Origin of the sequence: Companilactobacillus suantsaicola, from assembly GCF_004745525.1 — a bacterium.
In the GTDB taxonomy this organism is placed as follows: Bacteria; Bacillota; Bacilli; order Lactobacillales; family Lactobacillaceae; genus Companilactobacillus; species Companilactobacillus suantsaicola.
On the sequence record NZ_RKLY01000024.1, the window covers coordinates 1 to 41,409 of the forward strand.

Consider the following 41,409-nt stretch of genomic DNA (forward strand, 5'->3'; position numbering starts at 1 on the left):
TTAAGTTTCATTGTTTTATCAGATATTGGCGTTTGGAAGCAAGTCGCTGAAGGTAAAATTCCTGGGGCAAAATTTTTATACCAAGAACAACGAGAAGCTTTTGCGGAAATCACCAAATATTCCGACTTTCCATATTTCACGACGAATATTTCTAAAATTGATGATACTGGTTTCACCGATCATGACCAAGTTAACGTTCCAATCAAAGACGATGCCGCCAAGATGGACTTTTATGCGGCTTATTTAAAATCGAGTAAAAAACTCATCGCACCAACTCTCAAAAAGATGTCACAAGCTTGGCAAGAATTTTTAAACTAAAAAACACTAGATAATCTGAAAAATGATCATCTAGTGTTTTTTTAATTATTTGCTAGTTTTGTTTCTGGAACAATTCTCATCTGTATTTCCAAACCGAGTCCATGAGCATAGCGATTTAAAGTTGTTAATGAAGGTGTTGACTCCATTCTTTCAATTTTTGCCAGTTGGGGTTGTTTCATACCAATTTTATCTGCCAAATCTTTTTGACTAATTCCTCTTTTTAGACGTTCAGCTTGCAAATAGCTTAGGGTATCAATAACCGTTAATTCATCCTCTGGGATAGAAGTAATTGTACTTTTAAAATCTTTCCATGTTGTCATATTATCTTCCCTTTCTATTGTGTTCTTTAGCTGAACGCTCTTGTTTCACTCTCTAACTGAAACGAGTTGCACAAGAGCAACTCCCTACAAGATAGCAAAACTTCCCAAACCGCCCGCAAAGTGCGCGAGCAATTCGTGAAGTTTCGCTATCCTCCGGGAGCTGAGCGCTCTTGTTCCACTCTCTAATCATTAGCATGAACATCAAAAGCATTCAACAACATATCTTCAACACCATCAGCATCTGGATTGTACATACCTTTACCATTACGGTCCAAGGCTCTGATTGCATCCATTTCATCAGATGTTAATTCAAAATCAAAGATATCTTTGTTTGATTTGATGCGTGATTCGTGAACTGACTTAGGAAAGACGATGACTCCCTCTTGATGTTCGAAACGAAGAATAATTTGTCCAACGTCTTTGCCATATTTCTTAGCTAAATCATTCAACAATGGTTCGGAAAACAACTCTTTACTACCTTGACCTAGTGGGCCCCAGGCTTCTAGTGTGACGTGTGCTTGAGCCATAATTTGACGCAATTCTTTTTGTTGAAAATATGGGTCAAACTCGACTTGGTTGACACTTGGCATTGTCGCAAACTTAGGAACAAACTTGTTCCAAATCTTAGGCGTCATGTTGGAAACCCCGATTGAACAAATCTTGCCGGCCTTTTTAGCTTCTTCCATTGCCTTCCAAGCTTCGTCAACTTTGCCGTATGGTTGGTGAATTAAGTAAAGATCCATGTAGTCTAAACCTAATTTTTTCAGTGAAAGGTCGATAGCTTTTTTGGCATCTTCATAAGCATAATCTTGGAGCCACATTTTAGAAGTTACCCAGATTTGATCACGGGGGATACCACTGTCCTTGATAGCCTTACCGACTTCTTGTTCGTTGAAGTATGCGACCGCCGTATCGATGTGACGGTAGCCTAATTTTAAAGCATCGCTGACTACCTGATAAGTTGTGCCGTCAGCGGGAATTTGGAAAACGCCGAAACCAAATGATGGGATATTCGTGCCGTCGTTTAATTTGAATGTTGGAATTGTCATGTAATTACCTCTATCTCTTAATTGATGACTTTAGTATAAAGCCATCTATCGGATAAAAAAATTACTAAAATGGTATGGCAGTATACCCATCACGCATACTATTTTTCTTCAAACACGGTTAATAACTCATCAGCCTGTTTTTGAGTAATGACTTTTTCACTAACTTTAAATTGTATCAGTGCTTTGACGATTGTCTTTTCTCTGACCATACTTGCATCAAAGGAATCCGCAATCATTTGCCAAGTCTCTACCGACCAATTCTTTGGTATTTCCAAGGTTCGTGAATAAATCCTAGTTTCAAGTGAAACAACTAGTGCAATAGCATCGATAGCTTTCAAGTGTTTAGGCACTAGTTTATATTTATCCCGATCGAGCCACAATCTGATACCGTCTTTTATTCCATTACGTTCAATTCTGTCGAATTGCTTTCTACTCCAACGATGATTGTTACGTGAACTGATGTGTTCATCCGCAATCTCTTCCATAGAATTTGAAAATAGATTACTGAGCATGTCCAAATGTTCAGGATTCTTTAAAACAAAGCGCATTTCTTCTTCGGTAAAATTATGCTTGTCGACCGCTTCTTTAGGCAAAAGACTGTCAACACCACCATTGGCACTTACCTCTTGAAGAAACTTTTCAACTGCTTTTTGGTCATTAGGATCTATTCCACGACGTTTCATTTCTTGGTAAATCACCTTGGCAGCATCAAAATTGCCTGGGTCTTTAGCGGCCTCTAACATGGCTTTTTCACCAGCAGCAAAATAGCGCTTATAATTTTCAACTTTTTTAGAATTGACGAAACCTCGCATGCCAAGGAAGTTCAACATCGCTGTCATTGCCGGAACAACCAATTTATATTCGTCGGCACTAAAATCCAGTTTTGCGACCAACTGATTTTCCATTACGCCACAAATAGCGGTTTTAGTCCAATTCTTAGGTGTTTTGCGATAAACGTTATAAGCAAATTCGGTCATCGCTTTCATCAATGTTTCAATATAAGCCTCGTCTACACCTTGAGGGCGATTCTTCCAAGCCGCACTCTCTTCATAAAAGTGCAACCATTCCAAAACGTACTTTGACACACTTTCTGCGACCCAAGGCTGCCATTGCGGTAAATACGGATTCTGGTCGTCAGGTTCATGTATAAAATTTATCGCTTCCGTGAATGAATATGTTGCTGCCAACATATCAAATATTTTATCCAGTCTCGCTACCGAAATCTTGATTTGCTTAGTCCTTGACAAAAAGTATAAGACTTCTTGCAAAGTTTCAAAGGTTAAATCGAGTAAATTTAAAGAATAATCATCACCATTACCCAACTCTTTAATCATTGCGATTACGAAAGGGACGATAAAATCTTCATCCCATTTCGTATAATCACCATTACCTGAATACCCAGCTGTGTCACCAATACTCTTTATCATATTGCGAGCATTTACTTTGGCCTGATTACTTAAATTCAAGTATTCATCACTCTTCAAAAAATCTGTTGTTATATCTGACAAATGTCTTTTTTTCATATTTTTTACTCCTTACCGATATGATACCGAAAAATATCAAAAAAAGATGGAATTTCTAATTCAAATTCCATCTTAATTAACCTAATTTTTAATCTGTTTAAGATCATTACGGTATTGGGTTTCCATATTTAACCAAAACGCAGCTGGGATACCAAATACTTTAGTTAATTTATTTGCTATTTCAGGTGTAATTACTATTTGTTCGTGAATTGTAGTACCTGGAGCCACAGCAATCGTATCTTTCCCCATATGCAAACATATCAGTTCCTCCTACTAATCTCTATAATGCCAGATTCCATTTCCATGTAGAGGATGACAACTTTTTAAAGAGAATTCAACTGATTTGGTAAGTCGCTCTTGTTATCTTTCAAAAATATACGTTTAGTATATATTCTTCTGATAACATTTAATTAGTAATAAGGGAAAATCACATATGAAAAAAGGGAGATAGTATTTTGAAAAAAAAGATAATTCTAAGCTCCATTCTATTCATTTTACTCATGGCTGGAGTAACAACATTTTATGTTCACAATAAAACTGTTAGTGACACTAATAGTACCCTTGTCAAAAATAGAACAGCCGACAAATCTAAAAACAAGCATGCCAACCATTCAAAAAGTAGTTCAAAAAATGCAATCAGTACAAAAACCGCAAATGAAATCAATTCAAAATTTTATAATCATAAAAAAATTTCACATAGTGCTGAAAGTGCCTTAGTTGGCTATCCTTCAACGTTCTTAAATTTAGTTGATATCAGTCAACTCACCATCGACGGTCAAGTAATCAATCTTCATAGTTTTGTTGATCGAGACTTAGCTTATACTATCGCTGATATTAGAATACAAGACGTTTTAAAAGGCGATAAAAGTTTAACAAACAAAACTATCAGAGTAATGTTTCCTGGAGGAAATATCACCAAAAAAGCCATGTTAACTGACGTTGCGAACAAATCATTTATGAAAATTTCTAAAGAAGAAGCTAATTCTGAAGAAATCGTAACAATGGAACAAGCTGACATGCCTCTACCAAAAGCCGGTCAAAAATACGCATTACTACTACACAAAGAAGCCTCTGGAACCAACAATATTCCTGGAGAATTCTGGTCAATCGATTTTGGTGCCAAAGGAATGTTTCCATTAAATTCACAAGGATTGTACAAAAGAGTCCCTCCTATAAAGGCTACTGGTGGTGGCGGCGGTGGTGAAACATCAACTTACGATATTGAAGTAAAAGAAAATGAAAAAATGGAAAAAGGCATGAACGAACTCATTCAAAAAAAGCGTAACCTAAAATAAAAGACCATAGTAATCAAAATACGATTACTACGGTCTTTTTTTATCAACATATTACCCTAATTCCACATCTTGGGATTCAATTAACTTCTGGAATTTCAATTGTGAGGCATTACCAACAATTTTCTTTTTATACGGAAATTGTGCATCAAACTGATCAACTTCTGACTGGTCAACCGAATAAACTTCATCTTCCACGTATCGACCTGCACAATTATCTAAAGCGCCCTCAAACAAAGGCGTTATTTGCAAAACTGTCGCAAATTTATCGTTAGCCATCCGAATCTGATAATTCTTAGCCGGTTCAAAACCTTGCCGACTATAATAATTCGGATCTCCATACAGAATAATCGCCGCATAGCCTAAATCCCTGGCTAGTTCTTTTGAATATTCAAGCAATCGGCCACCTAGTCCTTGTTGCTGAAATTCTGGAGCGACTGCCAAAGGTCCTAAACACAACACTTGATGAATTTTTCCATCATCACCTTGAATAAAATCTTCCAAAAAGGCAGCACATCCGATAATTTCATCATCTAATACCGCAACTGTATCTAGTTTGGTGACGAAATGGGGATGGTTACGGATTTTATGCATTAGAAAATGCTCCACACATCCTGGCTGAAATTCATTCCAAAAAGCATTGCGTAACATTAATTCAGTTTTTTGATAATCTACTTTATTTTCTTGTCTTAATTTAATTTTTTTAGTCATTTTATATTCCTTTTTACGTAATTTACCTACAGAATACAAAAAAAGCGCAGTCGACAAACTGCACTTACATCGAAACACCGACGGTATCCGTAAGGCAATTTGGGTACAACAAAGAAAGCTTCTTTGTTCAAATTTTTATCCTTACTTAGACACAATCATCCGGCATTTCTCCTAAAATTTATTACCTTTAAGATAACACGTCGTTCTAGATTTTACCACCAAAGACTGGGAAAGCACTGGCATCGCCGTATTCCATTTGCTCAATTTTGGCTAGGGTTGCCATATCTTCATCGGAAATCACGAAGTCAATATCGGCGTTAGATTTCATGTGGTCAGGATTTGCGGTCTTAGGCAAAACAACCACGTTCAATTGCCAATCGTAACGAATGCACAATTGGGGAACCGAAACGTTGTACTTGGCAGCCATCTTCTTGATCAAATCATTGTTCATCGCAGCACCGTGCGCAATTGGTGAGAAGGCTTCAACGACGATTCCGTTATCTTGGGAATACTTGATGAGTTCACTTGGAGTGTCACCAATATGGATTTGAATTTGGTTGACAGCTGGCTTAGTGTCAGAATTCTTGATCAAATTGTCTAAGTCTTCTTTTTGGAAACTCGAAACACCGATAGTCTTCAATTTACCAGCTTTAACAGCATCTTCCATCGCCCGCCAAGTCTCTAAATTACCCTCAAAGTGACGGTCATTGCCTTGATTAACTTCCTTCCAAGGTTGTGGATTGTGGATAATCATCATATCCAAATAATCCAAGCCCATCTTATTTAAAGTTTCATCGATTGATTTTTTAGCTTCATCGTAATCCTTGATTTCAGCCGCAACCTTTGAGTTAACAAAAAGTTGGTCACGTGAAATACCAGAATTTCTAACACCCTCACCGACACCACGTTCATTGCCGTAAGCTTGAGCAGTATCAATGTGACGGAAACCAATCTTAACCGCATTTTCTACAGCATCAGCTGTTTTTTCATCAGGAATTTCCCAAACACCTAAAGCCAACTTAGGAATTTTTAAACCATTATTCATAGTGAATGTTTCATCAAAAATAGACATAAAAGTCCTCCTCTTGTATCGTTTACATTATATATTTAATTTATACTTCTTGTCCTGTAGGACGGATTACCATTTCATTAACAGCCATGTTCTTTGGCGTATCGATCACAAAAGCCACCGCTTGAGCGATTTCCTCTGGATCAAGACCCATCATTTCCGAACCAGGTTGTTTCATGGCATCTTTCAAACCGTTTCTAACTTCGGCGTTGTTGATAGAATCGAATAATTCCGTTTTAACTGAACCCGGAGCAATGATAGTCGTCTTGATATTGTTTTGATGTTCCTCTTGACGAAGACCTTCCATAATTGCTCGAACAGCGTACTTAGTACCTGAATAAGCTGCATAGCCGGGTAAAACTTCATAACCTAAAACTGATGAAGTAGAAATCACATGGCCGCTTTGTTGTTTCTTCATAACTGGTAAAGCCGCAGCGATTCCATTCAAAACACCTTTAACATTGATGTTAAGCATATTCTCCCATTCATCATGGGCTAATTGGTCCAAATTGTTAACCGGCATGATTCCCGCATTATTAAACAGAACATCAATTCGGCCAAATTTTTCAACCGTCTTGTCGATCACATTTTGGACTTCATCCTTTTTAGTCACATCGGCTTCAACCGCAAAAATATTTTCGGGATAATCCTTTTGAATTTCTTCCAAACGGCTCATTCGACGAGCTGCAATTGTGACCTTCTTACCTTGACTAGCCAATAATTTAGCCGTCGCAGCTCCAATACCACTAGAAGCTCCCATAATAACTACTACTTTTTCTGATATTTTTACTTCCCTTTGTTAGTTTTCTTTATTGTTTTCTTTAATCGTTCGAATAATTCGAGCTGGCACTCCACCGACAATCGTATTAGCAGGAACGTTTTTCGTGACCACAGCACCAGCTGCCACCACAGCATTTTCACCAATCACAACTCCCGGAGTTACTGTGACGTTGGCTCGGTTCGATTCGATGGTTAACTGAAGCAACCGTGACCTTGGGTCCAATCAAGACGTTATCACCTAAGTAAATTCCACCTAAATCAGTAAACATCACGCCGCCATTGATAAAATTATTTTTACCAAAATGCAGATTACGTCCAAAATCAGTGTAAAAAGGTAAACGGATTTCTGTCGACGGATCAATCGTCTCATTGGTAATTTGACTGACTACTTTTCGAACTTCATCTCCGTCATGGGCACCTGTATTCAATTCTTGAACTAATTTCAAATTGACGGGGATAATTTTTTCGATCTGTTCGTAAGCTTGACTGTCTAAATTTAATTTCTTTTCCAATTGAAAACCTCATTTCCTAAATCACTATGCTAATTTGTCGATTGATTTTATTATACGAACGAATTATTATAATGTTAAATACTTATTAATAATGGTTAGTTATAACTTTTAAACATAGTTGAGGTGTAAACATGGACATTCGTGTTTTAAGATATTTCATCATCATCGCTCAAGAATTGAACATTTCCAAAGCCGCCCGACTCTTGCACGTTTCGCAACCAGCACTGTCACGTCAAATCGCCGAATTAGAAACAACTTTAGGTACGAAACTATTCATTCGTGGCAAACGACAACTTCAGTTGACTCCCGACGGCTATTACTTATTAGAACGAGCCAAAGAAATTGTCGGACTGGTCAATAAAACGACCTACACTCTCCAAAAACAAGACTTAATCAGTGGTACTTTAGATATTGGAGCTGGTGAAAGTATTGCCTTGCAATGCGTGATGGAAACGATCAAAGAAATCATGCATAAATATCCCGAAATCCACATCAACTTCCGCAGTGGTGATTCCGAAAATATCTTATCAGAACTAGATAGCGGCATTTTGGAGTTTGGAATTATCATGGGTGATCGCCCACTTGACAACTACCACCGACTAATTTTGCCTGAAAGAAATCGTTGGGGTGTCATTATGAGAAAAGATGAACCGCTCGCCAAAAAAGACTTCATTCAGCCTAGCGACTTATTGGGACGTTCGTTGTTGTTATCCCGTCAAGTCCGCAGAAAGCAGCTCTTCCAAGACTGGAGTCAGGATCTTTGGGACCAACTAAACTTCGTCGGAACTTACAATCTGATTTTTAACGCCGCTCTCCTCGTCCAAACTGGTGCCTGCATGGCATTGTCGTACGAAGGATTGACCGATGTGACAAATAACGACGTCACCTTCATCCCCCTGCAACCAGAATTGACCGACCCGAACACCTTGATTTGGAGTAAGAATCGCCAAATGCCCGAAACGGCTAAACTATTTTTACAAACGCTCAAAGAGAATCTAAAGGAGACAAAATAAATGGAATTCCAAAATGTTGTCAATAACCGTCACTCAGTCAGAGATTTCAGTGACCAAGTAGTCGATCACCAAACCATCAAAGAAATAATCGCTCTAGCACAAAAATCACCGTCATGGGTCAACTCCCAGCCATGGAAAGTCTATGTTGCCACTGGCAAAACTCTTCAAAATATCAAAGATGCTTACGTTAAAAAAGATGCTGAAAAAGGTTATCCTGATTTTCCAGTCATGCACCGAGATGACTGGAGTGCAGAAACCCAAAAGAACATGCAACAGTGGCGTCACGAGATTGTCCACCACTTCGAAAACTTTGACGAAGCTCACGAAAAAATGAGCAGCGCTAGCACCCACTTGTACAATTCACCGGCCATTGTCTTCGTGACTATTCCGAAAAATTCATCCCTATGGTCAGTTTTCGACGCCGGGGCTTTCTGCCAAACATTAATGTTAGCCGCCAAAGATAAAGGCCTAGATTCCATTCCAACTTACACCAGCGTCAGATTTCCTGATGTCATCAGACAAAATATGGACATCCCTGATAATGAGACTTTAGTAATCGGCTTATCACTAGGCTATGCAAAAGATGTAACAATCAATACTTACCGTTCGAAACGTGAAGATATTGATGATATTACGAAATTTAAAGACTAAAAAAAGATTGACTCAACTGTTCAAGCAGTTGAAGCAATCTTTTTTAGTTTAGAAAGAATTCAGTTGTAATGTCCAAAGCTTCTTTTCGTGAATTACCAATTGAAAAACCATGATCAGCATCATCCAACAAGTGTAATTGGTCATTTTGATAAACCTCATCGTAACGAGTTGAAGCAATTTTATCTACGACTGTATCTTTGAGTCCGTGAATCAAACAAACTGGGCCAGTATAAATCTGAGCAACCTCATAGATTGGTAAAGTCTGAGCGGTTCGCAAATAAAAACCGCCTAAGGTTAAGCCCTTTTTGATTGGCAATTCATCAGGAATATTTTGTGGATCGTAAGTATATCCTTGGGTGTTACCTTTTAAAGCATCATCTTTTAGGGTTGCTGCTGGAGCTAACAAAGCTAGTTTATCAACCTTATCGTGATAATAACCAGCTATCATACTAGCAACGACTCCACCTTGAGAATGTCCCAAAAGATACAAATTTCTGACGCCGGAAATACTGCGGGCATAGTCTAAAATAGCTTTGCCATCACCAATTTCATTTAAAACCGTCATATCTTTGAAAGCTCCGTCACTTTGACCATGACCATTGAAGTCAAAACGTAACGTTGCCAATCCCTCAGATTCAAATCTCAAAGCTAATTGATACAACAATTGATCCGGATTCATCCCTCGGTCTGACGTAAATCCATGCATCAAAACGACTAAATCAAATTCTTTTTTATCCGGCTTAACTAAAGTCCCACGTAAAGTTAGGCCATCTCTTTTTATTTCAACATCCATCAAATCTCTCCTCATCTTTTTGATTATTCTAATCCTTTAATGTCGATTTCGACAACAGCTATATAAAAATGACATATCAAATAAATTGTCATGATATACGGAATGGTTTACATTTGATATATAGAATAATTATTGGAGGGAACTTTATGTCTAAATTTGATTATGATGTATTGTACATTGGTGCCGGACACGCAACTTTTGACGGTGGCGCACCTTTGGCTGAAACTGGTGTCAAAGTTGGCGTTATCGAAAGTGGTTTAGTTGGTGGAACTTGTCCAAATCGTGGTTGTAACGCCAAAATTGCCATCGATGAACCAGTCAAAATGACCCGTGAAGCACAACGTTTAAACGGCATCCTAAAAGGTGATTTAACAATTGACTGGACCAAAAATATCGAACACAAACAAGAAATCATTGACGTATTACCCGACAATTTGACTGCTCGATTGACTAATGCCGGAGCCGATGTGATTCACGGACACGCCCAATTCAAAGATGAACACACCGTAATAGTCGATGACAAACAAGAAATCACTGCTGAAAAAATCGTCATTGCGACTGGCTTACGTCCCCACCGCTTGGATATTCCCGGAACTGATTTAGCTCACGACAGTGAAGACTTCCTCAATCTCAAGCACTTGCCAAAGCGAATCACCATTGTTGGATCTGGCTATATCGGGATGGAATTTGCCACGATTGCCAACGCCTCAGGTGCTGAAGTTACTGTGATGTTGCATACCGACAAAGTCCTCAGAAACTTTTACCAACCTTACGTTCAAAAAGTTGTCGATGACCTCAAAAAACGTGGCGTGACATTTATTGAAAATTCTCAGGTACAAAAATTTGCCCAAAAGGATAATGAACTAGAAATCACTTATGGAGATAACCAAAGCCTGACAACCGATTGGATTCTCGATGCGACCGGCCGGATTCCTAATTTGGACAACCTCGGTTTGGACAAAGTTGGCGTTAAGTACGATCAAACCGGTGTCTTTGTGAATGAGTACTTACAAACTAACGTCGAGAATATTTACGCTGCTGGTGACGTTGTTTCTAATGATTTACCAAAAGTTACTCCCGCCGCCTACTTCGAATCAAAATATTTGATGAAACTCTTCTCCAAACAGACGAGTGAACCTATAAAATATCCCGTTATCCCTTCAGTCGTCTTCACTTCACCAAGAATTGCTCAAGCCGGAATTTCTGTTAAAGAAGGACAAGCTAAAGGTTACGAAATCAGTACCAACGACCTCGCTAACTATTGGTACTATCAAGTTGATAAGGAACCAATCGCCGAAAGTAAACAGATTCACGACAAAGACGGCCACTTAGTTGGCGTCACCGAAGTCAGCGACCAAGCTCAAGATGCCGTCAACGCACTACTCCCAGCTATCGAATTTAAATTTGACCGCGAACAAGTCAGTCGTCTAATCGGAATCTTCCCATCAATCGGATACGCAGCTTGGCATCGTGCATAAAGAATAGTATACAAAAATAGAGTTGATGGCAAAATGCCCGTCAACTCTATTTATCGTACAACCACTTTTTTTTACAAAAAAATAGACCAAGGTAATTGTTTTCTAATTGCCTTGGCCTATTTGACTCTCTAATCGAAACGAGTTACACAAGCCAGACCCAGCCATATAGCTACATTCCCCAAATCACACACAAGTTCGGTGTGCAATTCGTGGAATTAGGCTATCTGTCTGGGTCTAACCGGCTTGTTCCACTCTCTAATACCATGCGTAAGTATTGAAATGAACCCCTTTAACTAGTTTGATCCATTCATCATTACCGACATGATAATAAGTATCACCATTTGAATCTTCAACTCGATAATCAGTTCTCCAAGATGTTTCTTGAGCTAAGGAGTAATCATCGATCAATTCGTCTTCTTTAGAATACAAGCGATAAATTGTGCTTGTACGATCTAGATTGATAATTCCCTTAACGCCAACGGCATTCTTGAAGACACCTGTCTCAATTGGTTCTTCGAAGAAAACATCATTTGAATCGACCCACTCACCGGTTGCAACACGATATTGTTTAATGCCGGCTCGGTTAGTTCTAACTTGGTCAGTTCTCCAAGAAGTATCTTGGACCAATTGACGACCTTTGATCAATTCATTGTCTTGATTATCCAAATCAAAAGTCTGTTGATCAGTCTTAGTTGTGATAATGCCATCGATATTTGCGTAAGTCCAAGCATCATCAATAACCACTTCATTTTGACCAAAGATAACATCGTTTGCATCGACCCATTCGCCAGTAGCAACACGATATTGTTGAACACCAGCCCTGTTAGTCCGATATTGATCAGTCTTCCAAGAAGTATCTTTCTTCAAATTACGACTAATAGCAACGTTTGCTTGATCATTTAATTGATATTGTCTTTGATTTGTCTTAGTTGTTACGATTCCAAATACATCTTTGTAAATCCAATCGTCGTCACCTTTAGTTTGTGGATAGCCTAGATAGACATCATTTGCGTCAATCCATTCACCAGTAGCGACACGATATTGTTTGACACCGGCTTGATTAGTCCGAATTTGATCATACTTCCAAGAAGTATTTTCAGCCAAATTCCGGTTCGTGATCCGCTCATTATCTTGATTGTTCAAACCGTACATTTGACGATCTGTCTTGGTCGTAACCACACCAGAGTCATCACCGTAAGTCCAATCGTCATCTGCACCAGTTTCACTACCAGTTGTTGAACCAGTTCCAGTAGTTGATCCAGTACCGCCAGAATTTCCACCAGTACCAGTGCTACCACCAGTTGAACCTCCAGTTGAGGATGCCGCCTTGACGTTGACCGCACGAATGAAGGTTACCGTATTATTACCTTTATCTACTGAAACATTGTCGCCATCGAAGGTATAAGCATTAGTCCCATTATCAACTAACTTAACTGTCACTCTTTGATAATAAGTGCCGGCTTTCGTAAATTTACCATTACTATCGATGTTTGTAGTCTTATTTGTGGCTGCTTTATCAGTATAGAAGTCTCCAAATTGAACCCCATCATTAGCAACAACTGCATCATTACTTGAACCAGTGATAGAAACATCACCAGGATTATTCAAACTTGAATCACGGACTGAAGTACCATAATCAACTGACGTGTCAGCAATAATGTAATTTGCTGGAGTTGTTGAAGCAACAACCTTTTGAACAAAGGTGACACTATTATCAGTTTTATCGTAAGTTCCACCAATTGCGGCAAAGTTAATATTATCAGCTGCACCATCAGCTAAGTAGAACTTAATTTGTCTGAAGTAAGTTCCGGCTTGGTAAACTCGATTGCCACTAGCTAAGTCAGTTTTATCAGTCAAATCATTCTTCAAATAATAATCTGAACCTACTTCGACATTCTTGTTAGGAGCAAGCAAAGAATTACCATCAGAATCCGTCAATGTGTAATCAGTATCCGCTAACTTTGAATCGTCTTTAGTATCGACTGAAACATCCACGTCCGAAACTGAAGTTTGAGCATACTTTTCAGCAGCCAAAACATTGATTGTTTGAATATAAGTGACAGTACCATCACTATTGACCACCACATTTGGATCAGCAAAACTATTGCTGTCTAATTTAACATTTGGCGTAAAGGTTACTCGACGATAATAAGCTCCAGGCGTTGTAAAGATATCACCAACATCAACAACACCGGATTTATCACCAGCCAAAGCTACCTTAACACCTGTGTAATATGTATTATCAACACTAACTGATGCTGGAATTGAATCATTCTTATTGTTCAAAATATATCCATCTGTAGAAGTTAATTTTGTGTCACTCGTTGAAGTTCCAGTTGTGACATCAATTGAAGCAACTGAAACATGAGCTACAGCAGAATTGATTACTACTGTTTGAACATAAGATACTGTGCCATTACCAACTAATGCATCCGTTCCAAAGGTATTATTGTCAATATCTTCCTGACTGACTTTAAACGTAATTTCACGATAATAAGTTCCAGGTTTTGTGATTGAAATGGAATCTACATTTTTAAAGACATTAGTAGAATCCGTGTAGTACTTAGCACCAGGTGTAACACTAGTAGAAATTGCGTTGCCATCCTGATCGTACAAAACATTTTCAGCCATACTCGTCAAAGCATCACTATTACCAGCAGTCGTATTAACAACCGTAATAGTAGGCCTTGCTAGAGAACTATTCACAACGTGGATTTGTTGAGCATAAGTAATTGTGCCATCAGCATTAACTTTTGCATTTCCATCATGCAAATCATAATCTTTGGCAAAATTCTTATCTGTTGGCATGAAAGTAATTACTCGATAGAAATCACCCTTTAAGAATTTACCATTTGCCGCCGCATTAGCGAACTTAGAAGAATTACCCAAAGCATCAGCAACATTTGAATAGAACTTAGTATTGTCAATTTTAGTGACTTCTCCAAGTGATTTACCATTTGCATCTTCAAGCTTAAGTGCATTTTTATCCTTAACATTTTCAGCATCAGTTGAAGTTCCAACGTTAACAGTCAATGAATCTGCAGTAATCTTGGCAGCTTCATTGGCACTAACTACCACTGCCTGGACATATGAAACTGTACTATTTACTTTATCCACATGTGCATTAGTTCCGAAGTTATTTGCACTTATTTCTTCCCGTGTTAGTTGGAAAGTAATTTCACGATAATATGTATCAGCTTTTGTAAAGTTTCCGTCCGCATCTATTTCTAAAGTTGTCTTGGCTCCATCAGTAAAGACATCCCCGGCTTCATCATAATATTGATCTCCATATGACAAAACTTTTGCATTAGTGATTTGTTGACCATTTGCATCATAAATCTTATTTTCAGTAGGATTGTCAGTTACAGAAGTTATATTCTGTCCAACTTTAGCTTTTGCAATACTTACATTGTATTTAGAAACGGCATCATTATCCGTAACATTAATTTCTTGTGCATAATAAACTTTTTTACCATCTGAACTTAATTTGGCATTGTCATCATTCAAAAGATAACCGTCATTTAAGTTCACATTATCTGATACATCAAAGGTTATAAGGCGATAATATTGACCCTTATTAAAGTTGCCATTGTCATCTACCGCGGTTATACTTGCATTGCCGTTTAAAGCATCTGTAGCACTCTTATAATAAGTTCCGTCAACCTTGGCAACACTACCCAATGTTTTTCCTGCAGTATCCGTTAATGTTCCCGTAGTTTCTTCAACTGATGCTTCTGAAGTTCCTGTTGAAATATTTAATGGATCAACATGGACCTTAACACCTGTCACGCCAACATAAATTGGTTGAACAAACGAAACGGTATATTTTTGAGCATTTAGATATGCATCACTACCAAAGTTATTCTTTGCAAAGTCTTCATGGCTCAATATGAATGTTACTGAACGATAATACAATCCTGAATTATTGAAAGTACCATTTTCAGAAACAGTTGGAGCTACGTCTTCTTTAAAGACATCCTTAGCATTTACATAGTATTTTTCGCCATATGTAGGATTTTTACTAATAGTATTACCTTTACTATCAGTTAATTTAGCATCTTTTGGATTGTTATCGTCAACTATTTCTGTAGTATCACCTACATCAGCTTTACCAGATGAGATATTCGCTTGGGCCAAATCTGTAGCTGAACGAACAGTTACTGGTTGAGCATAAACTATTGTGCCATCAGCGAGCTTTGTCATATTGTCATCAGATAATACATAGTCATTATCAAAGTTATCTTCCGGTGAGAAGTAAATTAAACGATAATATGTACCCGGATTTAGATAACGCTCACTCACTGCCGAGTTACTTACATCAGCTGTATTTTGTTTCAAGGCGCCTTCACGAGAGTTGTAATATACTTTACCAATCTTACTGAATTTAGCTCCTGTCAAAGTATAGCCTGTAGAATCAGTAACTTTTTGATTATCAACTGTCGTTTTAGCATCTACTACTAAAGGATTTACCGAAACTCCTGTAGGAATAGAACCAACACTAATCTCTTGAGCAAAAGTTACAGTATTATCCTCTTCATTTATTGAATAATCCGTTCCATTTTTACCATTAAAAGTATAGGAACTAACTGGATTCTTTAATTTGAATGTAATTGTCCGATAATACGTTCCAGCTTTAACAAACGTTTTATTTTCTTTTGTATCAGAAATGCCCTTTATTGCATCTTCTGACTTTGTATAAAATTCATCTCCTGTTTTAACATCAGCCATAAGAACCTCACCATTGTTTATAGTTAATCTATTTGTGCCTGAGTCGCTTATATTAGAAATGTTATCCCCAATTTTGGCAAAAATAGTATCAATCTTTTCACTAACTGCGTTTGATGTAACATTAATTTTTTGGATATAAGTTACAGTGTTTCCACCCTCAGGAATAACTGGACTCTCTCCATTAATTATATCTGTAAAATCATGATTTGAGGTTAAATCGTTTAAAGTAATTGTAACTCGACGATAATATGATTTTCCGGCTTCAGTAAACTGATCATCAGCTTTCACAGAAACTGGTGAAGTTTCACTATAAGCATCTTCTGCACTTTCATATAAATTGGAGTCTATTGAAATTCCACTAATCAATGATTTCTCAGTAATGTTATCAATTACTTCAATTCCAGACTTATTATTACTAATTGACGAAATTCCAGTTCCAACGCCAACATTAAGATCAGAAATAGTTGCTGTAGTTGGATTGACTGAGACAGTTACCGATTGAACATATGTAATTACTTTACCTTCAGAACTTATTACATAGTCAGTTCCCTCTTCACCAGCAAAGTTATATTCACTGGCAGGATTAATTAAGTTGAAAGTAACTTTCCGGAAGTATGTTTCAGGTTTAACAAAGTAACCATTTTTAATACCACTTGAAGACTTAATAGCACTGTTTGTTACTGAATCTAAAGCATCTTTAGCAGTATCGTAATAAGTTTCATCAGGAACGGAGTTTCCATCAACAATCGATTGACCATCAGTATCTAATAACAAGCTACCGTCTGGCGTTTTCCCTACTTTGCCTGTTGAATCACCAACTTTAACATTCCCTAATTTTGAAATATTAGCGGTAACTGTACTCTTATTAACTGTCACAGCTTGAACAAAGGTTACTGTTCCGTCACTACTCTTAGGACCAACGCCATTTACTAAGTCAGTAAAGGTATAGTTCTTAGCTTCAGCATTTAATTTGAATGTAATTGTCCGATAGTAAGTTTGACCGGATTTTGTAAACTTTTCTCCAACGTTAACCGCATCAGTCTTACCATCATCAGTCAAAGCACTTTGAGGATTCGTGTAATAAGTTTTACCAAATGTGATTCCGTCATTGTTAGAATCATCAATTAACGAATTATTTCCACTATCAACTAAGCTATCACCATCAGTATCAGTAATATTTGTAGACGAACCAACATTTACCGCCAAATTATGTACGTTAACAGTTGTTGTGCTTGGTAACACATTAACTGCTTGAACAAAGCTAACGGTTTTACTCTCAGTATCAACATCGATAGCATCAGAACCTTTAAAGGCAGCGGCATCAATTGAATCATTGTTAATATGGAAAATGATTTCACGATAATAAGTTCCAGCTTTAGTGAATTTTCCATTAACAACTTCATTCGTTGCTTCATCATTAAGATCACTATCAGTGTAATATTTTGGACCAAAAGTTACTTTATCAAAAATATTTGTCTTAGTGCCATCAGCATTTGTTACATAAAGCACACTGCCAGCAGCTTTTTCTGAATCAGCTGTTGAACCATTTAGGTTACCTTGAGCAGGATAAATTTTGGCAGTAGCCGGATTATTTTCAACATCTACTTCTTGAACATATGAGACTTCCGTTCCATCATCATTTAGGTGTCCACCATTAAGAGCGTACTGATTACCATCAATACCTTCTTTTAACTTGAAGGTAATAACACGATAGTATTGACCAGCTTTAGCAAAGTTATTACCAGCTACCACACCGGAATCTGCTTTACCCTTTCCGGATAAAATATTCTCAATCGTATTATTTGTTGTATCGGCCATATCATAATAATTTGTGCCAAAAATCACACCATTATCTTGTACGACCGAATTATTATTAACCTTTAATGTAGGTACATCTTTCTCAGAATCACTTACCAAACTACCATTTGAGACACTTTGTGACTTAATCTCTGGCTCCATACTTGAAGTTCTTACCTCGACTGGTTGGGCCATTGTTACGGTGCCATCAGAATTAATTAAATAATCTGTTCCCTCAGTACCGTCAAAATCATAACTTTCATTTGGATCAAGTAGTGTGAAGGTAATTGTCCGATAGAAATCACCCGTTCCTTTAAACGTCGTTCCTAATGATTTCGAAGTATTTTCATTTAAAGCATCAGTCGCAGTAGCATAATAATCACTACCAACTGTTGTTTTGTCATCATCAATTATGGATTTACCATTTGCGGTTATCGTGCTTTTGCCTTTAGCAACTGATTTTACATCGTCACCAACACTGGCGCTTACTGTATCGATATTTTCGACAAAATCATCTGTAACATTAACTTTTTGAACATAGAAGATGATATTTGAACTGGCAATTGGTTTCTCTCCATTTACAACACTATCAAATTTATATTCCGATAACGTATCATCACTCACTTTGAAGCCAACTAGACGATAATATGTACCAGCTTTATCAAAAGCTGACCCATCGTTTTTAACTACTTCAGTTTGATTAATTGCGTCTTCTGCTGTTGCAAAATAAGAATCCTTATAGTCTGAACCCAGCATTTCTCCAAGTGTTCCGATACTATCAACATCCAAAGCTTTATTAGCAAAATTATCGATCAATTCTACCCCATCAACTTTATTCTCTATCGTTGACGTTGGTGTTCCTACTCCAATGGAAACATCTGGAACAATTGCTGTGGTAGAAACTTTATTCATAAAAATTGGTTGGAGATATACAACATTGTCTGAGTAATCTGTAGATATAACACTAGAATAACCTTCAAAATCATAATAACCTGCTGCTTTAGGTAAGGAGAATATGACGGGTCGACAATAAGTCATAAGTTTATCAAAAGTGTCTGATTTAACGTTCTTATCCTTATCCACTTTCAAAGCATCCTCAGGATTTTCAAAAACAATATCAGACGTATATCCCGTGGCAATAAGTTGTCCATCGTCAGAGACTAACTCCCCCATATCAATGGGATTTCCATCTCCACCACCTATATCACTTATCCTGCTCCCAGGGTCTACATAAATGGGGTCAATTTTTGCATTAACTTTAATTTTTTTGGCTGCAGTGACATTAATTTTTTGAACAAAGGTTACTCCCATTCCACTAACATCTGGAGCATATCCATTTACTTCCTTGTTTACATAATCATAACTAGCTGCTTCACCAATATTCTTAAACAAGAATAGAATTCTCCGGTAATACGTTTCACCAGCCTTTAATGAAGTAACTTTTTTAGTAGCATCATTATTGTGTGCATTCTCGGCAGTATAATAAACACCTCCAGGTTCAAACTCACCAATAGAGCTACCATCTTCATCATTAACTAATGTAGCATTTTGAGGCAAATCATCAATCGACACATCATCCGTTACGTTTATATCTTGAACACTGGCCGATGCACGAATACCTGTAACATTAACTTTTTGAACATATGAAACTTTCGTTCCATCATCATTTATAAGTCCATTATTATCAAAATTGTATTTTTCACCATCGACATTTAAAGCAAATGTAACTACACGATAGTAACTACCAGTCTTAGCAAAGTTAGTCCCATTTGTTGCATTACTGTCCCGATAGCCTAATCCGTATAATATGGTTTTGGCCGTATTACCTCCATTAATAGTGTTGTAATAATCAGTTCCATAAGATACACCATCTTTTTTCACAATTGATTTACCGTTAACAGTTAAATCCGGTGTATCTTTTTCCGAATCGCTTATTAAACTACCATTTTGAACAGTTTGACTATTAATGTCTGATTTTACAGTTGAAGTACTTACTTCGACTGGTTGAGCCATGGTTACGGTGCCATCAGAATTGATTAAATAATCTTTACCTTCAACACCTTCAAACCCATAGTCTTTTGCTGAACCTGCCACATCAGTTAGGGTGAACGTTATTGTGCGCCAATATGTACCAGAGTTTTCAAAAGTCGTACCTTGTGAATCTTTATCATTCAATGCATCTGAGGCACTATTATAATAATTACTACCAACTTTTGTATCCTTTATTATAGATATACCATTATTAGTTATAGTACTATTTCCTTCATCTACTGCTCCTACTTCATCTCCGACATTAGCAGTTGCTGTATCAATGTTTTCAACAATTGAATTGCCTACATTGACCTTTTGAACCATAGTTACAGTATTATCAGAATCAATCCTATAGTCAGTACCTTGAACACCATCAAACGTATAATCACTAGTTGATCCTGTTTTTAAAGTAAATGTAATTGTCCGGTAATATGTACCCGGGTCTGTGAATTCTGAGTTGGATGAACTTACATCATCACTCAAAACGTCTTCCTTATTAGAATAATATTTATCACCGACTGTTGTCAGATCATCATTAATGATAGATGAACCATTTGCTTCTATAGTATTTTCACCTTTATTAATTGAACCAACAGAATCTCCTACGTGGGCAGATACCGTATCTATATTTTCAATAAAGCCGTCAGTTACGTTAACCTTTTGAATATAAAAAACATACGTTTTATCATCCATAGGCAAAATATATGCTTTTTCACCATTTATGGTGCTATCAAACTCATAATTTGATATTTCATTATTACTTAAAGGAAATCCAATTATACGATAATATGTACCTTTCTCAGAAAATGATAAAATTGCTTGTTTTTCACTATCATTTACAAGCCCACTTGTATCACCATTGAAAAATGCCATTGCTCCAGCAGCCGTTTTAAAATAAAGAGCTGGCAACTGAGGATCTAACATAGGAAAAACAAGACCGATATCAACTTTCAAAGGTTCTTTAGTATTACTATCTACAAAACTAATCCCAGAAAAATCATTATCTATTGTCGTTGTAGGTACGTTTTCACTGATAGTAATATCTGGAACAGTTGCTGTTATTGGATTAGCCACTATAACCTTTTGGTAATATCCTACACTAGTCCCATCACTGCTTATCATTGCGGCGACACCATTTACTTCTGGGAATTTATAATCATCTGCATCTATTATTCCATTGAACTTAATACGGATTTGACGGTAATATACCCCTACAGGGGTCGATTCAGAGAGTTCAAAAGAATTATTATTATTTTTTGCATCATCTATATTTTTATAAAGCCCATCAATTGGCCAATAATTTGAATACATGTTTGGTTTTGTATCAGCTGTTAATGATGGTTTAGGGCTATTTATTATTGTTGAACCAACTGCCACTGTCACATCAGGAACATTTACTGTAACATTTCCAAAATTTTTAACAGTAAATGGTTGTACGAATGTAACACTATTATCCTTACTATCAGTTGAAAGTTTATTTGCACCAGTAAAATCTAAAGTATCTACATTTTCCGTTAAATAATAAGTTATCGTACGATAATAAGTTCCTAATGCAGATAAACCCACGACCGGTGTACTTAAGTTGATATCCGAATAATAGGTTTTCCCAAATTCAATCCTTTTTTCACCTTGATCATCAGTATCAATTATTGATGTTTCTTCATTACCACTACCAACTTTCAAAGTATCATTGGTTGTATTATTCAATGCAGCAATTATTTTATCAGAACCAGAATTTTTATATATAGTTGGGGTATCATAACTAACCGTCGCTGTTACGGTTGGAACAGGAGCAATATGAACTTTTTGAATATAAGTAACAGTGTTGTTTCCTTCGCCATCTTTTCCTACTTTATAAGAACTAGTATCTGTTCCAAACGTATTAGTATCTATTGCATTATCAATTAAATAGAAGGTAATTGTTCTTAAGTAATCACCCGATTTAAGGAAGTCGCCATTTTCATCTACAACATCGGTTTCAGGACTTACTCCTGCAGCTTCACTATTTAAGACATCATAATTTGATAAGTTTCCAGCATAATAATCATTACCAAAACTTACACCACTGTATTGTCCTTTACTTGTGTTAACCAAAGAACCATCTGTATTCATTAAAGTATTGCTATTGGCAGTATTATCAGAATTTTCTCCCGTGATTGAATTTATAGAATCTCCAACTTTAGAGCTGATTGAATTTATACTTGGTGTAGCCGAATCCTTAACATCAACTTCTTGCACAAAAGTAATCGTATTACCGCTATGAGTATAAGCATCTGACGAAATTTTGTAATCACTAGCATTTCCACTATCTAACGTGAAAACCACTCTACGATAATATGTTCCAGCTTTTTTAAAAGTACCATCTTCGATCTCATTCGTTGTTGCTTGATGCTGTGTTTCTTTATCTGTATAAAGTTTTTCATCTGTTAATGACGTACTAGGGACATCAATAGTACCATTTGTAAGCTTCCCTAACTCTGTCTTTGGAAGATCACTAGTTTTACTATTTATCGATACCTGAATTGGATTCATATCTGCATTCAAATTGCCAATTACTTTGAAAGAACGCACAACTGTTATATACCCAGAATCTTTGTTTAAAACAAAGTTGTCATTTTCTGTTGACTTCGTTCCATTTATAAACGTTTCATAGTTATCTATTGCACCTTGGGTTTTTGGATCTTTTTCACCTGATAGCATATATTGAATTGCTTGATCTTTACTACCACTTAATTTATAAGAAACTGTTTGCCAATAAGTACCTGGAGTTTCAATCTTACCATTATCCAATTTAGAACTACCGGTTGCCAATGTAGATTCTGGATCAAAATCATCTGATTCAGCATAATCTAAGGCTTCCTTTTCATTAGAAAAAATACTCTTACCAAAATGAGGAACTGACATAGATGTCATATCTCCACCACTTTGTGAATAATTATCAGTTACTGATAAAGAATTCGTACCCGCATCGTTCAAAGTTGAATCAGTTAATGTTGTACCGGAGCTCACAGTAATATCTGAGTTATTCTTTTTTATGTCAAATCTGCTCAAATAAATATTAAATGAAAATGTCGTTAAACTAGGATCAATATCCTTTAAAAGTGAATCAGACTTAGTAGTTACATGTACTGTAGCTTTCATAGGAAATTCATTATTATTTAAGTTATCCGCATAATCCTTTAATTTATCACCAGTTGAGGAATCAATATCTCCTGAAACCGCATCACTAAAGGTAATATATCCCAATAATTCATCATTAAACAAAACCTGACTATGTGTATTTTCAAATACATCATCGTTAAAATCGCCACTTTGGCCTTCAATAGGATTAATTTTTATTTTCTTCAAATCTTGATCGCTCTGAATATCATGTATAGATTGAGGATGTCCTAGATTGAAATAATAAAATTGATCGGCCGAATAACCAGATAAAGTAGTTAATATCGGTTTTATACTATTATATCCGGCAACATAAATATCTCCGAATTGGCTCTTAAATCTTGTTAAAGCAGTTTTAACATCATAATTAGGATCATTAGTTACACTATCAGCTTGAACTATCTCTATTGGTTCTAGCATAGGAATAACCACGGGAGCACCGGCGGCGAGTAAAGCCACGGCGACTGCACTACCTATATATTTAATATTTTTCTTCATAGCTAAAAACCCCTCTCCGGACTTTTAAAACACAAAGTTAATCCCTTACATCAATTACCTTGATTTTAGCACTTTCACAAAAATATATTTATATAATTTTAGGCTAATAATTAATTAAAAATAAAAATATTACTATGGCATATATCAAAAATAGAGGTACTGAATTTAATCAGTACCTCTATTTTTTATAGTATTTGTTTAACTTTTTATCTTACGTATTCTAAATACACAATTTCGTCTACTTTTTTTACAGAATCTAAAGTTAATTCTTTGGGTGACACGCGTTCGGAAAACAGCGGGATTCCTTTTCCCAAGACGATTGGCACGATTCCGATATGATAGATGTCGATTAAATCGGCGTTGACTAATGGGGCGATGACGTTGCTGCCACCGATGACCCAAATATCGCCACGTGATGACTTTGACTTCAAATCTTTCACTAATTTGGCGACGTCGCCGTTGATGAAGTGAATATTATCCTCGTCTGGTAAGGGATGAGTCGTCATCACGTAATTTTCATAGTCGGCATACGGATATGTCGTTGGGGAAAGTTCATTTACGACTTGATTGTAAGTGTGTCTTCCCATCACCACAGTATTAACTCGTTTGGAAAGTTTGGCATACTCTCGATCAACTGCGTTCCCCGATGCAAATTTATCATTCCATAAAAAATTGATTTTGCCCTTTTCATTGGCGATATAACCGTCCAAAGTTTGCGTAATAAAAAGGATAACTTTACGTGCCATACGACCAGCCCCCGATACATTTTCTATAATTATATAACCATCACAATAAAAATAGTAAACAAATGTATGGTTTCCTGTACAAAAAGTATTTATACGTTAATAGATAGAAACCGAAATTCTTATAGAGAAACTTCAACGATATTTCCGCAAATAAATAAAATGAGGTATACCACTTTCTGTATGATACAGATTCGAATGAGTCTTGACATCTTGATTTAATAGGTGTATAAGCCCGAAAATGGTTTAATTTTATTTAAAAAATCGGTTTACTTTTGAAAACGGTTGCACTATCATAATCAATGTATTCTTTTGAAGGAGGGATATATATGGCAAATGAGGAGTCCGGCACTTTTAAGGAAAAGCTGGGTAACTTTGCCGGTAAATTTGCTGGTTCTAGATTCGTTAGAGCTATCATGGATGCTGGTTATAGTGTTATTCCATTCTCTATTATCGGTGCTATTTTCTTAATTTTAACTGTTTTACCGCAAGCATTCCCAATTCCTGGGTTCGCTGCGTTGTACGCAAATTCTTTAGGGCGTTTCTCGAACTTATTCCAAGTAATTTATAACGCTTCAATGGGTATTTTAGCCCTAATCTTTGCGGGTGAGTTTACATATTCTTATACAAAGATTTATGCTCACGAAGAAAAATTGGATTTAGTTCCTATCAATGCATTGTTCATGTTCTTGATGGGATTCTTCATCACTGTTCCACAAATGATCTGGAAGAGTGGTTCTATCCAACTTCAACAATCACTAAAGCCTGATAACATTATCGGTGGTGGTATTGCTGTATCTGGTTCCGGTATTACTAGAATTGCTGCCGTTGGTATCTTTACTGGTTTAGTTGTTGGCTGGATTACAGTGCAAGTTTATCGCTTCACTATCAAGCACAACTGGCGTATTAAGATGCCTGCTTCAGTTCCTGCTGGTGTTGCTAATTCATTTAGTTCATTGATTCCTGGATTATGCGTGGCTGTCGTAATCGCAGTAATCAACTTATCACTAGTTCTTGCCGGAACTGATTTATTCAAGGTATTATACATTCCATTCTCATTTATTAGTAAGATTACTAATACTTGGTGGGGATTCTTGATTATCATCTTCTTGATCCACTTCCTATGGTGGTTCGGTATCCACGGTGCTACAATCATGAGTTCATTCTACACACCAATTATTTTGGCAAATATGGCTGCCAACGTTAAAGGTGCTAACAACTTCTTCGCTGGTGACCCATTGAACGCCTTTGTTATCATTGGTGGTTCAGGTGCTACATTAGGTGTTGCTATTTGGCTAGCAACTCGTGCAAAATCTGCACAACTAAGAGAAATTGGTAAAGTTGAAGTTGTTCCAGCTATCTTCAATATTAACGAACCTTTACTATTCGGTTTACCAATTGTTTATAACATTGATTTGTTTATTCCATTTATCGGTGCTCCACTAGTTTCAGGTCTTGTCAGCTACTTTGCTGTCACATTGAAACTAGTTCCTAAGATCATTCTTCAACAACCATGGCCTACACCAGTTGGTTTGAGTGGTTTCATTGGTACTGCTAGTTGGAAAGGTGCTGTTCTATCTGTAGTCTGTGCTATCGTCGCATTCCTTGTTTGGTATCCATTTATCAAACGTTACGACAGAAGATTGCTCAAACAAGAACAAGAAAATGCTGCAGCATAATAATTTTGAAAAAACTCTCAGGGTGCTGGGAGTTTTTTTGTATTCACGCTACTTAATGTGTATAATGAATTTGATACATCAAACAAAGGGTAACTATTCTCGGTTATTCTGTATCCAAAAAGGCACTAGGTGTGGTCACCTAGTGCTCTTTTTGTGTCTTCATTTATTCTTTCGTAAAATGAATCGATGGATTGACGTCTAACTTGTCAGCCGCATTCTCAACGTATTTCTTAACTTTATCTTGGTTCTCTTTAGTATCATCTTTTAATTGAACTAAAATAATAGCTTTTTTAGTCTTACTCTTTGAGGCCATTTGACCAACGTAAACTTTTTCAACTTCATCTGGATACTTCTTCAACAATTGTTGTTTCAATTTCAAAAGATTCTTATCCGAATTATCCGTTGCCGTCGTTTGAATGGTCTTAGTTTTCTCTTGGTCGACATATTTCTTAAAGGCATCAACACTCAAATAATTTCCTTTCGAGAGTTGTTGGATCTGTAACTTATAGCTCCCTAATTGATAGTTAGGCAATTTTTGATTCAAATTTGTGATTTCCGAATCACTAAACTGACTGCCAATGACTGCTAACTTTATTTCGTCATTATCGATTTCTTTATTAACGACGTAGACACCTGGCAATTCGTTGGTGACGAAGCTTGTCAATTGTGTCTCATTGTAAGTCTGCTTGACCAATTTTGAAGCCGACACCAAACTTGGTATCGTGATTACTATCGCGGCAGCGAAAATCAAAATCTGATTTTTCAAAGGCATCGATGCTGATTTCTTAGCTTTCAAATTAAAAATCAAGGTACAGATCATCGTGGCTAAGGCGATAAAGAAGGTGTTGATCAAGAACAAGTAGCCGGCGCTGAAAACTATCGACCAGTTCATTTGACTGACGCCGTAACCGACGGTTGAAAGTGGTGGTATCAATGCGGTCGCAATCGCTACTCCTGGTAGGATATTACCGGGGTCTTTCTTGGCTGAACCGATGATGCCGGCGACACCTCCAAAGAAGGCCACTAACACATCCCAAATGGCTGGTTGGGTCCGAGCGATTATTTGCTCACTAGCATCTTTGATTGGTGACAAAGCAAAGTAGATCGTCGCCGCAACTAACGCAACTACCAACTCGATCACGTACAAGGTGGCGGCTTTGCGAATCAATTTAGTATCACGAATCCCGAAGCCATACCCCATTCCGATGATGGGATCCATAATCGGCGAGATCAACATGGCTCCAATGATGACCGCGACTGAATTCATATTCAAACCGACACTGGCAATCAAGGTTGCACAAAACAAAACGGCAAAATTGACCCAGCTTAATCCGAGTCCTTGACGAACGTGTCGGTCAATAATGTCTGACTTTAATAATTCCTCATTATCCATTATTTCTTCCCCACAATTTTTATTTCAAAACTATTCTACCAAAGATTTCACTATTATGCTTTACATACTAGTTAGACCCTAGTAGTATGTATTACATAATAGTGAGGTCAAAAAAATGAATAATTCTCAATTACTCAAAGGAGTACTCGAAGGCTGCGTACTGATCGTCGTTTCCCAAGATGAGGTTTACGGCTACGAATTAGTCCAGAAACTAAATAAGCTCGGTTTTACCGATGTGATTGGCGGAACCGTTTATCCGCTACTTCAAAAATTGGAAAAACGCGGCGACTTGACCAGCCAACAAAAGCCTTCATCCGAAGGTCCCATGCGCAAGTATTATTCACTGACAAAACAAGGTCAAAAACAATTACACGAATTTGTCAGTCAGTGGCAAGCACTAGAATCAGTCGTCAACAAAATTATTTCTCAAAAAGGTGGACAAGATGAGTAAATCAGACGAAACACAACAACTAATTGCAAATAACAACGTCTTACGAAAAGACCTGAACCCCGAAAATGCCAAGTATTACGATGACCTACTCGTTTACGTACGGACAGCCGGTATTTTATACGACGATTACGAAGTGGAAAGCCGGCTTTTCGAAATTTTGCAAGACATCCTCGACGCACAAAAGGATGGTTCCACTGCTAAAGAGTATTTTGGGCAGCACCCTAACGAAGTTGCTGATCAATTGATCAGTAACTTTCCGAAAATCACTCCCAAAAAACAATTAAAATTTTATGGGATCATCTTCGGCATCAGTGCCATTTGGACTTTGATCCTCCAGATGAACAGTCAAAGCCGACAATTAAATTTAGCACCCTTTTTATTAAACGGAATCTTTTTACTCTTCCTAATTTGGGGCATTCTTTGGTTTATTCATCAAAGTGTCTATCCCAAACTAATTCAAAATAAGAAATTAGGTTTACTATCGACTTGGGTCGTCTCGATATTTTCAATTTTAATTTTTACCGGCATTCAATTTTTCAAACCCAAAGTTCTCAGTCTCACCCTAACCGACGGTTTAGTCGTTACCATCAATGCACTAGTTATTGTCGCCGCCATTATCACCATGTTCGTCATCAAAAAAGCTTGGCGACCAATCGTAATTGCCTGTGAACCAATCATCTGGGTCATTGCTCTTTCCAATATTTTTAAATTATACGCACCCACGAACATGAACAAACCAATCCTAATTTGGACCGCTGTATTAGCTCTGATTAGTATTACTTGGTTCTTCGTTTGGTTTTGGCGAGATGGTCACAAAGAAAGTAGTGAAAAAGCAACGGAAAAGAAATAAGAATAATTTAGGATTGATTCTCCAATCGAGTAGGAAGTGACAATTAGTCACCGACCTCTCACACCACCGTACGTACGGTTCCGTATACGGCGGTTCATTAATTTAAGCATTTTGAATAGACTCGAGTTTCTTGGACATATTTATTAGGCCAAGGGACTCGAGTTTTCTATTCGTTAAAGTGTATGACAAGGTCTTACTGTGTGCGGTTCGCCAATACCCCTTGCGGGTGTTAGCGAAGATGCGAGCCTGATTCTTTGTCATACCAAGTTTTACTAGGTTTCTAATTCTGGTTTTGACTTTCTTCCATGATTTCCAGATATATTGTCTGATTCTTGAACGAAGCCATTCATCTAAATCCTTAATGAATGTTTTCATACTTCCAATTCCATAATAGTTGAGCCAACCTATCATCTTTTGATGTATCTCTTTAAAGAGAACATCGAGGCTCCTGCCTCGATTCCTCTTTGTCATTAACTTGAGTGATTGTTTGACTCTCTTTTTAGCTTGTCCGCTGGGTCTTATATAAACACCCTTGGCAGACATACCGAGAGAAAATCCTAGAAATTTCAACCTTAATGGAGAACCAACTTTAGTTTTCTTTCGATTAATGGTTAATTTTAAGTCTTTCTCAAGAAATTTTGAAATACTTTCAAGAACTCGGTATCCAGCTCGTTTACTTTTGACATAAATATTACAGTCATCGGCATAGCGAACAAATTTATGTCCTCGGGACACGAGTAATTTATCGAGTTCGTTCAAATAGATATTAGCTAATATTGGCGATAGGTTACCACCTTGTGGTGTTCCTTTTTCGGACTTTTGGAATAATTGTCCATCCATTACACCACTAGTCAAGAATTTACGAATCATTCTCAATAACCATTCATCATTAATATACTGCCTGATGAATTTCATCAGTAGGTCATGATTGACCGTATCGAAGTATGATTTTAGGTCGAGGTCTATCACAAAGTGATAGCCTTGATCATAAAATTCTGTGACACGTTTTATGGCATCATGGGCACTTCGATTTGGTCTAAATCCAAAGCTATTATCAGAAAACACATTCTCAAACACAGGCGTCATTGCTTGTGCAATGGCCTGTTGTACTAAGCGGTCAACGACCGTTGGTACACCTAACTTACGCTTTGACCCATCGGGCTTGGGTATCTCTACTCTTCTAACAGGCTTGGGCTTATAAGTAAGATTGCTTAGCGATTCTATCAATTGAGTTTTATTCTCTTTGATATAGTCAAACAGCTCATAGACAGTCATTCCATCTATTCCTTGTGCACCTTTATTTCTATAAACTCGTTGGTAAGCTAAGTTAAGATTGGTTCTGTTTAAAACTATTTCTTTAAATGAAATGCCATTCTTGTTCGTATTTTCACCAGAGGCGGCACTACGTGCCTCTGATTGCTTTTGATTTTCCAAATCTATCATCCTCAGATGGTCAGCTTTTTGTTCTGTTTTCTGCGATTGTCGCACCGCTTCCACCTCCAATATCGAAAAGAATTATTAATGTTCGGTCCTTCGTCACAAGTGACTACTATGACCTCGGCTGACTTCTGTACCATTCAGCCAAACATCACTGCTTGGTTTGTTTGTAGAATACATTTCGTTTTCTTGCCAAACATATGATACAGACCTCCCCGGGTAAGAACGCTAACTTTCATACCATGTAGCTGCCGACTTTACTAGAAATATTTTCGAGTAGTATAGGATTTTATCTTGTGTTGCAGATTTATCCAACATTTCCAGCCTTATAGTCGATTTTTGTTCATCAGCTCAGTATTTTGCTTTAGACTTCCTTCAGATTTCACCTCACGGTGGACACCCTTGTCCTCGGCTAGTGATTCCGACTACTACGGCTCACAATGGGCTTTCACCACCAAGTTAGCGCCCATGCCGGGCGCACAACAAAAAACACTCGATTCGTAAAAATCGAGTGCTTTTTTTCTACTTAATCCTATTCAAAGCCCGCTTGGAAGGATAACATACTTCCCCAGACTTCGGCTTTTACAGCTGCTTTAGCTGTCTTGGCGGCAGCATCTAAATCTGTTGCATTGGTTTTAAATCTTAATTTCAAACCTTTTTTATCAACAAAATCAAATGTCAATCCATCTTGATCATAATTATTTAGCAATTCAATAATTTTATCTTGTTGTGCAGGTACGTTTAAAAAAATCATTTTTCTTCTCCATCTATTACATTTTATCGATAATCGCGTGGTCACTAAATCTTAATTCTTCAATTGGAACATTTTCAGTTTCAAAAACAATAATCTCGTTATCTTTCTTTAACATCCCACCAGGAACATAAAGCGTATGGATTGGACCTTTAGACCAGAAACGTCCGATATTGATTCCGTTCACTACCACGCAGCCTTTGCCATATTTTGAACAATCGATGTAAGTACTATGAATATCTTCTAATTTCATCGTAAAACGATTAAAAGTTGGTTGCGTCGATTTTGGTGAAGCTTGATATGACAATTTTTTTAGTGTTTCATCAAATGGTATCAAGTATTGTTGCCAACCAACTAGGAATTGATGATCGACCATCACGCCGCCTTTGATACCTTTTTTCTGGGTAGGTGCCATTAACTTGTATCCATAATTAACGCGGCTTTGATTCTCAACTAAAATATCTAATTGAATTTGAGGATTTTCACCGTTAATAGTAACTTCGTCGCCAATTGTCTGGGCTGTTTGCGTTGCTAAATATTTTTTATCGGCGTACAAACTAACTCGATCATTGGCATCGATAACTTTCAGTTTTTCATCATGACCAAAATTCTTAGTTTCAGTCCGATACAAAACATAACCATAATAATGATGCAATTTTTCAAATGACTTAGGGTAAGAACTTTTAACAACTTCAAATTTTTCAGCATTATCTAACAAACCGGCACATCCGGTGCTTAGTTGTGTTGGATAGGAGTTAATTTTAGGAAAAATGGGGATATGTTGTTGGACATCAGGGAAGTTTTGTTTCAACATATTTTGCATTGCAAAAAATTTCTCAGTTGGTTCTCCCGCTTCATTCAAAATTGCATCGTAATCATAACTGGTAACTTGTGGCAAATCCTTGTTCTTTCGAGCAGAACAGCCATTCATAAAACCAAAATTCGTCCCCCCGCGAAACATGTATAGATTAATACTGCCTCGTTGTAATAAATTCGAAACGTCTTCAACCATTTCAGAAGCATCTCGTCGAACTACTTTTTCACCCCAACGATTAAACCAACCATCCCAATATTCCATGCACATTAATGGCCACTTCTTATTGTGTTGTTGGTGAAATTTTTCTAAAGCATCAAAGTTTTCGATTGAGTGTGATCCAAAATTACCTGTCACAAAAATATCTTTATCGATCAACGTTCCGGCAGTAAGGGCTTCGATCCAAGTTCCATCAGAAGTGAAAAGTGGGACGTCGACTCCCAAGCTTCTCATCATTTTGACGATTTCAGTTAAATACGTTTTATCTTCGCTATAGGATCCGTATTCATTTTCAACTTGCATCATCAAAACTGAACCATTGTGTGTAATTTGGTGTGATACTAAGCGCGGCATTAACGCTTGGTAATAATTTTGGACCTTCTTCAAAAACTCTGGATCACTGGAACGCAATTGCAGATCATAATTTAATAACCAGGCTGGTAGCCCGCCAAATTCCCATTCGGCACAGATGAACGGAGTGGGTCTAAGTAAAACATATAATCCGAGATCTTCAGCAATTTCTAAGAACTTTTCCAGATCATATCGGCCACTAAAATCAAACTTACCTTCATCGGGTTCATGCACATTCCAGGGAATATACGTTTCAACTGTATTGAAGCCCATTGCCTTTAAGTTAAACAATGTGTCGTGCCACTGGGTAGGATCAAGTCGAAAATAATGCACTGCTCCTGACAAAATTTTTAATGGCCGGTCGTTTAATCTGAATTGATCTTTAATCTCGAATTTCATAATTACCCTCTCTTATTCAACTACGTCTTGCTTATCCGCCATCTTAACGAATGGAAGATAAATAAATGTAGCTAAAGCTAAATTGACAAGTGATAAAATAATAGAGCGCCAGTCAAAAGCTGTAGCAAAGAATCCATATAGAACTGGTGGCATAACCCAAGTGATATTTTGAGTAACTGGCTTTACTAGACCAAAGTAAGTTGCTCCATAAGCGACAGCGGACAATACAGCTGGGCAGAGCAAGAATGGAATAAATAGTAAAGGATTCAAAACAGTTGGTAAACCATACATAACTGGTTCACCGATATTGAATAGTACTGGGGCTAGACCAAGTTTTGCAACTTCACGGTAATGACTGTTGTGTGATTGCCAGAAAATGGCGATGAGCAAACCTAGCGTTGCGTACCAAACAAAGGCACTGTAAGAAACACTTGTCCAAAGGTAAGGAATTGCTTCATGGTGTTGATAGGCGTCAAGGTTAGCTAGTAAGGCAACTCCGAAGACCCCTTCCATGATAGGTGCCATAACATTTCCACCGTGGATTCCGAAGAACCAGAACAATTGTGTCAAAACAGCGATGGCAATTACGGCAAAGATATTTTGTGACATACCGAGTAATGGCATTTGCAATACTTTATAGATCCAGTCTAGTAGTGACTGACCGGTTACATTGTTGAAAACAGTAATGAAGATTCCGACTACATATAGTGAAATGAAAGCTGGAATGATTGATAGAAACGGTGTAGCGATGGCAGGTGGTACTGAGTCAGGCAATTTGATCGTCCAATTTTTGTTCATGATCTTTGAGAAAATAATTGCTGACAAGAAACCGATTAAAATAGCTGTAAAATAACCATTAGAACTAATATCTGAACCTGGAATCAAACCAGAAATCGTAACTTCCATTTGATGTCCGTGGATTGAGATTCCCTCAGCACCTTTAAGAGCGCCGGCTAAATCACCTTTTACTTTTGAAATGTCAAAAGTTGAACTGACTGAGTTACCGATTGAAATGATGAACGCACTGAACGCTACGATACCACTTGATAATCTGTCAGTGTTATAAATCTTAGCAACATTGACCCCTAGGGAGAAAATGAAGATTAGTGAAACAACAGAAACTGTGCCCCGAAAAATTAAACTGTTGATTCCAGCTAACCATGCCATGTTGGTAACAATTGCATCCCAACCGAATTGAGTTGGAATATCAACTAAAAAGGCATTAATTAAAAGAGCAATTGATCCTGTCATAACGGCAGGCATAGTACCAATGAATGAATCACGAAGTGCAACTAAGAACTTCTGATTACCAATTTTTGTCGCAATCGGTAACAGACGGTTCTGCAAACTATCCATAAACTTATTATTCACGTTTAAAACCCCTCTACTTCCATTTGATTATTTTTAATAATTTAAATATTGAAGTAAGCGTTTACATATATGCTTTTAGATTACTTATTTCTGTTAACAATCATAGAATATATTCTTAAAAGTAATTTGTCAACGCTATTTTCGGTGTTTTTTATGGTTTTTGTTTATTTTTAATAATTAATTGTTATAATAATTCTTGATAAGGAGAAATTAAATATGAAAGTTAGCAAAAGAAGAACTGAACAACGCTATCAAATTCTTGATTTAATTTACACAACGGGTTCAATCTCCCGAGTAGATATTTCTCGCCAGACCGGTATCACCGCCGCCATTACCAGTGACATCGTTAATGAGTTGATCAAGCAAGGCGCTGTCAAAGAAGTTGGCGAAACAACTCCCACGACCGCTGGTTCCGGACGTAAAAGAATTTTGTTAGCTCCCTGTGGCAAACAAGCTTATTATGTTGGCAGTGAATTGTCAGAAAAATTTTTCAGCTTTTGTCTGATCGACAATCTCGGCCAAGTTATCAAGAAAAAAGCGGTAAATTTTGAAATTAACACTAGTAATGCCATCACGATGGGAAATTATCAACAAAATTTGACGGAATTTTTAAATGATTGTTCGAAATACGACCCTAAGGCGGTTGGTATTTCGATTCCTGGACATTTTGATAACACAACCAAACGCATATCTAGCAACAACCAACTTTGGACCGATCTTGATTGGAGCAAGCTTTTAGAGCAATCAGAAATCCCTATTTACTTGGAAAATAACGTTCACACAATGGGCAGTGCTGAGCGATTACTTACTCACGACCTCAGCAATAAGAACTACCTTTTCTTCCACGTCAGTCGCGGTATGTTTGCTTCCTACGTCTATCAAGGTGAAGTTTACGGTGCAAATGATTTTCTAGTTGGCGAGATTGGCCACATGATCGTCAATCCCGATGGAGAATTTTGCGAATGTGGTCGTCGTGGTTGCTTGCAGACGTATGCCAGTGAAACTTGGATCATCAAAAAGGCCAAGATTTTATACCGTAATAACGCTACAACCTACTTGCACCAATTGGTTCCTGATGCGGATTCAATCTCGATCGAGGCGTTATTAAAAGCTTTCAAGATGGGTGACGATGGCGTGATTTCTATTTTGACTAATGCGATGAAATACTTGGCCATTGCGCTAAACAACCTTTCTGTCATGATCGTTTCGGATAAAATCATCTTGCACGGACAAATCTTTGAACTACCACCATTGAAGACTATTTTGAGTCGCTTTTTAGTTCAAAACCAATTCGTCATCAATGGCGTTGATCCTCAGCCAATCCAAGTGAAAAGTTACGACCAATTTGATGGTGCCGTAGCTGGAGCAATGATGGCGGTTCAACACAATTACTTTGGTAAGAATGTTGAGATATAGTGATAATGCTCCTTGAATGTAAAAAAACTGAAGCCATTGGGATTTTCCCAATGACTTCAGTTTTTTTTAGTCTGTATTAAAATTCATTAACCCATAAAATCTTCAGCAACGTAATATCTGTCACCTGAACGGTAAACGCCGACTCCGACTGTTTTTACATCGGGTGATAGGACATTTGTATAGTGACTTGGAGCAAAGTTTTCTGCTCTGAAACTGTTCATGATATTTGCGGCAATTTCGTTTGCAGGACGTTTGTATCTGTAGGCAATGTTCTCTTCTTCAGTACCCCATCCGTCTGGGAAAGCTGAGAAGCACATTGAGCCGTTTGGTCTTTGATGATCAAATTTCACGGAAATTTCTTTGGCACGAATATTGGCAGTATTTGTCAAAGCGGCAGTTTGTGACAATGGAGCGACCCCTTTGGCAGCACGTTCGTCGTTGATTGATTTGAGTACGGCGGCGGCTACACTGGCTGTATCTGGATTTGAATTCGAAGTTTGATTATTAGTTGGTTTTTGTGGATTGACAGCAACCTTACCTTTTGATGAGAAGGTGCTGAAGTTAGTGTTAGAATTTACAGTCTCAACGGCTTTATTGACCGTCATATTCTTAGCACTGATCCATTGATTAGAAGCAACTTCGTAATAAACTGCGCCAGTTGTATCTTTGATAGCACGATCAACTTTCCAAGTCGAGCCATTTGGTAGATTTCTAGCAGCCGGAATTTCACCTTTTGTCATCGTGTAATAAATCGGCGCACTCCCATTGACGATAGTACCGATAGCCTGGCTATTACCATCGTTTAACGTCTAATCTGACGCCTGCAAATATTCGTTGGTAGCAACTTGGTAAAAAGTTCCGCCATTGATTTTCACAATTTTACCAACACGCCAAGGTGTATTAGGTGCCAAAGCCCGATTAGTGATCAAGTAGCCTTGTGAAGTATATAGTCTAGCTGTCACGCCAGGCTTTACAGTCGCTACGGTTGCAGCTTTTGCTGTTGTTGAATTCAGTGACAAGACCCCTGTTGTTGCCATTGCTAGAGCAGCAATCAGTGTCGCCGATTTTTTCAAAGAAATTCTCATAAACACACTCTCCCTAAACAAATATTTTTATATTTCCAAAGCGATTATACCCCTTTCCTCGTTTAAGGAATCAGGCTTTTGGAAACAATTTAAGATTAATTTGAAAGAATGTGAAATACTAAAAATCTTCTTTTACTTTTCGAGAATTTGACGAACGTCACTCAAAGCTTTAGCGATGTCGCCCTTAATGGATTGGCCTTTATCCTCAATTTCTTCTGGTAAAAATTGGTAATCACGATTGATCATCACATCGTATGAACCTTCTAAACTTCCGGTTAGACCCCAGAATGGTTCTTGAATAAACATTGGTGTCATTCGGCCAACGCCTAGTTCGATCAATAATAAGTGATCGTCATGGAGATGATTTAAAACGTCATCAGAAATTTTTTGATATTCTTGATGATAACGAGTTCCTTCTAAGAAATTGCCGTAACCACGCACCCAAGGGAAAGCTTCAGCACCACAGTTAGGACATCTAGGAATCATGTCGGTTGGCACTTTAGTGTCATCCCCCATAGCTTTGACCATCTCTTCAACTGGTTTAACTGCATCCCAAACTTCATCGCTACAACGTTGTGAACACTGGAAGAATCGATGATCACCTTGAATCTGAGCCACTTTGTCTTCAGGAAAAGCTTTAATTGCTTGAGTATCTTGATTAGTCGTCAAAATGAAGTAATCCTTGTCTTTCAAAATAGCTTGCAAGTCACGATAAGGTTGTCTAATTTCCGCATGTTGAGTCGTGTAAAGAAAAGTTGCTAAATAACCCCAATACTCCTCTCGAGTTGGCCAAGGATATTGCATTCCGGAAAAGGCACCGTTAAGGTTATATTTTTCAGCGAATTTACCAAAGTACTTTTTGAAAGAATCATTGTTCTCGTAGTAGAAATCACCACCGCCAGCAGCTGATAAACCGGAAGCTCCACCAACAATAATGTGATCAGCTTGCTTGATCTTATCAGCCAAAATTTGAATCTGCTCATCGTATGGCAAAGCTGGCTTGTCCGTCAATTTGACCGGTGTGCTGCCACTAGCGTAAACATTAAAAAAATTAGAATAGTTAGTCTGTGTCTTCATAACCAGTTTCTCGTAAAAAGTTAAATCATCCATTTTAAAAATCCTCCAATAATTCCGTCAAAGTTGTTTTAATATCACCTGGCAAAGCTAAAGAGTTCGCTTGAATATCCGGAGCAATATTGATTTCTTTAGCTAAATTCAAAGTTAGAAATTGCCAATTATATTTCGCAACGGACTCCATTAATGGAGCTTTGATCATTTGATTCCTGGCCCCGATACCTAATTCCAGCTGCAAAACTTTCTTATCTTTATTAGTTTGAACAAACTCCAAGAAGTTATCCTCCTGAGCTTGCCACTGCGGCGTTTTCATCTGCAGACCCTCAAAATTGCCTTCAATTTCCCAAAGCTTATTCTTATCAAAACCGTTTAATTGGAAGTGTGAATCAGCGTTTGAAGTTACCACAAAATAATTTTTTCCTCGCAACAAGTGCTTCAAATTTTGAAAAACAGCTGTAGGTTGGTAATCGCTCACTAAATACTGGTGCACCTGGCGCATAAACTCTTGGTGGTCGGGAGTTGGCAATTGTGACATCACGCCCTGCAATAAACTGTTGATTCCATATAATACGCGAAAATGCTCGAAATATTTTTCAAAATTCTCGTCGTCAGCGAAAATGTTGTAACCTTCGGCAATCGATAGCCCATTACTGGCACTAATCAGGATTGCATCACTGTTACGAATCATCGCTTGAGCTTGCTTGATCTCTGTTTTCATTAGAACTCCTTTTTAATTTTTGTTATCATGGTGTACAATTATGTACACAGTGTATTGAATATCTTTTAAAATACAGGATAACGAAACCAAAATTAAGTACACATTTTTAAAAATCATCCAATTATGGACAGTTTTTAAAATGTGTTAAGGAGATTTTTATGGATCGCAGAACTATTTACACCATCAATGTCGTTAAAGATGCTTTTTTGGACTTAATATCAGAAAAATCATATCCGGAAATTAATGTGGCGATGATTTGCCGTAAAGCCGACATCACTCGCTCGACTTTTTACTTACACTTCGACAACTTGACCGACGTCTTGAATGCCGTTTTGGATGACGCCCTACTTTTCACAGGTGAATCAAGCTTTACCATTGATCCGGCCAAAGTGAGTTTAGACGTCTTGAAAGAAAACGAATCACTCTTGCCAGCTTGCCAAAGAATTGCTGACTCGCAAAAGTACCGTGACCTTTTGATGGATTCCAGTTTGAGTGACTACATCATTGGCCGCATTATCGCTCACGAACGCGACACGATCGTACCTTCGATTCAAAAGCGAGCCGGATTGAACGAAAAAGAAGCTGAATTACTCTTCATTTACTCGATTCACGGTTCATTTGCCATCAACAAACGCCACCATTTCACCAAAGATGATTCGTGGTACAAAGACCTGCAAATGTTCAACAAATTTACCAGTGCCGGTTACAAAGCACTAAAAAAGACTGAAACTATGGATAATTAATCCGTAATTTCAGTCTTTTTTTCGTAATTTATAGTTAACACGATTAAGGAGATTTCGCGATGACTACAAATAAGCGGTTAATTTTGGCAGACATTGGAAAGGAAAGACGTTTCACTTTCCACGGAGAGTTCAAAAAATATGGCTTCAAATATAACGATCACAACAAAAAGTACGCTGCACCGACTATTTTATTAACCAATATTCAATTAATTACTCCCGCTAAAGCTATTCCAATGACCGACCATCTTTGGTTCAACTTAACCAAAGGTTTTAAAAGTTTAGGGGTCTTGCAAATCGACTACAAACTCTCTCACCCCACTAAGGTTTTATTAATTTGTGGAGAAAAACGCTTAGAGTGGGACGAAGAAAACTGGAAAATCTGTCAAAGAATTTATGAACTGTATCGCGAAGATTACATTAGGCGTGGAATCGCTAAACCTTATGACTGGCCTTTTACTTAAGAGTAATTAACCAGTTTTTCTCCAGCATGAGCACCGTAAACAATTTTTTGAACGTTTTTAGTGATTTTAGCTATTCGTGAAAAACCACTTAGACCACTTTGGTTATGGCCATTCGTCATGATTACCAGGATATACTTTTGTCCATTGGGTAGGGTTACGATTCCGGCATCGTTGTTTGTATCTTCCAAGAAGCCGACTTTATCCTGAACAGTCGTACCTGTTTCTGCGGCAGCAGCTCCGGCTGGAATTCCGCTTCGATAAATCTGTTTGCCCATCAAATTCAAAATCATCGACTGATCAAACGGATCTTGGAAGACTCCAGTTCCAGCTTCTAAGCTTTCCAACAATAGTTGCAAGCTATAACTTGTCGTCTGAGCGGCTTCGTCGGTTTGGAAAACTTTTGGATACCAACCTTGGCTAGCAATGAATGAACTGATTGTATCAGCACCGTTATTGAGGATTTGCTCTTCCGCAAAATCATTTTCACTATTAACGATCATTTTGGTGAAACCTGTTTCGTTCTCACTAGTCCAAGAGAAATCACCGTTTTGTTTTTGGTGCATTAAAAACGCCGTGAGATACAATTTATAAGTACTAGCAGCGGTCATGACAGCCGTGGCGTTGGACTCAACTTCCAAAGCGCCTTTTTGATGAATCTTGGCATACTGATTATTAGAAGATCCATCATTTCCCAAATTATAAAAACTGACGCTGGCAGTACTGTCTTTAGTGACTGTCTTCAAATAATTGGTCAAATTGGTTTTGATGATCGACTGTTTCTTTTTGATCGTCAAAACCTTCTTCGGACTATCCTCACTATCCGCTGAAGCCTGTGAATTATTATGGAAATAGTAGCTTAATCCCACGACAAGCGCACTAATAACCAAAATATTGATAAGAATTTTTTTATACATCCCTCGTTTATTCTTAATGTGATTACCCTCATTCTGCGATTACAAATAATTTATTAACACAATTATAAGTGTCTCCACAGAAAAAGATTTATACATTTCTATTACATTATTCTTACAGTTTAGTATTATTCACTAATAGTTATTTTTTTTAATATTTCTTTAAGGATTGTGTGATTGGGATTTTGAAATATACGCAAATAAATTTTTTGACAAATTTTACTATTCATTAGAATCATCAGACTCTTTGGGAACCTCAATAATAGTCGCTTTTATCTTCTTAGCTTTCTTTCTCTTAGGATGTGGTACCAACTTTTTAGATGCTTCCACGGCTCCACTGATGCCTGACTTGGTTTCTTGACCAATTTTATTAGCTAAAGACTTTGCGGAATCTTTGCGAGATTGTTTACGCTCATTAACTGCTTTTAAAAGTTCCTTACTCTGTTCCAACACTTCATTATTCATATAATAAATTTTAATAAATCCGTTTGCTGGCAAAACAGTATTAGCTTTAGGGACTGTTTTAATAACCGTATCGACTTTTTGTGATGCTAATTTAGTACTGGGGTCGATAACTATAAAATCATGTTTTATATTTAAATCATTTAGCAGATCTTTAGTTTGATTCAGACTTAAATCAATGATATCAGGTACTCTGACATCACCACTATGACGCTTATTGTGCTCGTCTAACTGATGATTAACGTAAGCAGTAAATAACCGACCGTATTCTCTCGGTCCACAATAAGCGATATGATTACCTCATCAAAATAAATGGTGAGGTATTTTTAATGGACGAAAAGCCGGATATTGTAAAAGTT

32 protein-coding genes and 3 pseudogenes are annotated in these 41,409 nt (G+C 37.4%); 11 read left to right on the forward strand and 24 right to left on the reverse strand.

Annotation, left to right across the window (positions count from 1 at the left end):
- Positions 1-318, forward strand: a pseudogene (locus EGT49_RS09040) (LysR family transcriptional regulator); the annotation flags it as partial.
- Positions 319-359: 41 nt separating this feature from the next.
- Here the strand turns inward: EGT49_RS09040 and EGT49_RS09045 are convergent.
- The 4 genes from EGT49_RS09045 to EGT49_RS12505 form a co-directional block, all read right to left on the reverse strand.
- Positions 360-638 carry a helix-turn-helix domain-containing protein gene (locus EGT49_RS09045; RefSeq protein ID WP_135373634.1) on the reverse strand — a complete coding sequence of 93 codons (279 nt, stop codon included), beginning with the start codon at positions 636-638 and terminating at the stop codon, positions 360-362.
- 182 nt (positions 639-820) lie between these two features.
- Positions 821-1,687, reverse strand: a complete 867-nt coding sequence (locus tag EGT49_RS09050) for an aldo/keto reductase (protein WP_135373636.1) — start codon at positions 1,685-1,687, stop codon at positions 821-823.
- A 98-nt stretch (positions 1,688-1,785) separates the two neighbouring features.
- Positions 1,786-3,210 carry a hypothetical protein gene (locus EGT49_RS09055; protein WP_135373638.1) on the reverse strand — a complete coding sequence of 475 codons (1,425 nt, stop codon included), beginning with the start codon at positions 3,208-3,210 and terminating at the stop codon, positions 1,786-1,788.
- Positions 3,211-3,291: 81 nt separating this feature from the next.
- Positions 3,292-3,465, reverse strand: a complete 174-nt coding sequence (locus tag EGT49_RS12505) for a helix-turn-helix transcriptional regulator (RefSeq protein ID WP_167849815.1) — start codon at positions 3,463-3,465, stop codon at positions 3,292-3,294.
- 200 nt (positions 3,466-3,665) lie between these two features.
- On the opposite strand from EGT49_RS12505, the gene EGT49_RS09060 reads away from it, so the two are divergent.
- A complete protein-coding gene (locus tag EGT49_RS09060; protein WP_135373640.1) occupies positions 3,666-4,505 on the forward strand; it encodes a hypothetical protein in 840 nt (279 codons plus the stop codon).
- A 51-nt stretch (positions 4,506-4,556) separates the two neighbouring features.
- Here EGT49_RS09060 and EGT49_RS09065 read toward each other — a convergent pair whose 3' ends face one another.
- The 5 genes and pseudogenes from EGT49_RS09065 to EGT49_RS09080 all read right to left on the reverse strand — a co-directional run bounded on the left by EGT49_RS09065 (position 4,557) and on the right by EGT49_RS09080 (position 7,574).
- Positions 4,557-5,213, reverse strand: coding sequence for a GNAT family N-acetyltransferase (locus EGT49_RS09065; protein ID WP_135373642.1), 657 nt, complete (start codon positions 5,211-5,213; stop codon positions 4,557-4,559).
- 205 nt (positions 5,214-5,418) lie between these two features.
- Entirely contained in the window at positions 5,419-6,285 is an 867-nt protein-coding gene (locus tag EGT49_RS09070) for an aldo/keto reductase (RefSeq protein ID WP_135373644.1), read from the reverse strand.
- A 40-nt stretch (positions 6,286-6,325) separates the two neighbouring features.
- Positions 6,326-7,066 (reverse strand): SDR family oxidoreductase, encoded by a 741-nt coding sequence (locus tag EGT49_RS09075; protein WP_281275469.1) that lies wholly within the window; start codon positions 7,064-7,066, stop codon positions 6,326-6,328.
- Between the two features lie 45 nt (positions 7,067-7,111).
- Positions 7,112-7,234 (reverse strand): annotated as a pseudogene (locus EGT49_RS12815) (sugar O-acetyltransferase); the annotation flags it as partial.
- Positions 7,200-7,574, reverse strand: coding sequence for an LbetaH domain-containing protein (locus EGT49_RS09080; RefSeq protein WP_425456266.1), 375 nt, complete (start codon positions 7,572-7,574; stop codon positions 7,200-7,202). The pseudogene EGT49_RS12815 and the gene EGT49_RS09080, both read right to left, overlap by 35 nt.
- A 131-nt stretch (positions 7,575-7,705) precedes the next feature.
- Between EGT49_RS09080 and EGT49_RS09085 the strand changes: the two genes are divergently transcribed.
- Both EGT49_RS09085 and EGT49_RS09090 read left to right on the forward strand, forming a co-directional pair.
- Positions 7,706-8,587, forward strand: coding sequence for a LysR family transcriptional regulator (locus tag EGT49_RS09085; protein WP_135373648.1), 882 nt, complete (start codon positions 7,706-7,708; stop codon positions 8,585-8,587).
- Positions 8,588-9,238, forward strand: coding sequence for a nitroreductase (locus EGT49_RS09090; RefSeq protein ID WP_135373651.1), 651 nt, complete (start codon positions 8,588-8,590; stop codon positions 9,236-9,238).
- Between the two features lie 43 nt (positions 9,239-9,281).
- Here the strand turns inward: EGT49_RS09090 and EGT49_RS09095 are convergent, their stop codons facing one another.
- The gene (locus EGT49_RS09095; RefSeq protein WP_135373654.1) at positions 9,282-10,031 is read right to left on the reverse strand and encodes an alpha/beta hydrolase family protein; all 750 of its coding nucleotides are present in this window, start codon (positions 10,029-10,031) and stop codon (positions 9,282-9,284) included.
- Positions 10,032-10,177: 146 nt separating this feature from the next.
- Here EGT49_RS09095 and EGT49_RS09100 point away from each other — a divergent pair, with 146 nt between their 5' ends.
- Positions 10,178-11,509, forward strand: coding sequence for a dihydrolipoyl dehydrogenase family protein (locus tag EGT49_RS09100; protein WP_135373657.1), 1,332 nt, complete (start codon positions 10,178-10,180; stop codon positions 11,507-11,509).
- A 255-nt stretch (positions 11,510-11,764) separates the two neighbouring features.
- Here the strand turns inward: EGT49_RS09100 and EGT49_RS09105 are convergent, their stop codons facing one another.
- Both EGT49_RS09105 and EGT49_RS09110 read right to left on the reverse strand, forming a co-directional pair.
- On the reverse strand, positions 11,765-23,722 hold the full coding sequence (locus EGT49_RS09105; protein WP_135373659.1) for an RHS repeat domain-containing protein: 11,958 nt from the start codon (positions 23,720-23,722) through the stop codon (positions 11,765-11,767).
- Positions 23,723-23,928: 206 nt separating this feature from the next.
- A complete protein-coding gene (locus EGT49_RS09110) occupies positions 23,929-24,468 on the reverse strand; it encodes a dihydrofolate reductase family protein (protein WP_135373661.1) in 540 nt (179 codons plus the stop codon).
- Between the two features lie 326 nt (positions 24,469-24,794).
- Between EGT49_RS09110 and celB the strand changes: the two genes are divergently transcribed.
- Positions 24,795-26,144 carry a PTS cellobiose transporter subunit IIC gene (gene celB / locus EGT49_RS09115; protein ID WP_135373662.1) on the forward strand — a complete coding sequence of 450 codons (1,350 nt, stop codon included), beginning with the start codon at positions 24,795-24,797 and terminating at the stop codon, positions 26,142-26,144.
- A 163-nt stretch (positions 26,145-26,307) separates the two neighbouring features.
- Here the strand turns inward: celB and EGT49_RS09120 are convergent, their stop codons facing one another.
- Entirely contained in the window at positions 26,308-27,537 is a 1,230-nt protein-coding gene (locus EGT49_RS09120; RefSeq protein ID WP_135373664.1) for a DUF389 domain-containing protein, read from the reverse strand.
- A 115-nt stretch (positions 27,538-27,652) separates the two neighbouring features.
- Here EGT49_RS09120 and EGT49_RS09125 point away from each other — a divergent pair, with 115 nt between their 5' ends.
- Both EGT49_RS09125 and EGT49_RS09130 read left to right on the forward strand, forming a co-directional pair.
- Positions 27,653-27,988, forward strand: coding sequence for a PadR family transcriptional regulator (locus EGT49_RS09125; protein ID WP_135373665.1), 336 nt, complete (start codon positions 27,653-27,655; stop codon positions 27,986-27,988).
- On the forward strand, positions 27,981-28,838 hold the full coding sequence (locus EGT49_RS09130) for a DUF1129 domain-containing protein (protein ID WP_135373666.1): 858 nt from the start codon (positions 27,981-27,983) through the stop codon (positions 28,836-28,838). The genes EGT49_RS09125 and EGT49_RS09130 overlap by 8 nt, the downstream gene beginning before the upstream one ends.
- A gap of 102 nt (positions 28,839-28,940) precedes the next feature.
- On the opposite strand, the gene ltrA is transcribed toward EGT49_RS09130, so the two are convergent.
- The 4 genes from ltrA to EGT49_RS09155 form a co-directional block, all read right to left on the reverse strand.
- Complete coding sequence (gene ltrA, locus EGT49_RS09135; RefSeq protein WP_135373668.1) at positions 28,941-30,326, reverse strand: group II intron reverse transcriptase/maturase; 1,386 nt, start codon at positions 30,324-30,326, stop codon at positions 28,941-28,943.
- A gap of 481 nt (positions 30,327-30,807) precedes the next feature.
- The gene (locus EGT49_RS09145; protein ID WP_135373671.1) at positions 30,808-31,029 is read right to left on the reverse strand and encodes a hypothetical protein; all 222 of its coding nucleotides are present in this window, start codon (positions 31,027-31,029) and stop codon (positions 30,808-30,810) included.
- A gap of 16 nt (positions 31,030-31,045) precedes the next feature.
- Positions 31,046-32,812 carry a glycoside hydrolase family 35 protein gene (locus EGT49_RS09150; protein WP_135373672.1) on the reverse strand — a complete coding sequence of 589 codons (1,767 nt, stop codon included), beginning with the start codon at positions 32,810-32,812 and terminating at the stop codon, positions 31,046-31,048.
- 9 nt (positions 32,813-32,821) lie between these two features.
- On the reverse strand, positions 32,822-34,165 hold the full coding sequence (locus EGT49_RS09155) for a PTS sugar transporter subunit IIC (RefSeq protein WP_135373686.1): 1,344 nt from the start codon (positions 34,163-34,165) through the stop codon (positions 32,822-32,824).
- A 231-nt stretch (positions 34,166-34,396) separates the two neighbouring features.
- Here EGT49_RS09155 and EGT49_RS09160 point away from each other — a divergent pair, with 231 nt between their 5' ends.
- Positions 34,397-35,596 (forward strand): ROK family transcriptional regulator, encoded by a 1,200-nt coding sequence (locus EGT49_RS09160; RefSeq protein WP_135373673.1) that lies wholly within the window; start codon positions 34,397-34,399, stop codon positions 35,594-35,596.
- 86 nt (positions 35,597-35,682) lie between these two features.
- Here the strand turns inward: EGT49_RS09160 and EGT49_RS09165 are convergent, their stop codons facing one another.
- The 4 genes from EGT49_RS09165 to EGT49_RS09180 form a co-directional block, all read right to left on the reverse strand.
- Positions 35,683-36,336, reverse strand: coding sequence for a CAP domain-containing protein (locus EGT49_RS09165; protein WP_135373675.1), 654 nt, complete (start codon positions 36,334-36,336; stop codon positions 35,683-35,685).
- A 69-nt stretch (positions 36,337-36,405) separates the two neighbouring features.
- Positions 36,406-36,681 carry an SLAP domain-containing protein gene (locus EGT49_RS09170; protein ID WP_135373676.1) on the reverse strand — a complete coding sequence of 92 codons (276 nt, stop codon included), beginning with the start codon at positions 36,679-36,681 and terminating at the stop codon, positions 36,406-36,408.
- A gap of 132 nt (positions 36,682-36,813) precedes the next feature.
- Positions 36,814-37,791 carry an SIR2 family NAD-dependent protein deacylase gene (locus EGT49_RS09175; RefSeq protein WP_135373677.1) on the reverse strand — a complete coding sequence of 326 codons (978 nt, stop codon included), beginning with the start codon at positions 37,789-37,791 and terminating at the stop codon, positions 36,814-36,816.
- A gap of 1 nt (position 37,792) precedes the next feature.
- Positions 37,793-38,473 (reverse strand): SIR2 family NAD-dependent protein deacylase, encoded by a 681-nt coding sequence (locus EGT49_RS09180; RefSeq protein WP_135373679.1) that lies wholly within the window; start codon positions 38,471-38,473, stop codon positions 37,793-37,795.
- A gap of 158 nt (positions 38,474-38,631) precedes the next feature.
- On the opposite strand from EGT49_RS09180, the gene EGT49_RS09185 reads away from it, so the two are divergent.
- Together EGT49_RS09185 and EGT49_RS09190 are read left to right on the forward strand one after the other, a co-directional pair.
- A complete protein-coding gene (locus tag EGT49_RS09185; protein WP_135373680.1) occupies positions 38,632-39,216 on the forward strand; it encodes a TetR/AcrR family transcriptional regulator in 585 nt (194 codons plus the stop codon).
- 59 nt (positions 39,217-39,275) lie between these two features.
- Complete coding sequence (locus EGT49_RS09190; protein ID WP_135373682.1) at positions 39,276-39,677, forward strand: hypothetical protein; 402 nt, start codon at positions 39,276-39,278, stop codon at positions 39,675-39,677.
- Here EGT49_RS09190 and EGT49_RS09195 read toward each other — a convergent pair.
- The 3 genes and pseudogenes from EGT49_RS09195 to EGT49_RS12820 form a co-directional block, all read right to left on the reverse strand.
- Positions 39,674-40,591: a serine hydrolase gene (locus EGT49_RS09195; protein WP_135373684.1), complete on the reverse strand. Its 918-nt coding sequence runs from the start codon at positions 40,589-40,591 to the stop codon at positions 39,674-39,676. The two genes, EGT49_RS09190 and EGT49_RS09195, sit on opposite strands and share 4 nt — an antisense overlap.
- Before the next feature lie 219 nt (positions 40,592-40,810).
- Positions 40,811-41,053 (reverse strand): hypothetical protein, encoded by a 243-nt coding sequence (locus tag EGT49_RS12655; protein ID WP_246013829.1) that lies wholly within the window; start codon positions 41,051-41,053, stop codon positions 40,811-40,813.
- Positions 41,054-41,068: 15 nt separating this feature from the next.
- Positions 41,069-41,341 (reverse strand): annotated as a pseudogene (locus EGT49_RS12820) (PASTA domain-containing protein); the annotation flags it as partial.
- Between the last annotated feature and the right edge of the window lie 68 nt (positions 41,342-41,409).

Coding starts and splice junctions, on each gene's coding strand:
- EGT49_RS09045 (WP_135373634.1), bottom strand. CDS start 638: ATGACAACATGGAAAGATTTTAAAAGTACAATTACTTCTATCCCAGAG.
- EGT49_RS09050 (WP_135373636.1), bottom strand. CDS start 1,687: ATGACAATTCCAACATTCAAATTAAACGACGGCACGAATATCCCATCA.
- EGT49_RS09055 (WP_135373638.1), bottom strand. CDS start 3,210: ATGAAAAAAAGACATTTGTCAGATATAACAACAGATTTTTTGAAGAGT.
- EGT49_RS09065 (WP_135373642.1), bottom strand. CDS start 5,213: ATGACTAAAAAAATTAAATTAAGACAAGAAAATAAAGTAGATTATCAA.
- EGT49_RS09070 (WP_135373644.1), bottom strand. CDS start 6,285: ATGTCTATTTTTGATGAAACATTCACTATGAATAATGGTTTAAAAATT.
- EGT49_RS09085 (WP_135373648.1), top strand. CDS start 7,706: ATGGACATTCGTGTTTTAAGATATTTCATCATCATCGCTCAAGAATTG.
- EGT49_RS09090 (WP_135373651.1), top strand. CDS start 8,588: ATGGAATTCCAAAATGTTGTCAATAACCGTCACTCAGTCAGAGATTTC.
- EGT49_RS09095 (WP_135373654.1), bottom strand. CDS start 10,031: ATGGATGTTGAAATAAAAAGAGATGGCCTAACTTTACGTGGGACTTTA.
- EGT49_RS09100 (WP_135373657.1), top strand. CDS start 10,178: ATGTCTAAATTTGATTATGATGTATTGTACATTGGTGCCGGACACGCA.
- EGT49_RS09105 (WP_135373659.1), bottom strand. CDS start 23,722: ATGAAGAAAAATATTAAATATATAGGTAGTGCAGTCGCCGTGGCTTTA.
- EGT49_RS09110 (WP_135373661.1), bottom strand. CDS start 24,468: ATGGCACGTAAAGTTATCCTTTTTATTACGCAAACTTTGGACGGTTAT.
- celB (WP_135373662.1), top strand. CDS start 24,795: ATGGCAAATGAGGAGTCCGGCACTTTTAAGGAAAAGCTGGGTAACTTT.
- EGT49_RS09120 (WP_135373664.1), bottom strand. CDS start 27,537: ATGGATAATGAGGAATTATTAAAGTCAGACATTATTGACCGACACGTT.
- EGT49_RS09125 (WP_135373665.1), top strand. CDS start 27,653: ATGAATAATTCTCAATTACTCAAAGGAGTACTCGAAGGCTGCGTACTG.
- EGT49_RS09130 (WP_135373666.1), top strand. CDS start 27,981: ATGAGTAAATCAGACGAAACACAACAACTAATTGCAAATAACAACGTC.
- EGT49_RS09145 (WP_135373671.1), bottom strand. CDS start 31,029: ATGATTTTTTTAAACGTACCTGCACAACAAGATAAAATTATTGAATTG.
- EGT49_RS09155 (WP_135373686.1), bottom strand. CDS start 34,165: ATGGATAGTTTGCAGAACCGTCTGTTACCGATTGCGACAAAAATTGGT.
- EGT49_RS09160 (WP_135373673.1), top strand. CDS start 34,397: ATGAAAGTTAGCAAAAGAAGAACTGAACAACGCTATCAAATTCTTGAT.
- EGT49_RS09165 (WP_135373675.1), bottom strand. CDS start 36,336: ATGACAAAAGGTGAAATTCCGGCTGCTAGAAATCTACCAAATGGCTCG.
- EGT49_RS09170 (WP_135373676.1), bottom strand. CDS start 36,681: ATGAGAATTTCTTTGAAAAAATCGGCGACACTGATTGCTGCTCTAGCA.
- EGT49_RS09175 (WP_135373677.1), bottom strand. CDS start 37,791: ATGGATGATTTAACTTTTTACGAGAAACTGGTTATGAAGACACAGACT.
- EGT49_RS09180 (WP_135373679.1), bottom strand. CDS start 38,473: ATGAAAACAGAGATCAAGCAAGCTCAAGCGATGATTCGTAACAGTGAT.
- EGT49_RS09185 (WP_135373680.1), top strand. CDS start 38,632: ATGGATCGCAGAACTATTTACACCATCAATGTCGTTAAAGATGCTTTT.
- EGT49_RS09190 (WP_135373682.1), top strand. CDS start 39,276: ATGACTACAAATAAGCGGTTAATTTTGGCAGACATTGGAAAGGAAAGA.
- EGT49_RS09195 (WP_135373684.1), bottom strand. CDS start 40,591: ATGTATAAAAAAATTCTTATCAATATTTTGGTTATTAGTGCGCTTGTC.
- EGT49_RS12655 (WP_246013829.1), bottom strand. CDS start 41,053: ATGAATAATGAAGTGTTGGAACAGAGTAAGGAACTTTTAAAAGCAGTT.